This window comes from Dictyobacter aurantiacus (assembly GCF_003967515.1).
GTDB lineage: Bacteria > Chloroflexota > Ktedonobacteria > Ktedonobacterales > Ktedonobacteraceae > Dictyobacter > Dictyobacter aurantiacus.
The window spans coordinates 3,402,621-3,460,291 of record NZ_BIFQ01000001.1; the positions used below are offsets into that span (position 1 = coordinate 3,402,621).

51 protein-coding genes and 2 tRNA genes (2 of these 53 cut by a window edge) are annotated in these 57,671 nt (G+C 53.6%); 21 read left to right on the forward strand and 32 right to left on the reverse strand.

What is annotated here, in order from left to right:
* Positions 1 to 365 carry the 3' portion of an ABC transporter ATP-binding protein gene (locus tag KTT_RS13725; protein ID WP_126596504.1) on the forward strand. It extends 1,426 nt beyond the left edge of the window, so the window shows 365 of its 1,791 coding nt (coding positions 1,427-1,791); its start codon lies off the left edge, out of view; the stop codon is at positions 363 to 365.
* A 141-nt stretch (positions 366 to 506) separates the two neighbouring features.
* Here KTT_RS13725 and KTT_RS13730 read toward each other — a convergent pair whose 3' ends face one another.
* From KTT_RS13730 to KTT_RS36740, 4 genes are all read right to left on the reverse strand, one after another.
* Positions 507 to 1,139 (reverse strand): phosphatase PAP2 family protein, encoded by a 633-nt coding sequence (locus KTT_RS13730; protein WP_160145850.1) that lies wholly within the window; start codon positions 1,137 to 1,139, stop codon positions 507 to 509.
* 102 nt (positions 1,140 to 1,241) lie between these two features.
* Positions 1,242 to 2,183 carry a glutamate racemase gene (gene murI / locus KTT_RS13735; RefSeq protein WP_126596506.1) on the reverse strand — a complete coding sequence of 314 codons (942 nt, stop codon included), beginning with the start codon at positions 2,181 to 2,183 and terminating at the stop codon, positions 1,242 to 1,244.
* A gap of 24 nt (positions 2,184 to 2,207) precedes the next feature.
* On the reverse strand, positions 2,208 to 3,878 hold the full coding sequence (locus KTT_RS13740; RefSeq protein WP_126596507.1) for an acyl-CoA mutase large subunit family protein: 1,671 nt from the start codon (positions 3,876 to 3,878) through the stop codon (positions 2,208 to 2,210).
* A 60-nt stretch (positions 3,879 to 3,938) separates the two neighbouring features.
* Positions 3,939 to 4,514 carry an acyl-CoA carboxylase biotin carboxyl carrier protein subunit gene (locus KTT_RS36740; RefSeq protein ID WP_218030892.1) on the reverse strand — a complete coding sequence of 192 codons (576 nt, stop codon included), beginning with the start codon at positions 4,512 to 4,514 and terminating at the stop codon, positions 3,939 to 3,941.
* 329 nt (positions 4,515 to 4,843) lie between these two features.
* Between KTT_RS36740 and KTT_RS13750 the strand changes: the two genes are divergently transcribed.
* The 3 genes from KTT_RS13750 (at position 4,844) to groL (ending at position 7,179) form a co-directional block, all read left to right on the forward strand.
* Positions 4,844 to 5,143, forward strand: coding sequence for a hypothetical protein (locus KTT_RS13750; RefSeq protein ID WP_126596508.1), 300 nt, complete (start codon positions 4,844 to 4,846; stop codon positions 5,141 to 5,143).
* Positions 5,144 to 5,173: 30 nt separating this feature from the next.
* The gene (groES, locus tag KTT_RS13755) at positions 5,174 to 5,464 is read left to right on the forward strand and encodes a co-chaperone GroES (protein WP_126596509.1); all 291 of its coding nucleotides are present in this window, start codon (positions 5,174 to 5,176) and stop codon (positions 5,462 to 5,464) included.
* Positions 5,465 to 5,553: 89 nt separating this feature from the next.
* Positions 5,554 to 7,179: a chaperonin GroEL gene (gene groL, locus KTT_RS13760; protein WP_126596510.1), complete on the forward strand. Its 1,626-nt coding sequence runs from the start codon at positions 5,554 to 5,556 to the stop codon at positions 7,177 to 7,179.
* 235 nt (positions 7,180 to 7,414) lie between these two features.
* Here groL and KTT_RS13765 read toward each other — a convergent pair whose 3' ends face one another.
* The 12 genes from KTT_RS13765 to KTT_RS13820 all read right to left on the reverse strand — a co-directional run bounded on the left by KTT_RS13765 (position 7,415) and on the right by KTT_RS13820 (position 25,508).
* Positions 7,415 to 8,320: a zinc ribbon domain-containing protein gene (locus tag KTT_RS13765; protein ID WP_126596511.1), complete on the reverse strand. Its 906-nt coding sequence runs from the start codon at positions 8,318 to 8,320 to the stop codon at positions 7,415 to 7,417.
* Positions 8,321 to 8,338: 18 nt separating this feature from the next.
* Positions 8,339 to 8,593: a hypothetical protein gene (locus KTT_RS13770; protein WP_126596512.1), complete on the reverse strand. Its 255-nt coding sequence runs from the start codon at positions 8,591 to 8,593 to the stop codon at positions 8,339 to 8,341.
* A 558-nt stretch (positions 8,594 to 9,151) separates the two neighbouring features.
* Positions 9,152 to 10,534: a J domain-containing protein gene (locus KTT_RS13775; protein WP_126596513.1), complete on the reverse strand. Its 1,383-nt coding sequence runs from the start codon at positions 10,532 to 10,534 to the stop codon at positions 9,152 to 9,154.
* A gap of 617 nt (positions 10,535 to 11,151) precedes the next feature.
* Positions 11,152 to 12,759 carry a serine/threonine-protein kinase gene (locus KTT_RS13780; protein WP_126596514.1) on the reverse strand — a complete coding sequence of 536 codons (1,608 nt, stop codon included), beginning with the start codon at positions 12,757 to 12,759 and terminating at the stop codon, positions 11,152 to 11,154.
* Between the two features lie 127 nt (positions 12,760 to 12,886).
* A complete protein-coding gene (locus KTT_RS13785; RefSeq protein WP_126596515.1) occupies positions 12,887 to 14,671 on the reverse strand; it encodes a protein kinase domain-containing protein in 1,785 nt (594 codons plus the stop codon).
* A 19-nt stretch (positions 14,672 to 14,690) separates the two neighbouring features.
* Entirely contained in the window at positions 14,691 to 18,782 is a 4,092-nt protein-coding gene (eccCa, locus tag KTT_RS13790; protein WP_126596516.1) for a type VII secretion protein EccCa, read from the reverse strand.
* A gap of 64 nt (positions 18,783 to 18,846) precedes the next feature.
* Entirely contained in the window at positions 18,847 to 19,209 is a 363-nt protein-coding gene (locus KTT_RS13795; RefSeq protein ID WP_126596517.1) for an EsaB/YukD family protein, read from the reverse strand.
* A 96-nt stretch (positions 19,210 to 19,305) separates the two neighbouring features.
* The gene (locus KTT_RS13800) at positions 19,306 to 19,596 is read right to left on the reverse strand and encodes a WXG100 family type VII secretion target (RefSeq protein ID WP_160145851.1); all 291 of its coding nucleotides are present in this window, start codon (positions 19,594 to 19,596) and stop codon (positions 19,306 to 19,308) included.
* A gap of 578 nt (positions 19,597 to 20,174) precedes the next feature.
* Positions 20,175 to 21,488 (reverse strand): RNA-guided endonuclease IscB, encoded by a 1,314-nt coding sequence (gene iscB / locus KTT_RS13805; protein ID WP_126596519.1) that lies wholly within the window; start codon positions 21,486 to 21,488, stop codon positions 20,175 to 20,177.
* Positions 21,489 to 21,736: 248 nt separating this feature from the next.
* Positions 21,737 to 23,446: a hypothetical protein gene (locus KTT_RS13810; RefSeq protein WP_126596520.1), complete on the reverse strand. Its 1,710-nt coding sequence runs from the start codon at positions 23,444 to 23,446 to the stop codon at positions 21,737 to 21,739.
* Between the two features lie 15 nt (positions 23,447 to 23,461).
* Positions 23,462 to 23,800 (reverse strand): hypothetical protein, encoded by a 339-nt coding sequence (locus KTT_RS13815; RefSeq protein WP_126596521.1) that lies wholly within the window; start codon positions 23,798 to 23,800, stop codon positions 23,462 to 23,464.
* A gap of 157 nt (positions 23,801 to 23,957) precedes the next feature.
* Positions 23,958 to 25,508: a TIR domain-containing protein gene (locus KTT_RS13820; RefSeq protein ID WP_126596522.1), complete on the reverse strand. Its 1,551-nt coding sequence runs from the start codon at positions 25,506 to 25,508 to the stop codon at positions 23,958 to 23,960.
* A 331-nt stretch (positions 25,509 to 25,839) separates the two neighbouring features.
* Here KTT_RS13820 and KTT_RS13825 point away from each other — a divergent pair, with 331 nt between their 5' ends.
* The 8 genes from KTT_RS13825 to KTT_RS13860 all read left to right on the forward strand — a co-directional run bounded on the left by KTT_RS13825 (position 25,840) and on the right by KTT_RS13860 (position 32,590).
* Positions 25,840 to 26,607 carry a vWA domain-containing protein gene (locus tag KTT_RS13825; RefSeq protein ID WP_126596523.1) on the forward strand — a complete coding sequence of 256 codons (768 nt, stop codon included), beginning with the start codon at positions 25,840 to 25,842 and terminating at the stop codon, positions 26,605 to 26,607.
* Between the two features lie 36 nt (positions 26,608 to 26,643).
* Positions 26,644 to 27,480 carry a protein phosphatase 2C domain-containing protein gene (locus tag KTT_RS13830; RefSeq protein WP_160145852.1) on the forward strand — a complete coding sequence of 279 codons (837 nt, stop codon included), beginning with the start codon at positions 26,644 to 26,646 and terminating at the stop codon, positions 27,478 to 27,480.
* A 28-nt stretch (positions 27,481 to 27,508) separates the two neighbouring features.
* On the forward strand, positions 27,509 to 28,435 hold the full coding sequence (locus tag KTT_RS13835; RefSeq protein ID WP_126596525.1) for a serine/threonine-protein kinase: 927 nt from the start codon (positions 27,509 to 27,511) through the stop codon (positions 28,433 to 28,435).
* Positions 28,436 to 28,602: 167 nt separating this feature from the next.
* Positions 28,603 to 28,896 carry a hypothetical protein gene (locus KTT_RS13840; protein WP_126596526.1) on the forward strand — a complete coding sequence of 98 codons (294 nt, stop codon included), beginning with the start codon at positions 28,603 to 28,605 and terminating at the stop codon, positions 28,894 to 28,896.
* Positions 28,897 to 28,995: 99 nt separating this feature from the next.
* Positions 28,996 to 30,735: a hypothetical protein gene (locus KTT_RS13845; protein WP_126596527.1), complete on the forward strand. Its 1,740-nt coding sequence runs from the start codon at positions 28,996 to 28,998 to the stop codon at positions 30,733 to 30,735.
* A 36-nt stretch (positions 30,736 to 30,771) separates the two neighbouring features.
* Positions 30,772 to 31,416 carry a hypothetical protein gene (locus KTT_RS13850; RefSeq protein WP_126596528.1) on the forward strand — a complete coding sequence of 215 codons (645 nt, stop codon included), beginning with the start codon at positions 30,772 to 30,774 and terminating at the stop codon, positions 31,414 to 31,416.
* 35 nt (positions 31,417 to 31,451) lie between these two features.
* On the forward strand, positions 31,452 to 31,697 hold the full coding sequence (locus tag KTT_RS13855) for a hypothetical protein (protein ID WP_126596529.1): 246 nt from the start codon (positions 31,452 to 31,454) through the stop codon (positions 31,695 to 31,697).
* 74 nt (positions 31,698 to 31,771) lie between these two features.
* A complete protein-coding gene (locus tag KTT_RS13860; protein ID WP_126596530.1) occupies positions 31,772 to 32,590 on the forward strand; it encodes a hypothetical protein in 819 nt (272 codons plus the stop codon).
* A 10-nt stretch (positions 32,591 to 32,600) separates the two neighbouring features.
* Here KTT_RS13860 and KTT_RS13865 read toward each other — a convergent pair whose 3' ends face one another.
* The 4 genes from KTT_RS13865 to KTT_RS13880 all read right to left on the reverse strand — a co-directional run bounded on the left by KTT_RS13865 (position 32,601) and on the right by KTT_RS13880 (position 36,858).
* Positions 32,601 to 33,263, reverse strand: a complete 663-nt coding sequence (locus KTT_RS13865; RefSeq protein WP_126596531.1) for a DNA-3-methyladenine glycosylase family protein — start codon at positions 33,261 to 33,263, stop codon at positions 32,601 to 32,603.
* 237 nt (positions 33,264 to 33,500) lie between these two features.
* Positions 33,501 to 35,159, reverse strand: coding sequence for an efflux permease Rv1217c-related protein (locus KTT_RS13870; protein WP_126596532.1), 1,659 nt, complete (start codon positions 35,157 to 35,159; stop codon positions 33,501 to 33,503).
* A gap of 69 nt (positions 35,160 to 35,228) precedes the next feature.
* Positions 35,229 to 36,146 (reverse strand): ABC transporter ATP-binding protein, encoded by a 918-nt coding sequence (locus KTT_RS13875; protein WP_126596533.1) that lies wholly within the window; start codon positions 36,144 to 36,146, stop codon positions 35,229 to 35,231.
* Positions 36,121 to 36,858: a TetR/AcrR family transcriptional regulator gene (locus tag KTT_RS13880; protein ID WP_160145853.1), complete on the reverse strand. Its 738-nt coding sequence runs from the start codon at positions 36,856 to 36,858 to the stop codon at positions 36,121 to 36,123. The genes KTT_RS13875 and KTT_RS13880 overlap by 26 nt, the downstream gene beginning before the upstream one ends.
* A 209-nt stretch (positions 36,859 to 37,067) precedes the next feature.
* Here KTT_RS13880 and KTT_RS13885 point away from each other — a divergent pair, with 209 nt between their 5' ends.
* A complete protein-coding gene (locus KTT_RS13885) occupies positions 37,068 to 39,191 on the forward strand; it encodes a thioredoxin domain-containing protein (RefSeq protein ID WP_126596535.1) in 2,124 nt (707 codons plus the stop codon).
* Positions 39,192 to 39,437: 246 nt separating this feature from the next.
* Here KTT_RS13885 and KTT_RS13890 read toward each other — a convergent pair whose 3' ends face one another.
* Positions 39,438 to 40,157 carry a universal stress protein gene (locus KTT_RS13890; protein WP_126596536.1) on the reverse strand — a complete coding sequence of 240 codons (720 nt, stop codon included), beginning with the start codon at positions 40,155 to 40,157 and terminating at the stop codon, positions 39,438 to 39,440.
* A 387-nt stretch (positions 40,158 to 40,544) separates the two neighbouring features.
* Here KTT_RS13890 and KTT_RS13895 point away from each other — a divergent pair, with 387 nt between their 5' ends.
* Both KTT_RS13895 and KTT_RS13900 read left to right on the forward strand, forming a co-directional pair.
* Entirely contained in the window at positions 40,545 to 41,243 is a 699-nt protein-coding gene (locus tag KTT_RS13895; RefSeq protein WP_126596537.1) for a sigma-70 RNA polymerase sigma factor region 4 domain-containing protein, read from the forward strand.
* A 135-nt stretch (positions 41,244 to 41,378) separates the two neighbouring features.
* Positions 41,379 to 42,185, forward strand: coding sequence for an anti-sigma factor (locus KTT_RS13900; protein WP_126596538.1), 807 nt, complete (start codon positions 41,379 to 41,381; stop codon positions 42,183 to 42,185).
* Positions 42,186 to 42,271: 86 nt separating this feature from the next.
* Here the strand turns inward: KTT_RS13900 and KTT_RS13905 are convergent, their stop codons facing one another.
* From KTT_RS13905 to KTT_RS13925, 5 genes are all read right to left on the reverse strand, one after another.
* Positions 42,272 to 42,562: a Dabb family protein gene (locus tag KTT_RS13905; RefSeq protein ID WP_126596539.1), complete on the reverse strand. Its 291-nt coding sequence runs from the start codon at positions 42,560 to 42,562 to the stop codon at positions 42,272 to 42,274.
* A 104-nt stretch (positions 42,563 to 42,666) separates the two neighbouring features.
* Complete coding sequence (locus tag KTT_RS13910; protein WP_126596540.1) at positions 42,667 to 42,966, reverse strand: GlsB/YeaQ/YmgE family stress response membrane protein; 300 nt, start codon at positions 42,964 to 42,966, stop codon at positions 42,667 to 42,669.
* 279 nt (positions 42,967 to 43,245) lie between these two features.
* Entirely contained in the window at positions 43,246 to 44,562 is a 1,317-nt protein-coding gene (locus KTT_RS13915; RefSeq protein WP_126596541.1) for an ABC transporter permease, read from the reverse strand.
* A 2-nt stretch (positions 44,563 to 44,564) separates the two neighbouring features.
* Positions 44,565 to 45,341, reverse strand: a complete 777-nt coding sequence (locus KTT_RS13920; protein WP_126596542.1) for an ABC transporter ATP-binding protein — start codon at positions 45,339 to 45,341, stop codon at positions 44,565 to 44,567.
* Complete coding sequence (locus KTT_RS13925; RefSeq protein ID WP_126596543.1) at positions 45,338 to 46,597, reverse strand: efflux RND transporter periplasmic adaptor subunit; 1,260 nt, start codon at positions 46,595 to 46,597, stop codon at positions 45,338 to 45,340. The genes KTT_RS13920 and KTT_RS13925 overlap by 4 nt, the downstream gene beginning before the upstream one ends.
* A 443-nt stretch (positions 46,598 to 47,040) precedes the next feature.
* Here KTT_RS13925 and KTT_RS13930 point away from each other — a divergent pair, with 443 nt between their 5' ends.
* The 5 genes from KTT_RS13930 (at position 47,041) to KTT_RS13950 (ending at position 53,837) form a co-directional block, all read left to right on the forward strand.
* On the forward strand, positions 47,041 to 48,357 hold the full coding sequence (locus KTT_RS13930; RefSeq protein WP_126596544.1) for an MFS transporter: 1,317 nt from the start codon (positions 47,041 to 47,043) through the stop codon (positions 48,355 to 48,357).
* A gap of 81 nt (positions 48,358 to 48,438) precedes the next feature.
* A complete protein-coding gene (locus KTT_RS13935) occupies positions 48,439 to 49,092 on the forward strand; it encodes a histidine phosphatase family protein (protein WP_126596545.1) in 654 nt (217 codons plus the stop codon).
* A gap of 194 nt (positions 49,093 to 49,286) precedes the next feature.
* Positions 49,287 to 51,719 (forward strand): transglutaminase TgpA family protein, encoded by a 2,433-nt coding sequence (locus KTT_RS13940; protein ID WP_126596546.1) that lies wholly within the window; start codon positions 49,287 to 49,289, stop codon positions 51,717 to 51,719.
* 117 nt (positions 51,720 to 51,836) lie between these two features.
* Positions 51,837 to 52,961 carry a hypothetical protein gene (locus tag KTT_RS13945; protein ID WP_126596547.1) on the forward strand — a complete coding sequence of 375 codons (1,125 nt, stop codon included), beginning with the start codon at positions 51,837 to 51,839 and terminating at the stop codon, positions 52,959 to 52,961.
* Positions 52,962 to 53,144: 183 nt separating this feature from the next.
* Positions 53,145 to 53,837, forward strand: a complete 693-nt coding sequence (locus KTT_RS13950; RefSeq protein ID WP_126596548.1) for a hypothetical protein — start codon at positions 53,145 to 53,147, stop codon at positions 53,835 to 53,837.
* A gap of 420 nt (positions 53,838 to 54,257) precedes the next feature.
* Here the strand turns inward: KTT_RS13950 and KTT_RS13955 are convergent.
* Both KTT_RS13955 and KTT_RS13960 read right to left on the reverse strand, forming a co-directional pair.
* Positions 54,258 to 54,343, reverse strand: a tRNA-Ser gene (locus KTT_RS13955).
* Between the two features lie 7 nt (positions 54,344 to 54,350).
* Positions 54,351 to 54,436 (reverse strand) — tRNA-Ser (locus KTT_RS13960).
* Between the two features lie 166 nt (positions 54,437 to 54,602).
* Between KTT_RS13960 and KTT_RS13965 the strand changes: the two genes are divergently transcribed.
* Positions 54,603 to 55,322 carry a phytanoyl-CoA dioxygenase family protein gene (locus tag KTT_RS13965; protein ID WP_160145854.1) on the forward strand — a complete coding sequence of 240 codons (720 nt, stop codon included), beginning with the start codon at positions 54,603 to 54,605 and terminating at the stop codon, positions 55,320 to 55,322.
* 37 nt (positions 55,323 to 55,359) lie between these two features.
* Here KTT_RS13965 and rnhB read toward each other — a convergent pair whose 3' ends face one another.
* The 4 genes from rnhB to KTT_RS13985 all read right to left on the reverse strand — a co-directional run.
* The gene (rnhB, locus tag KTT_RS13970; protein WP_126596550.1) at positions 55,360 to 56,055 is read right to left on the reverse strand and encodes a ribonuclease HII; all 696 of its coding nucleotides are present in this window, start codon (positions 56,053 to 56,055) and stop codon (positions 55,360 to 55,362) included.
* Positions 56,055 to 56,489, reverse strand: a complete 435-nt coding sequence (rplS, locus tag KTT_RS13975; protein WP_126596551.1) for a 50S ribosomal protein L19 — start codon at positions 56,487 to 56,489, stop codon at positions 56,055 to 56,057. The genes rnhB and rplS overlap by 1 nt, the downstream gene beginning before the upstream one ends.
* A 68-nt stretch (positions 56,490 to 56,557) precedes the next feature.
* The gene (rpsT, locus tag KTT_RS13980) at positions 56,558 to 56,827 is read right to left on the reverse strand and encodes a 30S ribosomal protein S20 (protein ID WP_126596552.1); all 270 of its coding nucleotides are present in this window, start codon (positions 56,825 to 56,827) and stop codon (positions 56,558 to 56,560) included.
* 339 nt (positions 56,828 to 57,166) lie between these two features.
* Positions 57,167 to 57,671: the end of a cystathionine gamma-synthase gene (locus tag KTT_RS13985; RefSeq protein ID WP_126596553.1), read on the reverse strand. It continues 632 nt past the right edge of the window; only the last 505 of its 1,137 coding nucleotides appear in the window; its start codon lies off the right edge, out of view; it ends in the stop codon at positions 57,167 to 57,169.

Below are 57,671 nucleotides of genomic sequence, written 5' to 3' on the forward strand. Positions count from 1 at the left end.
GGCTGGACACCCTGGTTGGCCCGCGCGGGGTCAAGCTCTCTGGTGGACAGGTACAGCGCGTGGCGGCCGCGCGCATGTTTGTGCGTTCAGCTGATTTCCTGGTTGTCGACGATCTCTCCAGTGCCCTGGACGTCGAGACCGAGCAACTCCTCTGGTCGCGCTTCCAGCCCCACCTGACGCGCCTGGCCGTATCGCATCGCCACGCCACCCTGCGCGAGGCCGACCACATCATCGTCCTCAAAGACGGCCGCATCGAAGCCGAAGGCAACCTTGACCACCTGCTCACCAGCAGCGAAGAGATGCGCCGCCTCTGGCACGGCGACCCCACCCTCATCGGCGCCACAGAGGGAGGCCAAATTGATTGATCCCATTTTCCAAAGACCAGCCCCATTTTCCAAAGACCAGCCCGTTTTAGAAAGGTGGGTGTTTGCACCCACCTTTCTAAAACGGGCTTTTCACAATAAAAAATGGTGGGCGCGCCAGCGCCCACCATTTTTTATTGTTTTCTAAAACCCTTGGGTTTTGAGCAGGAGCCAGGAGAGGCCGACTCCGACCAGTGAGCCAGCGATCACCTGGGCCAGCGTATGGCGGCGCAGCATCACACGCGACCAGCTGACCAGAATCACCAGCAGGAAGGCCGGCAAGATCATACGTCCATAGACCATGCTCAAAGCGGTGACCGCGGCCGAAAGCGCCGAGGCATGCATACTTATCTTCCACCAGAAGGTAATCAGCATCATAATCACACCACTGATCGAGACCAGCAGCAGGACCGATTCCAGATTCTTTTGTCCATTGGTCAGATGCAGTATGAGAAAGCCAAGCAGGCTTGATGCAATGCCGAACAGAAAAGGACCGACGCGCTGCGAGCGCACGCTCACATCCACATCGGTAAATTTACCAGTCAGTACGCCAAAGGTGATATAGGCCATCGGGCCGACGCAGAGAAAGAAAATAGTAATAATTGCAGAAAGCAGTGGATTGCGATCATTGGCTGAATAGGCCATTAGTAAAATAAAAGGCAAGGCTACCACGGCGGGCGATAGGATCGTTGACACCAGGCGCGCGCTTTGTATGCGTAGCGTTCTGGTCTCTGTCACGCTATTATCGCCTTCTTGAATAGCCATATTCTCAAGCATTATGAGTTTCTCCTTACGTTCCTTGCTAGGCATCAATCACTCGCTATATATAAACGTGCCAGCAGCCATAAAATCTACCCTGCTTCTCAGCACCATTACCATTTACTGATCGGCTAGCTCAAAGGTCGACCGCCTGGCCTGAACGGGATAGCCCAATACTGTACTGGCGACCCGGCTGAACTCCTCGGCATCACCGCTGCACCAGATAGAGGTACTTCCCTCCAGTCCATTCAGAGGACGGGCCAGTCCATCTGTATCCAGAATGGCATGTGCGCGGCGAGCGATGGCTGATCCGCTATCGATGATCTGAACCTGTTTTCCCATGACCTGCGCGATAGCCGGTCGCAGGGCCGGAAAATGGGTACAGCCGAGCACCAGCACATCGATCTCTTTATCTATCAATGGCTGTAAGGCGTCGCGTAGCACGCTCTCCACATGAGGGCCACCCAACTCACCCTGCTCGACCAGCGTCACCAGCTGGGGACAGCCGACGGCGTAGACCTGGATATCGGATGCGAAGTCATCGATCAGGTGGCGCAGGTAGGACGCTTTGACGGCCTGGTTGGTGGCGGCGATGCCAATGCGTCCCCGGCGGGTTAGTCGTGCAGCTGGTTTGACCGCGGGCACAACGCCAATAAAAGGGATCGAAAAGGTGGAGCGTAGTACACTTAATGACGCCTGCGAGGCGGTGTTGCAGGCTACAACGATCAACTTTACCCCCTGGTCGATCAAGTAGCGGCTGTTCCGTAGAGAGAGCTCTATAATCTCTTCTTCGCTGCGTGTGCCGTAGGGGCAATTGGCGGTATCCCCCAGGTAGATGAAATGCTCATTGGGAAGTTCTTGTTGCAGGGCGGTCAGGATTGTCAGACCTCCGGCACCTGAATCAAACACCCCGATTGGTGCGCGTGCCCGGTGTTGTCTTTGCCGAGAGCCCTGTGGAGCGCCGCGAACATGGTCGTAGATGCTATGCTCACTGCGCTCGGCATCGCGTGCGGGCAACACCCCGTGTTGCTCCGCACTATTGTCTAAACTCCTGATATCCATAATCCTTATTACATTCTACAACTACTACTCTGTCAGACTACGAAACTCGTGTTGTTCACCAAAGACGTGTCGCATTGTATCACTGATCTCTCCCAGTGTCGTGTAGGCCTCGACCGCTGAGATGATCGCGGGCATCAAGTTATCGCTCCCCTCGGCCGCCTGCTGGAGTTGTTGCAGCTTCTGTTTGACGAGATCGTTGTCACGCTTCTGGCGCAGCTCTGCCAGCTTGCGGGCTTGACGCGCACCGATCTGAGGATCAACCTTGTGACCGACGAAATGCTCCGTCTCGGCCTGCTTGAAGCGGTTGACACCTACCACGATCGCCTGCTCTTTCTCTAATTCGAGCTGATAGCGATAGGCCGCCTCCTCGATCTGGGACTGCATATAGCCGGTTTCGATGGCGCGCACGCTACCACCGATCTCATCGATCTGCTGGATATAGGCCAGGGCCTGCTTTTCCAGCGCGTCGGTGAGGGTCTCGACGTAGTACGAGCCAGCCAGTGGATCGACCACGTCGGCGACGCCGGTCTCATAGCCGAGGATCTGCTGTGTGCGCAGGGCCAGACGCGCCGTCTCTTCCGTGGGCAGCGAGAGCGCCTCGTCTTTGGCGTTGGTGTGCAGGGACTGCGTGCCGCCGAGTACCGCGGCCAGAGCCTGGTAAGCGGTGCGCACGATGTTGTTGTCGGGCTGCTGGGCTGTCAGGGTCGAACCGGCGGTCTGAGTGTGGAAGCGCAGCATCATCGAGCGCGGATCTTTGGCGTGGAAGCGTTCGCGCATGATATGAGCCCACATGCGTCGGGCGGCCCTGAACTTGGCGACCTCTTCAAACAGGTTGTTATGGCTATTGAAGAAGAAAGAGAGCTGGCCGGCGAATGTATCCACGTCCAGACCGGCATCCAGCGCGGCCTGCACATAGGCGATGGCGTTCGACAGCGTAAAGGCGATCTCCTGCGCGGCCGTCGAGCCCGCCTCACGCATATGATAGCCACTGATACTGATCGTATTCCACTGCGGCAATTCGGCGGCGCAGTAGCTGAAAATATCGGTAATGATGCGCATCGAGTGGCGTGGTGGATAGATATAGGTGCCGCGCGCGGTATATTCTTTTAATAGATCATTCTGGATCGTGCCGGAGAGCTTGCGCGGATCGGCCCCTTGCTTTTTCGCCACCGCGACATAGAGGGCCAGCAGAATGCTGGCGGTGGCATTGATGGTCATTGATGTGCTGATACGTTCGAGCGGCAGGTCCCGCAGCAGTATCTCCATATCTTCCAGGCTGGAGATCGATACCCCTACCTTACCTACTTCTCCTTCAGAAAAAGGATGATCGGCGTCATAGCCCATCTGGGTGGGAAGATCAAAGGCCACTGATAGGCCGGTGGTTCCCTGAGAGAGCAGATAGTGGTAGCGCCGGTTCGATTCTTCCGCACTGGCAAATCCGGCGTACTGACGCATTGTCCACAGCCTGGAGCGATACATTCCGGGACGTACACCACGGGTGAAGGGAAACTCGCCGGGATAGCCAAGCTGGGTCTGTTCATCCCAGTTGACGAGATCTTCCGCGCTGGATAGATCGGGGACCTCAATGTCCGAGCTGGTCACAAATTTCTCTTTGCGCGCCGCTGCTCTGGCGCTGACCTTGCGTGCTGTTGTGTCGCGCCACTCTGCGGCACTCTTACTTACATGTATATCCATGGACCCACGTGCTCCTCTTAATGAAAGCCAGAAAGATTATAGCATAAGACCAGAATCTGTCTAACGCGGCTGCTCACCCTCGATAATGACCAGTAACTGACCCTGATCGACCGTCTGTCCTTTCTGGACCTTGAGCTCCTTGACGGTACCGGCGATTGGCGATGGTAGATCGTTTTCCATCTTCATTGCCTCCAGCACCACCACCGTTTGTCCCGCGCTCACCGTGTCCCCGGGCTGCGCCAACGTGTTCACGACCAGGCCAGGCATGGGAGCCTTGATTCTGGCGGCGCTACTCGCCGCGTTTGAGCGCGCGATGCCTGTCAGTGTGCGCGTGCGTTCATCTTCGACGGTCACCAGAAAGTACTGTCCGGCTAACTGAATCTCGTAGGTCTGGCGATTCCCGTCTTCATCATCTTGCGCAACGCGGCGGACAAACACTTCATAGGATTTGCCAGCGATCAGCAGACTGTAGTAACCACCTTCGGGCTGTTTCCCTTTGTCATCGGCGGCCAGGGCTGCGATGCGTTGCCAGTCGAGAGCATGCGTTACCCCATCCAGCGTCACCGCTGTCTGGACATCTTGCGTGCGGGTAGTGATTGTATAGTTTTGATTGTTTATGCTTGCGATGTATGGCATGACGTTTTTACCTTCTACTTTGAAAGTTATCTCTTGATAAGATGTACACGAGGCTATTGTACCATGTCTGCTGTGAGGAGGCGAGACAGAGATATTTCGGGAGGGCGAGGAAGAATTCTAACATTTCTCTAACACTTCTCCTATGTGGTTCTAACATTCACTGTGGCATACTCTTGCTAGAGAAAAGAATAACTCAACATCTGAGATAGCAAGGCATTGCAGACGCGAGGCGTTGCATGATGTAGGAGACGCCTGGCATTGATCTCTGGCAGAGATCTGTACCCCCTTCAGGTGGGTTTTGTCGGCATCTACATCAAAGGGCTACCACGATGCGAGAAGAGGATTTCACGAATCCCTATAATAAAAACAGTGAGCAAAACAATGAGCACGGGCAGTGCGAATCTGCCTCATCGGTTTCGGTGTATGCACGGAAGCCGTTCCGTTGTGCGAACTGCGATATTGAGATTCTCTGGCCCCCGACGGTGCGACAAGGTCAAACCTATTGTTGTAGCGGTTGCGCGGCCGGTGGACCATGCTGCTGCGACTACTCGCTGTATCGCTCTATTAATATCTCGGGTGTCATCCATTATGAGCCAGACGAAGAGGCACTGCATAAGTCTTCTGACTAAAAGCTTCATTGATGAAAGGAAGTGTAAACCGTGGCTAAAATTCGTCCTATTGGAGATCGCGTGGTTGTAAAGCCCGCGGCAAAAGAAGAAGTAACCAAAAGCGGTATCGTTATCCCTGATACAGCTAAAGAGAAGCCCCAGGAAGGGGTTGTCATCGCGGTTGGCAATGGCCGCCTGCTGGATAACGGTGATCGCGCAGTTATAGATGTTCATGAGGGTGACCGTGTGCTGTTCGCGAAATACGGTGGCACCGAGTTTAAAGTGGACGGTGAAGAGTACCTGGTTCTCAAAGAGAACGATATTCTTGCAATTGTTGGCTAGTCATTCCCGGCATCGGGCTAGGCATGACAAACTATAGGTTACCATGTCGCCTGGATGTATGAGGATAAAGTAGGAGAAGGAATTCACTCATGGCAAAGCAGCTTGTATTTGATGAAGAGGCTCGCCGGTCTCTTAAAAAGGGTATTGATATTCTGGCTGGTGCCGTAAAGACGACCCTCGGTCCTAAGGGCCGCAACGTTGCTCTGGATAAGAAATTTGGTGCTCCCAACGTCACCCATGATGGTGTGACCGTTGCTAAAGAGATTCAGCTGGAAGATCCATTTGAGAACATGGGCGCCCAGCTGCTGAAAGAGGCCGCGACCCGCACGAACGACGTCGCCGGTGACGGCACGACGACCGCGACCGTTCTGGCCCAGTCCATCGTCAACGAGGGCTTGAAGAACCTGGCCGCCGGCGCCAATCCCATGCAGTTGAAGTTGGGTATCGACAAAGGCACCGAGGCTGTTGTTTCTTACATCCGCCAGCTGGCCGTACCGGTCGAGGGCAAGAAAGAGATTGCTCAGATCGCCTCTATTTCGGCCGCTGACGAGCAGATCGGTGAGCTGATCGCTGACGTAATGGAAAAAGTCGGTAAAGACGGCGTCATCACCGTCGAGGAGTCCCGTGGCATCAACTTCGAGACCGAGTATGTCGAAGGTATGCAGATCGACAAAGGTTACATCTCACCTTACTTCGTGACCAACGCGGAGAAGATGGAAGCCACCCTGGAGAATCCCTACATCCTGATCACCGACAAGAAAATCAGCGCCATCCAGGATATCCTGCCGGTTATCGAGAAGATTGTCCAGCAGGGTCGCCGCGAAGTGGTGATCATCTCTGAGGACATCGATGGTGAGGCTCTGGCCACCCTGGTGGTCAACAAACTGCGCGGTATCCTGAACGTCCTGGCCGTTAAGGCTCCTGGCTTTGGCGATCGCCGCAAAGAGATGCTGCTTGATATTGCTGTACTGACCGGTGGTCAGGTGATCAGCGAAGAGATGGGACGCCGCCTCGACAGCGCCACTCTTGAGGATCTTGGTAGCGCCCGCATGGTTACTTCCCACAAGGAAGACACCACCATCATCGAGGGCCGTGGCACCGCTGAAGAGATTCAGGCTCGCATCCGCCAGATTAAGGCTCAGATCGATGAGACCACCAGCGATTACGACCGTGAGAAGCTGCAGGAGCGCCTGGCCAAGCTGTCCGGTGGTGTTGCGGTAATCAAAGTTGGTGCTGGTACCGAGGTTGAGCTGAAGTATCGCCAGACCCGTGTTGAGGACGCGCTGTCCGCGACCCGCGCCGGTGTTGAAGAGGGCATGGTCCCCGGCGGTGGCGTTGCTCTGCTGACCGCCGTTGAGGCACTGGACAACCTGAAGCTGGAGGGCGATGCCGCGACCGGTGTCAGCATCCTGCGCCGCTCGCTCGAGGAGCCCATTCGTCAGCTGGCCGCTAACGGTGGCCGTGACGGCTCGGTTGTCGTCGAAGGTATCCGCCGCGCCCAGCGAGAGCAGAACAACAAGCACATTGGCTACAACGTGCTGACCGACACCTATGGCGACATGTTCGACTATGGTATTGCTGATCCTGCCAAAGTGACCCGTTCGGCTCTGCAGAATGCCGCCAGCATCGCTGCCATGATCCTGACCACCGAGGCACTGATCACCGACCTCCCCGAGAAAAATCAGCCAGCTGCTCCAGCAGTTCCTGAATACTAATTCTAAACAACACACAAAAGAAGCGATGCCGCTGGAAATTTCCAGCGGCATCGCTTCTTTTGTGCGCAAAACCTATGCTACGCGCATCTATGTGTGCGCAAAACCCATGCTACGATGGTGCATCGGGGGCGCATCCGCGCCCCCGATGCACCATCTAAAAAACAGTGCGGCCGCGTATGCGGACGCCCGTGCGGAGGCGCTCATGCTCCTCCGCAAGAGGAAACCTGGCGCATCATCAGGAAAGAAACTTTGCTGAGCTTAGCATAGGATTCAGATATTTTTGCAGCGCCTCCTGATAGATATTATCGGGCACCAAAAAATAGATCACATAATAGGTCTTGCTATGTTTATCGGCAATAGTGGTAAAGTGGATCTTTGTATTCTGGCTATCCAGCAGGGTGGCATCCTTTTGTGACCACTTGTCGCCCGCGATAGTTGGATTGGCGTTCGCGGCCTGCACCGTCTGAATCTCATGGCTGCCCTGGATCTGCTGCAGACCTTGTACCGTAGAGGCGTTCAAATCATCTACGCTACTGATCGAGTTGTTGATTGCGCTGGACAGGCGATTAATGACAAAAGAGATGCCGATTTGATCCTGTGAATTGATGGTCAGCGAGGTCGCGGCTGTGGATTGCTGGGGCGAGCCAAGGGTCCAATCCGATGGATACTTTACTGACATGTTGATATTGGTATTGGTGGCAGTCTTAAAAGAGGTTGGCGTGGGCAGCGAATTAGCAGGCTTGCTACTTGTCTGTGGCGTTGCCGCTGCCGACTGGCTGTTGCTTTTGCTTGCCGGTTTAGCGGCAAGGCCGGTGATCTGTCCGTTGCTATAGAGCGTGGCGGCGGTAATCAAAGCGGCTACCAGAGGAGCTATGACCAGGGCCGCGATTATCCCCAGGATACTACCAGTTCGGCGCCCTGAACGGGCTGGCGCTTTCTTGCCATTTATAGAAGAGGTGGAGGTCTCGTTTTGCATCTCTATGGTGCCCGGCAACTGTTGTGGAATGGTGGCTGGCCACGGCGGGGTACCCGGAGGTAGATACGAGAATCTCGATGTGCGACTCGTATATGTACTGGTTCCGCAGCGTGGACAGAAGGCAGTTGCATCGGGAAGATCGGCTGAGCATTGAGAACATTTCATAAGTCGCGCTCCCTGTATTTAAGGTGTGTGTATCAAATGACAATCAAAACGTACAACTCCACTCTGGCGCTCTGTTACAACTTTTAAAACCTCTAGTGCTATCGGCTCCCCTATCGCGATGGCGATATCTGTTTCATCCAGCACGCGGCACTCAAAATGACGGTCAGGATCTATCTTGTCAGCAATGACGCAATGAACGTAATCATGCTCCTCACCCTGAAAAATGGTATGTAGTCCCGCCTCTTTGCTCAGTAATGTACCTTCCCGAATCACGTCTCATACTCCTGCAAACGAGATAGTTCGTTGCCCGTAGTTAGCAGCACAAAAAATAGAGATATGATTACTAGTATTAGTAACAACCTGCCGATTGTCAACCTCTTTAGCTATAATTATCGAATAGAATGAATAAATTTGCAACTCTTTGCTCTATGCTGAACTTTCGGCATTTATTTTATTTATGTGTGGATCTTGCTCTCGTTACCTTCGGGGTACATGATAGCCCCCACACGCGCGTCCGCTGCGCGGCCGCGCTGGTTTTTTGTGTTGGTGCGGGGGGCACTTCCGCGCCCCCCGCACCAACACAAAACGGACTTGTGAGTACCGTAGGTGCGAAAGCCCAGGCAGGCTGCAGGCGATAATCATGAGCGTAAGCTACATTGTTCTTGTAGGGGCTGGTGCAACGCCATTGGCGGGGCATTCGCCCCCGCCAATGGCGTTGCACCAGCCCCTACAAGAACAATTGAGTACCGCAGGCGTGGAGGGGCCGCATGCGCGATAAGCCAGGATAAGCGTGGCACCTCTTATTTTATTGTATCGGCACGTTGCCGGTATTTATTGCCAGAGCTGAATCGTGCCATCGGTGAGCGCGGCGATAAGCTGATCTTCAACGAAATCCAGGGCACTGATCTGCCAGGGATGATATAGCTTCTGGACGATCTGTCCGGTAGTGATCGACCAGAGATCGATGACACCCTCGTTTATCTCGCTATCTTCGCGTGCGACGGCCAGCCATTGTGCATTGGGAGAGATGGCAAGGCGTGCGCTACTCCCCATGGTTCCACAGGCGAATTCACTATAGGTGCCATTAATGGTATCGCACAACCGCACTTTGGCGCCCTGGTAGACAAAGGCGACCCACGCCGCGTCGGGCGTTGCGACATAGGGAGGTGTGCAATCCTCGCAGCGTCCCATAAGAAGAGACGCTTCTATCTGTGGCGCTTTACTACCCAACTTCCCCTTTGGATGCAGGTTCCAGCGGCGCACAATGACCATCTGTTGGGATTCATTGGGTACCTGGGCGCAGGAGAGTGTAACCAGGGTCCGGGCATCCTGTGAGAGGGCGCGCATGCGAATAGCCCAGAAACTGCGTCTATCGCTGCCCTCTTCGGCGCAGATCAGCGGATCAAACACCGCACTGGTGGGGGACCCCATTTCGTGGCTAAACACGTCGCTACTACGTACACCTAGTGAGCGTGGCGCGCGGGTATCCTCACTGAGATAGGGCAATGCCAGGTGCGCGACCCGCTTGCTCGTGTCCATGACCTGCAGGCAGGCATCCAGCGAATAATGGTTGGAGACGGCCCGATCGGTTAATGGATAGCTCCAGAGGAGGTCACCTTTATAGGCATCCCAGACATGCAGCCCCAGCCGGTTCCAGCCGGCCAGGAGCGTACCCGCCTGCGAGATGCGCAGCGCGCGTAACGCCTCCACGGTAAACGTGGGATCGCTCCTAAATCTGGCGGATGTTACCACGTTATCGCGGGTGATTTCCCATATGGTACCGTCGCCATCGAGCGAGCCCGCGGCCAGCCGCATTCCATGGACGGTTCGCCAGCCGTGAACCGCCGATGTAACACCGTGATTGGTCGTAATCACCGGTCCCGCATGTAGCGGTCCTCGCGTGCTAAATGTATGCAGACCAGAGAACTCAACATCCGCTGGATTATCTGGCATATGTGGACGTGAGCGCGGGCGCGCGATCCTGCTACGCAGGTCGACCACTCCGCCCAGAATGACATCGTACTGCTGACGCTTTTCCGCATCTTCGAGTACCGAATAGGCCCGGTTGATGCGCTTCATCTCCAGCGCGCCCTCGGGCCCGGCCAGATCGGGATGAAAACGGCGCGCCAGCTGTCGATAGGCGCGCTTGATGGTATCGTTGTCCGCATCAACGGGAATGCCTAGAATAGCATAATAGTTTTCTGGTGTATCCATTATCTTATCGTATCATAGCAAGTCTCTGATAGCGTTATTCTGTTAACTTGAACCTATCAGAAACAACAATCATCATAAGTATATGTGATATCCATAATAGATATGGATATTAGCTCGTCGCTTATACCATAGCAGCATATGCGCTATTCTGCATGCCTCATCGCCTGTTGGCTGGCTTGTCGTACGCCCTTATTGTAGCATCGCTGCATTTCTTCTCTTCGATTCTACCATATTCCTGGCTCCGGGCTTGAGGTGCTAAGCAGTCCTTTGTGTGTTGGTGCATGGGCGCGCGAAAGCGCGCCCATGCACCAACACACAAAATCGGGGCGGTCGCGTCAGTGGACGCCCGTGAGGAGAGTCAGCTACTCTCCAAGAGCGTGTCAGACTTTCATCATCATCGCCTATGGACTGCATGCGTTTTCGCACTTTCGATGCTCAAGAGTCCCTGGTGTGTTGGTGCAGTGCGTGCGCATCTGCGCACGCACTGCACCAACACACAAAAACAGTGCGGCCGCGCAGCGGACGCGCGTGCGGGGGCGCGCAAGTGGCCCCAACATGGCAGGAGTCTGACACGCTCTAAGCTCTGCAGCCATATTATCTATTTGGCGGGGATGGTTTTAGCAGTACCCCAGGCTGTGCCAGGTTTGTGGTCCTACCTGTCCATCAACCTCCAGTCCATGCGCTTTTTGATAATCTTTGACCGCCGACTGCGTTAATGGTCCAAAGTCTCCATCTACTGTAAGGGGAGGCGAAAAGTTGTATGGCGAGTTGGGAAAATCATGGGCGGCGTAATGGCTGTTGAGAGATGTTTGCAACGTTTTGACCAGTGCTCCACTCGCGCCTGATTGGATCAGGGCGGGACATACGGGTGGCCTGGACGTAGGCGTGGGTTTCGGTGTGGGTGTAGGCGCAGTAGTAGGAATAATTGGAGCCTGTGTTGGTAGGACGACGGGAATTGTTGGCGTTGCGCTGCTATGATGAGTCCGGGTAGAGGTGGCAGCGTGGTGCGTGGACGTAGGTGACGGCATTTCTTTACCGACGATCTTATCCTCATTGCTGGCTTGTTGCTGCGGTGGCGTTGAGGAAGATATGAGACCTCCACCGTTGATCGCATAGACAAGCGTACTGGTTAACAGCAACAAGACGAATGCGACGATGGCGGCTATGCCGATCTTCTTTTTACGCCCCTGGCGATTTGGCGCGCTCAGCGCTCCAGGTTGCGGGGTGAAAGAATCCTGATTGGTCGTATTTGAGATAACATGTGGTTCCGCAGCGTCTGGTTCCGTAATATCCGCAGGTGGAGGTGTATGTCCTTCTTTGTGCATCGCTTTGAGAGTGATGCTGTCGTTTTGAGCGATCTGTGTCTGCTCAGATGGTGGCATGCCCTGGGTGGGCGCCACCATGATTTTCTCGACCCCACTGGCCTCTTCCAACGCTGCCGCGAACGCTTGCACGGTCGCAAAGCGCTGGCCAGGATCTTTGGCCAGCGCTGTCAGCACCACCCGCTCAGCTTCTGGTGGCAGGTCGGCAACGTATTGACGCAGGGGAGCCGGTACAGTTGACTGGTGCTGGGCCCACATCTCAAGGAGCGTGCCCTGGAAGGGTCGCGTACCACATAACCACTCATACGCAATGATTCCCAATGAATATTGATCGCTGGCCAGTTGTGGTTTGCCCTTGAGCTGTTCGGGCGCCACATAGGCGACGGTTCCGACCAGAGAATTTTCTACGCTCTGCGAGTAGACCGTCTGAGCGATCAAGGCGACACCAAAATCACTGAGCAACAGATTATTTCTTGGACCAATCAGTATATTGCTTGGTTTGAGGTCGCGGTGAATCAATTGGTGTTCATGAGCATACTGTAAACCATCCGCGATCTGGTTCATATAATCCACCACCGTCGAGAGCGGCAATTTTGTTTTGGGCGGATGACGCTGGCGTAGGGTTCCATGGGGCGCGTATTCCATAATCAAGAACGGGATCTCGTTCTCTATCCCGAAGTCGAGCAGACGGATAATGTGGGGATGAGAAAGATGCGCCAGCGTACGTGCTTCATTGATAAAGCGTTCCCGATACTCGTCGATCAAGCGCGCGTATAAGATTTTGATGGCGGCAAAACTTCCAAGGTGAATATGTTCGCCCAGGTAGACATCCGCGAAGCCCCCCTGACCGAGCAAGCGAAGCAGGCGATAATGACCAAATTGCCTTCCTGTATAGTCTGCCATATCCTGAAGCCCTTTTTCCTCTTCTGTTTCCTTCTTTACTAAAGAAGGCAAGCGATAATTCTTGCCTTTCCAATCTGGTCCGGCACCGGATGAAAACTTTTCTCTATTGCTATAGCGCCCTTTTTGTTTAGTAGGGACCTAATTGTGAAGATACATCTGTTTGACCACTCGAAAATGTAAAAGAGGCATAGGCAGAGGCTGTCTGGGTGGGGCCATCATAGACCATGCCCGTGTAGCACGATGTTTGACCAAGTGCCACCACACCATTTCCTCCATTCGAGCAGGTATAGGTTGCTCCATCGTTGTTGCGAACAATTTTTGCGTTCCCATATTTACCTGGGACGGCCTGGGAAAATACCACCTTGGCCCAGGCAGCGTGGCAAGTGTAACTAAACTGAAAATATAATGTGCCCGTTATCCCACCTACATTAAAACTCTTAGGTGTGGAATTGGACTGTGTTGCCGCGCATGTTTTTCCACCGACACTGTAAGTGGTTGGATTCCGACCGTCGACCGCAAAGCTGGTTGGGGCCGCGGCCGTTGGAGTGGGAGTGGGTGTTGGCGCAACCGCTGTGGGTGTTGGCCTGGCCGCCGGCGGAGTTTGAGCGCCTTTAGAGGTTGGAGACACGGTCAGAATGGGCAATTGAGTAGTTTTTTTTGCCGCGCCACTCGTGGGTGTTGGCGCAACCTTCTGGCTGACCGCTGCCGTTTCCTTATTCCCAGACTGTTGTACAGGCATTGCTGTCGCAGTGGCTACCACTAGAGGTTTATTGGCGGCTTCGCCGTTCATAGTATATACCAGCGTGCTGACGAGCAGTAGCGCTACCACCGCCACTATAGCGGCGGTTATACCGATCTTCTTTTTATTGCCTCCCCGGCGAGATGGCGCTGGTATGGGGACGGATCCCTGGGAGGCGCGATCATCGGGTTCGGTGTTCGAGGCCTCATCGGGAGGACGTCCCGCCTCGTCCGGGTCTGTGATATCTACGGGTTGAGAGGCGAAGCCACGATCAGCTGCTTGAATTCTGATCGCATCTTTATTAGCGGCTTGTTCTGACGTCAGCGGTAAGTTATACATGGTGGCCACTGGGATGTGGTCAGGGCGACTGGCAGCTTCCAGGGCGTTCGCGAATGCCCGCACGTTCGCGAAGCGCTGACCGGGATCTTTGGCCAGCGCGGTTAGCACAACCTGTTCGACTTCTGGTGGTAGATCGGGCACGTATTGACGCAGGGGCGCTGGTACGGCGGATTGATGCTGCGCCCACATCTCAATGACTGTCCCTAAAAAGGGCCGTGTGCCACATAGCCACTCATACGTCATTACGCCCAGTGAATACTGATCGCTGGCCAGTTGCGGTCTTCCCTGCAATTGTTCGGGCGCCACATAGGCGATGGTTCCGACCACGGACTTTTCGATACTCTGAGAGTAGGTAGTCTGAGCGATCAGGGCAACTCCGAAATCACTGAGCAACAGATTGTTTTTCTGACCAATCAATACATTGCTTGGCTTGAGGTCGCGGTGAATAAGGTTTTGATCGTGCGCGCATTGCAGGCCATCCGCGATCTGATTAACATAATTTACTACCGTTGAGAGCGGAACTTTCGTTCTGGAAGGATGCTGTTGCCGCAAGGTTCCATGGGGAGCATATTCCATGATCAGGAATGGAATGCCATCTTTGATACCAAAATCGTGCATGCGAACGATATGGGGATGTGAAAGACGCGCCAGGGTACGTGCTTCGTTGAGGAAGCGCTCGTGATACTCATCAATCAGGCGAGCATACAAAATTTTGATAGCAGCCATGCTTCCCACGTGAATATGTTCGCCCAGGTAGACATCCGCGAAGCCTCCCTGTCCTAATAAACGAAGCAAGTGGTAAGGCCCAAATTGCTGTCCAACGTAATCTGCCATGTGTTAAACTCTCTCTTCCTTACACTGCTTCCGTGTTTGTTACCTGGACCTGCATGGGCTGTACCCCGCGACGCACAAGGTAGCCACGTCCAGTCGGCATCTTATCGGATGCGCTCTGCTTATGCAGCACCTGGCGCCCTTCCACCGGATCACCGCGCATAATGAGGCCGGGGCTCTCCATGTTTTTGATGCTCCGGTAGATGGGATCGTAGTTCGCTCGCCCGATCTCTACTACGCGGCGGGCCAGAATAAAATGAATACCAACCTCTTTGGCGGGTTGCAGTACTGCTTCGAGTGGATTGAGTGGATTTCCTGACTGTGGGGTTTGTGTGGCAACCATCTCGTAGTCGTCGACAACAAGGTAGTAGTGCGTTCCGTTCCATGTCCGATCGCCCATTGTTGTCTCCACCGGGCCAGATGCGTTGCTGGCCTGGCGCCGCTTAAACTCCTCATTGAGAAATTGAACACATCTATTAATATCATCCAGGGTAGAGGCATAGGCGAGCACGTGATTGCTGTGCGCCATGCTGATCAATGACTTACGGTAATCAATGATGATGATTCTCGCCTGCTCTGGTGTATAGTAGCGCTGCATGCCGGTGATCCACGTGCGTAGCAAGGTTGTTTTACCGCATTCACGATCCCCGAGGATCAAGAAGTGCGGATCGTTATGCACCATATCGATAAAGACCGGGCTGATATTGGCCTCTTCCAGACCGAGAGGGATACCCTGCGCTGGCGCATCAACCGAGCCGGGCATATCTGACCACTGTACCTCGGGCGGCAGGATACGTATTTTGGGTGCGCCTGGCCCTTTCCAACTGGTATGCACTTTTTGGATGAACGCTTCCAGTATCTTCTGCATAGTAAACGACGAGACATCGTCGGAGCTATGGTTGCCGACAATGGGTAGCGCTGTCTGGAACAACAATTTTTCTGGCAGCAGGCCACGTCCGGGCGTTTCCGCCGGGATCATGGCGGCGGTTTTGCGATCAAACTCTGAATCATTGGTATCGTTTAAGCGCAATTCCAGGCGGGTACCAATATTGCTGCGCAACCTGGAGCGAATATCGGTCCACTGGTTGGCGGTTAAAATAATGTGCACTCCATAGGTCAGGCCGCTGGAGATGAGTGATGTCACGGTGGCAATGCTCTCTGGATCACTGGTCTCGCATTCACTCTGGAACTGACCAAAGTTGTCAATGAACAGGAACACGTCCCCGTACTGCTCTTGCGCGAACTTTCCTTGCTGTCTCAGGTGACGATAGCTTGCCATGCCATCGATCTCGTATTGCGCGAATAATGCTTCGCGATCCGCTACGATCTGTAGCATGCGCCGCAGGACGCGCTGCTGCTTATTTTTGTCGGCTCGGCTACAGATCGCGCCCACGTGGGGCGCGTGTTCAAAGACACGCAGCAGGCCGCCACCAAAGTCGATGCCATAGATCTGTACTTCGCGTGGGGTGTGTGTGACGATCAGCGAGGTCATCAACGTACGCAGCAAGGTGCTTTTTCCCGATTGGGGCGCTCCTACCGCGACGAGGTGGCCTCCCAGGCCGGAGAAATCGAGGTACAGTGGTTGCTGCACCTGTTCCGCAGGCCGATCCATGATGCCGATAGGCACGCACAGCGGTCCAAATGGCGCTTGTGCGGCAAACGAAGAGCCATCCAACTTGCCTTGCCCACAGCGCTGCAGCACATCGACAAGCGATATTTTCTCTTTTAATGGCTCTTGCCAGACCGCGTGGACGCGCCAGCCGTTGGCCGGCACTGGCGCCTGTTTAACTTTCTCAATTACCATCTGCATCTCTGTACGTGGGGCGTTTAACGCTTGCATGCTCTGTGTCTTTTCTCTGCCCTCAGACGGAAGCAGCTTGCCCGTATCTGTAAATGGACGAAAGAGCGTAATCGGATCAACCTGGCGCTGCTCGATCGGTATGTAGGGGAGTGAAATAAGCGCGGTCTTAAAACTGGTATAGATATCCTCATCCACTTTAAAGTAGCCGCTACCAGGAGATGGCGGCAGGTAGTAGGCATCGTGCGTGCCAATCACGGCGCTACTCTCTTCCGCCTTAAATGTGCGCAAGGCGATGCGGTAACGCAGGTGACCTTCCAACGTTCTGATACGCCCCTCCTCGATACGCTGTGTTGCCAGCATCATATGCATGCCAAGGCTGCGTCCCACCTGGCCAAATTTGGTGAACAGCGCCAGGAAATCTTCGTAGTTGGCGATCAATTGCGCGAACTCATCAACAATGATAATCAGGTACGGCATCGGCTCCAGGTGAGGATTCTTGTGCCACAACTTATGATATTCCGTGATATTGGGCACACCAGCCTGGCTGAGCAGATTCTGGCGTCGTTGTTGCTCACCGAGCAGCGAGGAATACATGCGACTGATCAGCAGCGGATCGTTTTCCAGATTGGTAATGATGCCTGACACGTGTGGCAGGTCAGCAAACTCGGCAAAGGCCGCGCCAGCTTTAAAGTCTATCAGCACAAAGTTGACTGTGTAAGGATCATGGGTGAGCGCGAGACTGGTGACGACCGTACGCAATAATTCACTTTTACCTGATCCAGTGGCTCCGATCACCAGGCCGTGCGGACCCAGGCCACCTGCCGCCATCTCTTTAATATCGAGTAAGAGGGGACCATGTTTCTGCAATCCAATGGGAACGCGTAAGAGATCCTGATTATGATGCCGACGCCAGAGGTCCGCCACCTGGAGCGTCTCGATCGCCTGAATACCGTGCAACTGTAAGAGGCCAACGTTTTGTGAATAGTCCAGGCTTGCCTCTCCGTCAACGAGGTGGAGCGAGGCCATGCTACGGGCGATCTGTTCGCAATGGTCGATCTCTATCTTATCAAGAGCAACGAACTCGACGCTTTTGCCATCAGGGGCCATCTCCTGGTAGGAAAGATAGAGATCATGAAACGTCGTAGCGATCGAAAGACGGGCCTGCAGAACCGGCGGCTCTTGCTCCATCCTGTTTACCAGGCTGATTACGGTGATGCCTAACTGGGCGGCATCACGCATGACCTGTTCAAGCTCTGGCATGCGAGCAAGCAGACCTCCGGGGGTAAAGCTATCGATGATAAATATGAGATGCTTGAACTTCATCAACAGCTCATGCCCATCCTGCCTCTTCTCTTTGAGCAATTTGTAGCGCATCTCCAGCTCTGGTTTGATCTGTGCATCAAAAAGGGTGCGGAAATTATCAACCGTATCGGCTAACAGGCACAGAGGCTCCGCGTCATTGGGATGTTCTAAACTGACCTGCCGCAGGCGGCGTGTGTGGGGAAGCCACTTGAGCCAGCCCCATTCGGGAGCGGCGACGGGAGGAAAATAGGCCAGAATCGCTACGTCTTCAGGCGTATGGAACGTGGCGAGCTGGCCTACCAGGCTGCGTGCCAGCGTACGTATGGCTGGATTTGGTCCAACGATGGAGATCGATCCGAGGTTTCTTAAAGGGATGACCAGGGGCTGACCATCGATATGGCTGTTATGATTGACCAGGTCGCGCGCCTCTTGCAGCAGCGACGGCTCTACCCTGGCTTTGTAATCTTCTTTAAAGGTTAGCGGACAGCAGAGGGCGATCGGCGCGATCCCGATACGCACAGTGAGAAAATCCTCATCGGCTGGACGGCGCTCCCATAGCGCCAGCCGTCCGCTGACGACCTCTGGCAATATGGATGGTTCGGGATAGAGGCGCGTGTTGCGCTGCACCTGGAGCTTTTTGAGCTCAGTCAGCCTGCGCTGGATGTTATCAAGGTAGCCACGATATGCCTCATGGCTGGCTTTTTGTTGTGTCTTCTGGGTTCGGCGCTGGAAATATGTTGACAGGAACATTACCCCCAGGGACAGGGGGAGAATGCAGACCTCGGCGATGATGATGAGCGGATTGGGTGAGCCCCCACTAATGCCCAGGTATGAAACCATTGAAATAAGCATAATAAACATACCTGAGAGGGGATATAGATACTGCACAATTGAAGCTAACTTACCCCCTTGATCCTGAGGCAATTGCGGAGGGGCTTCAATCTCTATTGGCTGGCTGGATAATGATGCAGGATAATTTCTAACGGGTCGATAGAAGGTTGTCTTTGCCATAAGAATTCTCTACTCCGCACTAGTCATCATCATGGTAATCAGGTCAATTCCGGTGTAGCTGTTATTAAATATTCCATTTCACCCCGATATTTCCAGGGTTATCCCCCGGATCGATATTCACCGGCCGAAATGTTTGTTGAGGTGCCGCTGTTTGTCGTGGACGTACCGCTGCGGACGTATCCTGCAGAATCAGAACGGTGCCATCAACCACTCCGGCATCGAGCAACGAAGCCAGCGCTGGCAATACCATGCCTGAGTTGGCTACAGAGAGCGTCCACTGTGGTCTGCCCCGTTGTGGGATGGATGCGCGTCTGAAGTCACAGACTTCGAGCAACATGGGAATGAATTTGCCTACAGGTACCTCTGCTGGTACCTGCATGTCGAATCTGCGTCCATCTCCGATAATGGTCACAAGTAATGTTTGCATCGCTTCTATAAACTGATCTATTGATGAAAATACAATCGTAGGAGCCTGAAAACAACAGGCTCCTACGTTATATGCGACTAAAACGAATGGTGAGGTTTAGAACCTGAAGGAACGTTGGATCTGTCCATCCAGGTCGTCATAACCCAGACCAGCGCTGTTGACTTTGCGCGAAATGGTCTCAAGTACCTGTTTGATGTCATTGACATCTTTGTGCCACTCGTTCATCAGATCGACAAATTGAGCGGCTGCGGGACCTTTCCAGAGCCCCTGGAGCTCCTCAATCGTGCCATTCACAGCGGTGATGAGGTCGCCCAGCTCTACCGACTGCTGGGAAAATTTAGATGCGCCACTTTGTATACCTGCTGTATTCGCCTGAATATCTGGCATTGAAAACACCTCTTTTGTGAAATAGGGTTGAGGTTCGCAGGCTATACCTGCTATTTCAACCGGCTTCATTAAAAGGGGGAAGTGGGATCTGTTCACGTGAGCCTCATGCCGAAACATTGAAGGCTGAAAAATCCGCTTCCCTGCAAACGTTGGTGAGCCTTCGGAAAGCCTATGTATGGCCCTTTCGCGTTGCTCTTCAACGTCTTTTTAAGATACGCGATAATGGGTGTCATAGGGATTCCAGATGGAATTATATCAATATAATTCCTCAAAAACAATTTATTCTATTTTTGTACTAATCACCGCTACTAAGTTTAGTACTATGATCAATACACCTCAATATCAAGAGCGTGTCGTACTCTCATGGTTATCTCCTGTGGCCTGCATGTGGTTTCACACCTGCGGTGCTCACGAGTCCATTGTGTTGGTGCAGGAGGTGCGCATCCGCGCATCCCTGCACCAACACCCAAAACGCGTGTGGGGACGCTCACCTGTCCTCACGATGACGGATGTCAGACACTCTCTGATGAGAACGACATCTATTTATCACAAAAACCGGGCCAGGAAGCCCCGCGCCTTCAGGCCGGGAAGGAATGGCCCGCTCCTTGTTGATAACTGTAGCCATCGCAACGATGAATGGGAGTACAAAAGCGGTGGCTAATCCCCTGTACCCGTCCTTGTTTGGTTCGAATATCAAACGAACCCGTAGCTCGTACCAACACCCGACCGACATAGACTCCCTTGTTCTTTCTTGACGTCACGACAGCTCGGATCATATCTCCGGTTTGATAGCCAAAGTAGCGCTTTTGCCGTTGGCGATGGCGTATGGGAAACCCATATTTGTTCACACCACACATTTGGCGGCTCCCATGTCCTGTCGCTGTGATAAGAAGCGGAACGATCCCGTTGACTTGGAGTCGTTCAGGTGTGCTTTTGCCGACGCACACCGCATCTAACCAGTGTGTTTTTGGGAGTTTCCTGGTTGTTCGATTATACTTCGTCAAACCACCTGACCCGAATTCAACTGGTAACCCCGTGGCTTGTAAGCGTTCAAAAAGCGCCCAGCGTGTTGCGTTCACGGCGGCGGCATCCTTGAGTGGCTGCCTCGCCTGCGCCTGGATGCGTTTCAACACCTCTGGTTTTTTCTTGAGGAAGACCGCAATATCCTGCGTCCCTTTGGCCCTGTTACATTTCTCACAGGCTAGACACAGATTGCTCATGCGATTGGTTCCTCCTTTGGCTCGTGGGTGAATATGCTCTATTTGTAAAGGAATATCCTTTTCCCCGCAATAGGCGCAGGCACGTTGCCACTTTTCCAGCAAGTATTCACGCGCTTCGTAGCCTGCCAGCGTTCCTTGCTGATATTCCATACCTTTCATTTCTGGACGTTCCATCAGTTGCATGTCGAATCTCACGACCTCTTGACTGATCGCTTGAATAGGGCAATAGCGAGAAAGGCGGCGAACCCACGTGAGAATGTTGGCAATCCTACTTTCTAGAGAAGGTGGGAGCCAGTCCTTCTTTTGGTTCTTGCGATTGGCCCAACGTGCCTTGCGATAGCGGTTTTTTCGTTGTCTTCGGCTCCGACGAACGGCGCGACGAGCATCCAATGCCGCCTTTACTGCCTGCCCACGATGGGAAAGTTCAGCTGCAAAGACAACCTCACCACTGACATCATTCACAATGGCAATCCCTGTTGTACGTGAGCCAGGATCAAGCTTGACGCGAAGTGGTTTGACAGGTGGATATTCCACCACCTTTTGTAAGATCAAGGTAAATGGGTATCTCCTATAGACTGCCGCCTTACCTTGCTTGAGTAAGAAGCGTGCATAACCAGGATGCACTGGGTCTAATGGACGCGTATTGGTGTCAAGAACAAACACTTTGGACATGTTTTGCTCCTCGCAGAGCCTCCTGTTTCCAGGGTGAATTGGTGGCCTCGACAAGGTTATGGAGCGGTTTGACGTGGACAACACTGAGTTAACCATCTACCTCTGTTTAATTGTCCACCGTAGAGGTTGGAACTGGCCGCGCACCCCAACGTACCTAATTTCGCTCCTAACGTAGGCTCTCTTTCAAACCTGAGTCTGGTCATGTTCGGCTTGCAAACATCCTTTCGTCCGTTTGCAAGCCCCCGCTTTTAAGCGGGTGGTTCATGACCTGTATTAACCGGGGCTACCCCACCATGGGTATAACCCTTGGGGTTGGGATCGGGTACGAGTTGTGAGTTGAGATAGGAACTGTGGGTGAAGTTATCCAGGTTGGCACCACTCTCTTCGGGAACGGCCGATGACTGGCCGATATAGAACTTCGCGTTTGGTGAAACCTTGCCATTCGCGAGCTGGGAGAGCTGTATAGGCGTGAGCATATGGACGCCGCTTCCATCGCCTGGATCATAGTAAACATTGTAGGGCATGGATGGCCCCATCTGCTCGGGCGTTCCTGCACTAGGGCTCGCGCCAAGGGTGTGATTCCAGACCTCGGCCAGGGCCATCTCTTTCAAGATATCTCCTGTGCCCTTGGTGAGCGCTTCCTGCCCGGCTTCTTTGGCGGCCCCTAAAACTCCGGCCTCCGCTATATCTCCAAAGCCATCCGTCAGGAAGGCGAGTGCTACCGCCGAGACGGGAATAAGGATCTGGTCGGGCTTGAGGCCAAGGATCGTCATCTCGTGTTCCGGAGCCTCTTTGTCTACTTTGGTATAGGAGAGGACGTTGAGATTTTCTGGCAGCGTCTCCAGGGGCTTTTCGCCGACCAGGACCAGGTTGTTCACCTTAAAATTTTCGCCGCCCTTGTTCTCACCATCCAGCACCATTTGCTGGGTGATACCTCCATCTTTGTAGCCAATCAACGTGACGGCGGTATCCTTTGACAGGCCATGGGTTGCGATATACTGGTTGATCGCCTTCTCGACGTCAGCCGGATTAGTCCCCGATTTGACGACGACCATCAGACCATTGGGCGTCTGCCAGAGGTAGACCTTGCCGGTCATGCCGGGCGCTGTCACATCGGTGATCAGATCTCCAATGCTAGGTGAGCTGATGGCTGAGGCCGCGTCGACATCCATCTGGAATTGTCCGACGATGGTCTGAAACTCCATCAACCATTCACCATAGCCTAGCTTCATCTTGTTCGCGATGACGCCCAGGTAGTGCAGCGCGAGCTGATGGGTTGAACTGAGCTCTAAAGTATAGTAGTTCAATTCCGCTTTATCTTTGATCGCGCCTTCCAGATAGCTCTGTTGCTGATTCTTATAACTTAAGAAGTCGCCCTGGATGCAGCTGACGGCGTAGTTGATGTTATCTTCGATCAACTGCTGTCCTTTGCCAGGGGTTAGCAACTCGTCTAACTGCGCGAACAGGCCGGGGAGCGTATCCTCGCGAATGCGCCAGACTACGGTCTCACTGACGCTATCGGGATCAGTATTGCTGTATGGTGAGTTGCCCTGGCCTTCGTTAAAGAACTGGCTGACACTGGTTCCGTATAGACCACCACCGCCATTGAGCATGCCGTATAGATCACCGGTCGCCAGATAGTAGCGTGAGTCCTGATCATAGGGCGGGCACAGCTCTTCCAGCGATTTGTGTGTCTGGGTGCAGGCCAGTTGAAAATCCTGCAGCTTGGAGAGCACATGTTGTGACCGCGAGACATTGCGGCTGACCGCGTCTTTACAGCCCTGAGCCCCTTTTCCCATGAAGGGAATGGAGCCCGCTACACCATCAACATTATTGTTTACATAGGTCTGAAATTGAGTGGTGGTCGTGGTATAGTGATTGGCAGCTGTACTACTCTTCGTGCCCAGCTCTTCCAGGCTACTGAGGAGAGGCTGAATTACATTCTCAAATGTTGTCATACTATACCTCTTCTATTATGGAATCAGCGTGGTAGGAGCGATGTCGGTAAAGACATTCACTGTGCTCACTTCTTGCTTCTCAGAGGCGGTCGCAGTATTGAGCAGGATACGGCCGATATCACTGCGCTGTGTCAGGACGTCTGTGTAGGCTTTATAGAAATTGGTACTGAATTGGGTAATCTTCCCCTGCAGGATCTGCGGCATGTCAGGAACGATTTGGTCTATGCTACTCTTGAAGGTATCAAGGGCGAGTGGATCGGGAGAATTCTGTAAAGATTGCGCGCCGTTCAGAACACTCGTACCCAGTTCCTGCACTGAGATCGTATCAATCTGAAAATCGGTTTCGTATCCCAATGACTTCTCTCCTTTAACTATTTAAATATATTAAGTATTTTAGCATATGTATCTTGTAAAAAAAGTTAATAAGTTCACAAAATACTAACTGTCTTTACAATATACTGATTTTGATACAGGACGTTAGCCATGCGGAGCCCGGTTTCTGTGATCAGTGTTAGCCGTTTTGTTGTTCGGAGCTCCATACTTTGGCATATTTGAAGAGAGCCTGCGTTGTAAAGTCTTCGTTGGGACCGCTGGCGGTCACGCCGATGCTTCCAGCCGCCTGATTATGATTGTCCTGGATCGTAGCGACATGCTGCAGATTCACGTAAAAGTCCAGCGTCTGACCAGTGGCACTGATGGCGATCAGATTGGCCTGGTTGAGGCCCTGTTTGATGGCGGGGCTAAAGCCGCCCTGTATCTGGTAATCCAGATTATTATTGTCGTTACGCTCAATAATGTAGTTCCCATTCACCGTAATGATGAATTTGAAGTATGCCTGTGGCGAGATATTGGCGCGAAAGATAAGCCCGCCGGCCTGCCCTTGTGTGATAGTCATTTGTATCTGGTAGGTCAGATCTTTATAGCTTGTCCTGGTCGCCAGGCAATTTCCGGGACCATGTGTGCTGAGCATATATGACTGATTGGAGAACTGGCAGCTCAGAGCCTTCTCGTTATTGAGGTTTTCCCAACCATTATCACTGGACGTCCTGGTGGTAGTGTCCAGGGCGTCGTTGACGACAAGCTTATTGGATTTTCCATAAGGATTCTGTTGCGACTGGGTGGCCGCCTGAATCAGGGTGTTAAGCTGGTTGGTAAATGAAGAAGGGGCGGCCGTTGGCGTTGCCTTTACCACCAGACCTGTATTTGTAGCTGGTGCCCTTCCCCATATGAGTACGCCAAGCGCAAAAAGCAAGGTAAGGACCTGTATCGCCGAGAAAATAATCACCCAGATGGGTGCTATCTGATACTTATCACGTAGCGGCACGGGACGATCTATCTGCGATTGCTTATTGCGGCCGGGCAGAAATTTCCCATTGCGCTCTTTAGGTGGAGCAGGCTGGACCGTCATCGCGGCGGGAGGCGGTGCCGGTGGCTCATTTTGCTGGGGATAGAACGGCTCTTTTCTGCCATTTTCGCCGCCTGGAATATACGATCCAACTGGCGGAGTGTTATATCTGGTAATCACGGGTGCCGCGTTATTGGGGGAAGAACTGTCCATCGTAGTTACCGGGGCCCCTTCGTTTGCTGTCCTGTTACTCATATCGCGTGAAGCGATGAAGGTCTCGTCTGGATCTTTCTCAAGTGTTAACAGGTCGAGGTAGAGTAACAGCCTGTCCCTCGCCCTCAGGTAATCCTGTGTGGCATCGAATGCCCGCAGCTTTGCTATCGTCGGTGGTTCTCTATCCGCTGCGAGTGGTGCCACAACCAGGCGCAACACCTCTTTGATGCGTCCCTGTGAAACCAGGGTCAGCGCGAGATTGATGGTGGATTGCACGCGCGGCGATTGAATTGCTTCGGCGTTCTGTACCAGGATAACGTATTGGCACCTGGGTAGTTCCGTATAGAGAAACTGCATAAAATTATCATCAAAGATGCTCTCGCTGGCGGTTATAACTTCGCCTCTCGCCGCTTGTAAATCCAGGATAAATTGAGCTGCAATATCGCGCTCATAGCGAGATGATTTTGTTGTCGCATAGCTAACGAAAATACGAGTCGATGCCATATGTTCTCCTTGAGATAAGGTACTGACAGTTAATAATGCAAACGAAAAATATAGCAATATATGCAGCTGTAAAAAATTATGGGCGTGATAGCTTCTTTTTAATATCCAATCAATTATGTCTATAAACTGAGAATTTGTCTACATAATCGCGAACAGTCCTGTTGTGATTGGTATATTTGGGCTTGAGGTGTTAATACAGTCCGATGTGGTAATCTTCTCTTGTACGTTTGTAGTATCACTGTTACAATACTGGTCAAAAAATGCTATAGCATTTTTTGACCAGTATTGTCTACCTTCAACAGATTGCTAAAGAGGAGTGCGTCGGTATTTTATGGAACAGTATTTACGACCAGCCACAAGGCTTACACCTGCCCTGGTGGTCTATCTCATAGATGCAAGTGCATCTATGAACGATCCCTGTGGACCCCGCGCAACGATGAGCAAGATCGATCTGGTCAATATGACCTTGCGTGAAGGTATTAAGGCGATGGTGTTGCGTTCGATGCGGGATAATAAAGTGCAGCCACGCTATCATATCGCCATTTTTGCTTATAGTACAACGGTGCTGGATATTCTGCAGGGCATTCGTACCCTGCCGGAGTTGATGCGTGTCGGTGGCCCTCCTGAACTGGTCGCGGGTGGTGAGGATACAGATACGGCCGCGGGTTTTAGCGCGGTAGAAGAGCTCCTCCAGCAGCATCTGCAAACCTATCAGGGAAGCCCGGCTCCACTCATCTGTCATCTTACGGATGCGTTGCGTACTACGCAGGACCCGGCGCCCATTGTGCAGCGCATTCAGAAGATGAGCGTCGAGGATGGATCGGTACTGGTAGAAAATGTGTTGATGACGACAAAGCTCCTACGCAAGCCGGTGACGGACTGGCAACAATGGGGCGGCGTACTCAGGGCCAAAGATATCGCCGATAACTATGCCAGGCTCCTATTCTCTCTGTCATCGCCTTTGCCTGAAACATATCGCCAGAATATGAACAGGTCCGCTGGCTATCAGCTTCAAAAAGGCGCGGCCCTCTTTTTTCCCGGCACACAAACTGAGCTGATGCGCCTGGCGATCGCTGCTTCTTCCGCGACTCAGCTCTAAGGTCGCTGTATTTTCGGGAGAGGAGTATTCTCTACTGTGTTGTATGCCAATCATAACCATGATTTTTCCGTGATCGAAACCGCGCTCCGCGCCGATACCTTCATACACACGGCATTTGAGCCTCTACTATCGATTCGCTGCCTATCAACCCGTTGCCTTGAATCTCAATTGGAAGGCTCAGTCAACCAGGACTTTGTCAGGCTCGTGATCTCACGCCGCACGGCATCGCTCTGTTTTTGTGTCTGCGATGGTGTCGGTAGCTCCTATCAGGGACACTTCGCCGCGCGCTACCTGGCCCGCCGCCTGGTGAAATGGTTGCAGATCTTGCCGCAGATCCCGCAAGATCCCTTGATTGTGCTCCCCTCGCTGCGTTCGAGCTTCTCTTTATGGGCTGAGAGCGCCCACCAGACGCTGTCTCAATTGAGATTGCCCGCTGGACTTTCTGCGTGGGAGCGGGAGATCATTAATGAACAGCGCGATCTCTATGGTAGCGGAACCGTATTTCTCTGTGGTCGCATCGACTATGCCCCGGCAACGGCTACGCCACAATATATGCCTGCGCTCTTTTGCTGGATGGGAAACGTGACCGGTTATTCCTTCAGTGGACGGAATCAGTATAAAGAACTGGGCGATCACGGCGAAGATACCAATCGCTGGTCCACCAGAAGGGGCAGCCAGGGGAAGATCACAGTCTGTACCAGCACCCTGCATCGACCAGATCCACTCGTGGTACATACTGATGGGCTCGACGCGCTTGGTCCAGAATTGATCTATCTCGACGACGAAGCGCTAAGTGAGCGTATGCGCTCCCTGTTGCAGCAGCCCAGAAATGATGATATGACATTGCTTAAGTTGAGTTGGAATACTTTTTAGCGCCTCTAGATAAAGAAAATAGAAGACTATGAGTATATTTTCCCCGGATATGCGAGCAAGACTTGTAATTAAAAGGGATACCTATCGATTCTTACCACACCCTGTCCTTCCTGATGAAGTCAATAAAATTGTACGCATCAATACAACCACGTATCAGCTTCAGAATGAAGGGGATAAAACGCTCTGGGCTTTAAAGGTCCCCAATCCCGGTGCCGTTGATCCATCTGTTGAACAGATGGTAGTCAGGCAGAGCGCATTTGGCAATCTTCCCGGGTTGCAGGCCGCCAAACGCATCTGCCTGGTGAAGAGATTATTTCCGGAACTGATCGCGGCGCATCCTGAGCTGGAATATTCCATTCTGATGCCCTGGATATCAGGGCGTACGTGGGCGGGCTTTATGGATGATGGGGATCTGTGCTCACAATATACCCTTGAGCGGGCAAAAGAGCTGGCCTTGACGATGGCCTATGTTTTATGGGGTCTGGAAACAAATGGCCTCGCCCACACCGATATTGCCGGCGATAATGTCGTTATTGTAAATCATAGGCACGTTGAATTGATAGATCTTGAGGGCCTCTACGTTCAAGGGACGCCACCGGTGGCGCAGCCGAGCAAAGGATGGGCAGGCTATCAGCATCCACGCCTCGATGGACAGGGCCAGAGCCATCTATTTGGAGATCGCTTTGCTGGCGCGATATTGCTTGTGGAGATGTTGACGTGGTGGAATCCACTTATTCGCGCCTTGACGGAGGGCGAGTCTCTTTTTCAATTCAAGCACCAGGGGGTGCGTGATGAGATGACACAGCGCTTACGAGCGGTGCGCCAGATTCTGCGCGGCATGTATCCAGGCTTGCACGAGCTCTTTGAACAGGCCTGGTATTCGCCCAACCTGGCCCGCTGCCCGGATTTCCGCTCCTGGGTTATGTGTATCCTCCGCTTACGTTGGGATGGATAGATCACTTACGATACTTATTTACTACTGCATTTGTAATTGTGAACAATTGCATTGTAATGGGTCGTCAAAAATAATATACTCAAAAAGAATTACACATTATGTATTAATCACAGGAATATTGAGGATAACAGTGAAATTCTAGATAGCCATCGAAAGGATTTTGCTTTATGGGCGAGAAAATAAGTTATTCCGCAGACGGCATGCGGGCCGTAGCCAGTCAGATGTTGACCGATGCGCATACGGCGATTGGCAATCATGACGCGGCCTGGCGCCAGATGGATAACCACCTTCAATCCTATCCAGACATTATCCAGGGCCTGTTGCGCAACATCGTTGAGCCGCATCAAAAGCACCTGCGCTCAACCTATGAATGGCAGATCTCGTTTGCCAATGCGCTCAAGACTAGCGCGGACCAGTTGGAACTGGCTGACCAGAATGTAGCCAACGAGTTCACGCTCTGAACCGCTGAAAAGCAGCCAATGCAAGGTACGACTGAGAAGGGAAGTATTGTCTGTCCTTTGTTAGGGACAGCTAGCAGATAGATAGGCAAGGAATGCCCTATGGGTGCATACGACATTATTATGAGTTGGATCTCTCCGCTAACAGATCCAATGCGGGGCTTCGAGCTGCATGCGCAGAACATGAACTCGATTCATAGCACGGCCGTACAGCAATTCACCACCAATGCGCAGGGTTTGCAGACCAACACTATCGCCTCCGGACAGTTTGCCGACGCGATCACCAATAGCGCGCAAGATTTCACGAATGTGGTCTACGGCTTATCGGCGATGGCGGACACCGCCAATAAATTGGATGGTATTACCGAAGAGTTTACCACCACCGTTTCACGGCTCTTAGCTGCGGGAGAGAGGGCCGCGGCCGCGTTGGAGGGCGAATCCGCCCTGACGGAGATTACCGCCGACGTTGATGTCGCGGCGGTAGCCGAAGCGGGCGCCAATCCTATCGCGGACGTCGCCGCGATTATCCTCACATTGATCGACGGTGCTCTGCTGATCGAAACCATGAAAGAGCTGGGGCAGGAGGTCCACGATAGCGTACAGAGCCTCATACGCAACCTCTGGGAGATCTACTACGCGGTCTACCCGCCTGTCCCACCTGCTCCAACGCCGATGGTCAGGCCCCCCAGCTGGGCCAGCAAACCGGTTGATCCAAACCAGTTGCGGAATCTGGTCATAAAGTATGGCTACCTGGCACAGACTCCGGCCGAGAAGATGCAGCTTGAGAATATCATGAAGGGCTTGTTGCAGAAAGGTCTGACGCCTGAGCAGATCGAAGGTATGATGACCGATCTGACTGCTACCAAATCAAGTAATCAGCAGATCCTGACCTTTCTCAATGGGCTGGTACGCGTTGACCCACTTAACCCCGATTCGCCCAGTGGCACGCAAATTTTGAATTTTTTCAATTCAACCAAAAGTCGCACAAACTATTCTTTAACTCGTTTCGTACAACAATATTCGGAGATTGCAGGAATCCCTGGCAGTGATCGGCTTCTTGAACGTTTGATAACTTCAATGCCAGCTAAAGGCGACGCCATCCAGGACGATAATTCGGCCAAAGGATATAACTATGAGTGGGATTGGGTTGTAGCCCATAAGGATAATATTGCACGCATCGAGGATGTCACAGCGAGTGCTAATGGGAAGAAAAACGAGCAGGCGGCTGATATTGTTATGAAAAGCGGCCTCTTTACTCAGGGTGCTGTGGTAGATGTAAAATCATATTCCTGGACCAAGTTTGATGCCCTGCTCAATCAGCAAAGGCCACTTACGGATAGTGAGTTATATGCCAAGATGCAGGCGACAATAAGACAGATAAAAAGAGACAATCAGATCTATAATCAGACACTCATTACGGATGCGAGTGGTAACCCTCTCGATAGCAATGGTAATCCGACCACTGACCCTAAGAAATATACGTATAAAAATAATGATCATCAGTTCCCGATCGTGTATTGCTTTGACTCTCATGGTGGCAAAGATAATGTGCCGCAAAAAGTGGTTGATATGCTATCTCAGCAGGGTGTGACCGTCATGAGTTCTCCGCCCGATAAGGTTTATCAGCCATCGCCGGCGGTGCAAGATGCTATCAATGCCCAGAAAGCCAGGCAGCAGCAAGCCGCAAATCAACAAATACAGGGACGGAATGATAAAATAGGAGCACTTGAGGGTGCTGAACGCGTTGTTAACAGGTTACGGCAGATTGTGACAGGAGGATCGGGAGTACCACAACTGCCGGGGCCAGGTGATACACCCTTGCCACTCCCTGGCGGTGAGTAGTATCTGCTTTAGGGGGCTATCAATTGGAGGCTTTATATGGAAGATTTTATCTGGCTGCGCTTTTTCTTACGCTCACTTGATGAGTTTTATGATACTGAGCACTGGCAACAATTTTTCACCTTCTTGCGCGAGAAAGGCTATACCTTAAGCTCGACAGCAACAGGATCAGAAGATCTTCTTTCTGAGATACAGGCGTTTGTACAGCAGCGTGATGGAATATTTTCCATCGATGTTTCAGGAGCGCTAGAATTCCGCATTGATATTGTTCCTGAGGAAGGATATATGTTGCTGGATGCCGAGGCAGAAAATCAATTCTCTATTGAAGAGGAGGGCTTTACAGCCTACCAGGCGTGGCTGGAACTGCTCAAAGAGGTCTATACGTTCTGGCATCCATTGATGGTGTATCAGTTTAACGAGAATCGCCATAATGTGACACGTGATAACATTGTATCCAATCAACACCTCAACTGGCTGTATGATATCGCTATCTATAGTCCACAGCTTGTTGATGCCATAGGATGTGAGCGCTTGCTGTCGGCTCCTGCCTGGCGCATTGATGAACTGGATGATGGAGCTATCATGGTGGTACCAGAGGAGCATTATTATCTGCCCCGTGAGCATCATTATCGAGACGTAGCTCAACATCTTGGATTTGTGGTGCCGCCCCTATCAAATGAATAATCTGTCAGGCGAGAAAAATGAAGGAGTAGAGGATTATGAGCCGTATGGTGATGAAGAATGGGGATATCGTCAATCTGGAGACATATGATTGGAGCACCTATCGGGGGCCTGTGCAACTGGCAGCCGTCGTGCGCGAGATTCGAGAGAAAGCCAGCCGCTGCCAGAGCGATTATCCCGGCCACAAAGTTATCTTCTGCTTTAATTCTGAGGATGGCGCGGTCCCTAATGAGGTTCAGACAGGCCTGCAGGATCTGGGCGTTGAGGTACAGACCTGGCCGTAGTAGCCAGTCGGATTTCTTTCGTTGGCTGCTAATCCCATACGCAGATTATCGTGGCAGGAGGTCATCGCACGACTATGACGGTTCCGCATACCTGGGCACTCAGCTTTGTGCGCGAGCGTGCACAACTCTATGATTATGAGCAGCTGCAACACTTTTGCCAGCAACTGGCCGAGCATGATTGCTACCTGGCGCTGGATATCGAGATCGGCTTCACCGCTTTATGGCAGAAGTATCACGCTTCCGCGCAGCCAAAGGCGCGGCGTGGTTCATCTGTCTCTAACCTGAAGGCGGGTGTGTCAGAAAACCTGCTATACGCGCTACGGACCTATTGCCAGCAGCGGCAGGAGCTTTTTACGTTCCAGCTCTATGCAATGGCTACCAGCGATCTTTTGCGCGGTATGACCTGTTTGGTCACGCTGGCGCCGACCGAGGGTTACATTCTTCTGTCGGTGGACGCGGAGCGCTTCTTTTACGGCGCTCCACCGGGACTGGCGAAGTATCGCTACTGGTCGGATCTGCTGAGGATCACCTATCAGTGCTGGCATCCACTCTACATCCACACGTTCAATCACGCGGGACCAGCAGAGGTGAATCCAACGTGGGAGCAGGTGCAGGCCTGCGAACTGCTCCTACTCAGCGAGTTTGGCATGCTGGGCCCCGAATTGGTGACTAAACTGGGCGGTGAAGAGCACTTCCTGAGCGCGCCAGCCTGGAAGATCGAGCGCCTGGACGATGGCGGCATGTTCCTGGTCCCTGAGCCGCCATCGTATGTCAAAACTTCAATCGATTGCTCGTATAGCGCGGTCGCGCGGCACCTGGGTTTCACCACAGCTGAGGCAGCGCCTGACGAAGTGTTCGTTGTGGCTGATGATAGTGGCTCAAAGCAGGAGTAAATCGCAGTAACTAGAGCGAGACGATGCGTGTGCGTGGGCGTTCGTTCTTCACAGCGATGCGGCGGATGCCCCACATATACCAGGTGGCGAAGGTGCGATAGGGACGCCAGAGCTCGCCGCGTTCCAGCGCCTCTTTTTTAGTGGGACGCTCGGCCAACTGGTAGGCGAAGCGGATGCCCTCCAGGAAGCCAAGATCGTCAACCGGCAGCACATCGGGCCTCATCAGCACGAATATCAGGCACATCTCCGCTGTCCAACGCCCGATCCCCTTGACTGCCGTTAGCCGGTTGATGATCTCCTCATCATCAAGTTCAAACAGCTTCTCTAGCTGTAGCTGGCCGCTGTTCACATGCTCGACAAGGTTAAGGATATAGCGCGCCTTCGGGGTAGAGAGCCCCAGTGTCCGCAGTTGCTCAAAATCAAAGGGCAGTAGATTCTCGGGTGTGACTTTCCCATCCGGCATGGCTGCGCGCACGCGCGCCATAATCGCGTCGGCCGCCTTCACTGAGATCTGCTGTGAGATGATCGCGTCAATCAAGGCGTTGAAGATATCCGGATCAGGATGCAGGGAGCAGGGCCCTACACGTTCGATTACATCCTTCATAATCGGGTCGATGCCGCTCAGATACGCTGTGGCCGCCGCGATAACATCTGTATATGATGAGGTTTGCATAGCTCTCTCAAATCTTTCTTCCTGTGCTGTACGTTAACCTGTGCCTGATAGTATAGGCGCGATAAGAACATTTGTCTACTCCGAGGGGATGCGTTTCGTGCCTTCGGCCCCTGACGCTACGCGCCTGAGGCGCTCACATGCATAATTATAGAAATGACAGAAATAGCGTATTGCTACTTCTGTCATGCAATGCATGACAGAAGTAGCAATACGCTATTTCTGTAATAAAAGAATATTTTAGTTACCGCGATCGATGTCGACGCGGCGGAATTGGAGGAGGGCCAGCAGGAAGAGGATGCTGGCTATCCCCAGCATGGCCAGGTTGGGTCCCCATTGCCAACCATCGAGGATGGGGGTGCCGTAGACATGGAAGATGGAGAGCGACATCAGCCAGTCAGGAGCGTTAATGACCGAACGTAAGAATTCGACCAGGTAGGCCCAGGCGAGGTAGAGGGAGATCACGGTCTGGACGGTTCCGGCGCGTAAGCGGGCCGCGCAGGCGTAGACGGTCGCCGCGATGATCAGTTCGAGCGGCAGTATTCCCAGTGTGGCGGCCACGATACGCGCGCTATCGACGCGAATATTGATCACCTGCGCACTGACCAGGGTGCTGAGCCAGATCACAAGAGACGTTACCAGTGAGACCAGCAGGACGACGATGATATGCTCACCGAGGACGCGGAGCCGGGATTGTGGCGTGCTGAAGATCAGCTCAAGGCGTCCCTTGTCAAGATCACGAGCCCACTGCAGGGCCAGCGTAAAGACGAAGATGACGACCAGCAGAGGTATAAAGCTAAAGACGGTATAGCCGATAAAGCCCGCGTTGGTTACGACATCCTGTCCGCTGAAGAGTCTGGCCAGGGCCGCGTTTTTCGAGACCAGGTCACGCATGATGCCCAGGAAACTCGGTGTTAATGAGATGATCCAGGCCACGTAGAGGACAAAGCTGATCAGCCAGGTGCTGATAGATGGTGCCAGGGCACGGGCGGTGCGCAGGCCAACTGAGCGCAGCGATCCCTCGCTCCAGGCTTTGTCCAGAGACATTGAACCATGTTGGTGCGTGTGCCCGTCGCCGATATTTAGCTGGAACTGCCGGAAGATGCTGGCGCCCAGATCGCGCCGCTCGAAGAGCCAGGCGCTGACGGCGCACATCACCATGCTAAGGATCAGCAGAAGCAGGGCCGCCAGAGGATGATTATCGTAGGTTGTGATCAGTGGTTTATTGATGCCATAGTAGTAGTTGGGCGAGAGGTACTGCATCCATTCGCTGTGCTGGACAATGCGTCCCGTGCTGTCCAGCAGGGTGAACAGTACCAGCAGACCGATGCTCCAGCTAGTCGCGACCTTGCGGCCGGGGAATAACTGGGAGAGCAGCAGGGCCAGAGATGCGTAAAAGAAGGCCAGCAGACTGACGTTTAATCCCGCCAGCAGGGCCCGACCGGTATCGAAACCGAGCCCCGCGCTGGCCAGTCCCGCGATCGCCCCCAGTCCTATCAGCAGACCGATGATCAGCAGGGCTATGACGAGGGCGCTTCCTTTTTCCAGCAGCAGGCGTAGCCGTGAGGTTGAGGTGGCCAGCAATAGCTCGATAGAGGCGCGTTCCTCCTCTCCCTGAATCAGATTGGTTCCCGCCATGATGGTCCAGATGCTGAGCATCGCTGGAAGCACCAGATCCAGTGTGCGCCAGGTGGCAAAGCCGGTTGCCGTGTTGAGGGCGATGGGATCGCCGATAAAGCGAAACGTCTGGGCCAGCTGGTTCAGGCTTCCGGCCATCTGAGAGGCGGACGAACCAAATGTGGCCAGGGTGGCCAGCAAAATGAGGGCTAAACCGATCCCCCAGCTTAAAAGCGGTATGCGATAAGCGCGGAGCGTCTTGCTCCAGACTGTGCGAAACATATGCTTATTCTCCGCAGTGGATTGTGCTATGCGTCTCCATCCCGATTAGTGATCTTTGAATATCTATGCTTAAATGGCGATCGCATCAGGCCGCGTCTCTTTTTGATAGAAGCGCAGGAAGATCTCTTCCAGTCCTGGTTCGTGGGTGGTCATCGAGATAGCCTGGTGTTGCGCGGCCGCCTGGATAACAGCTTGCTGTTCTCCCTGTACCGTAATCAATAGCGCGTGACCATGCTGCTCGCGCTGGACATTGATGACTCCTGGCAGACCATTGAACCAGGCGAGCTCTGGCTCGGCCGTGAAGTGGATCAGGATATTGCTCTGCTTGAGGTCCTTAAGCGTACTGACCTCACTAACCCGTACCAGTTCACCCTCGCGAATGATGCCTACGCGTGTACAGGTGTGTTCAACTTCGGGCAGGATATGCGACGAAAGGAAGACTGTTTGTCCCGCGGTGCTCACCTCGGTGATCATCTTATTGAACTCCTGCTGGTTGAGTGGGTCCAGACCTCCAGTAGGTTCGTCGAGAATGAGCAACTGAGGTTTGTGCATAAACGCCTGTACCAATCCGATCTTTTGTTTATTGCCGCGTGAGTAGGTATGGAAGCGTTTAGCGGGATCAAAATCCAGCCGCTCGATCAACTGTTTCACATACTGCTGATCCACGCCACCGCGTAGATGGCCCAGGTAGCTGAGAATCTGCGCCCCGGTCATGTTGGGATCAAACGAGAACTCACCCGGGAGGTAGCCCACCATGCGCTTGATCTGCGTGGCCTGCGACCAGCAGTCCAGACCACCGATCAAGGCCTGCCCCGAAGTCGGCTTGAGAAAGCCCATCAGGGTACGGATCGTCGTGGTCTTTCCAGCTCCGTTGGGACCCAGAAAGCCAAAGACCTCGCCCTCGGCGATGCTGAAGGTAACGTTGTGGATACCACGCTGCTTGCCATAGGTCTTGCTCAGGTTATTGACCTGAATCAGGTCTTTCATACCCCATCTCCTTCTGCAAAAGTGTTTCTGCTGAACTCATAAATCGATTAAAGTGACTCGTGACCTCTTGCTTTTCCTGTTCATTGGGATTGCGTAGCTCGAAGGTGCGGCGTACGGTCTCGGCCGCCATCTCGGCCCGCTCTTCCAGTGAGATCTGATATTCATCGGGCAAGAATTGATCGCTGATCAGGTAGCCCAGAGCGATCGCTTCGATCATATGTACCTGGGTTTTGAGCGGAATATCCGTGCGGACCAATCCTTGCCGCCGCATATAGGTTAGATAGGTGTTGAAGCCCGCGATCTGTTGTTCAATGTCCATCTTGCTAAGCTGAGAATGGATAAGATCCCCCAGCATATCTGTATCGCGGAGCATGATGGCCTTCATCAATGGGTTGTACAAAGCCCATAGCATGGAATGTTTGATCATGCTGTAGAGGGTTACGCCCTCGGGATCGTTCTGCATCGCTTCCTGCGCCTTACGACCTTCAACGATTTTTTCGCGCATGATCAAGGCCATAAAGAGCTCCTCCTTGGTTTTCCAGTGCAGGTAGATGGTGCCCTTGGCCACGCCAGCCTGCCGGGCGATATCATCAATCGTCGTTTTCCTATATCCCCAACGCTGTAAGAGCTCTGAAGCTGCATCCAGAATGCGATTGGCCCTTTCCTGCTGTTTGTTCTGTTCGTTCTGCTCGGCTCCGGGATTCTCTGCCACTTGTCTTCTCCTCACTATACGGTTAAATCTGCTTTGGACGTATGACTAAATAATATTATTTAGTCATACGGTTCTATTCAAGAGTATACTCATGGATTGATAAAAAATCAAGAGCTGGAAGGCGGCTATTATTTTGCATTTCGTATTTCCTCATTTGTGTCGTACAATGACCATGGTGCAATTGTGTCTGATTCCACAGGAGTAGTTTTATGAGTGAGAGTCAAAGTTCCTACAAGCATACCAACCGCCTCATTAACGAGACGAGTCCATATTTGTTGCAGCATGCCCACAACCCGGTCGACTGGTATCCCTGGGGTGAGGACGCCCTGACGAAGGCGCGACAGGAGGATAAACCGATCCTGTTGAGCGTGGGGTATTCGGCCTGCCACTGGTGCCATGTGATGGAGCGCGAGTCCTTTGAGAATGAGCAGATCGCGGCTCTGATGAATATGCATTTTGTGTCGGTGAAGGTTGATCGTGAGGAGCGCCCCGACATCGATGCCATCTATATGCAGGCGGTTCAGGCCATGACTGGCCAGGGCGGCTGGCCCATGACCATGTTTCTGATGCCCGATGGTCGTCCCTTCTACGGAGGAACCTATTTCCCTCCCCAGGATCGACGCTATGGACAGCAGGTGATGCCCGGTTTTCCGCGTGTCCTGATGAGTATCGCCGATGCGTTTGCGCATCAACGGGCGGAGCTTGAGGAGCAGGCGACGCAGGTGGCGGAGCACCTCAATCGCCGGGGAAGCGCATTGATGCAGAGAGAAATGGGTACCGGCGCTCCTATGCTGGATAATCTGTTGCGCGCCGAGCAGCAGTTGATTGAGGATTTTGACGCTCGCTACGGTGGCTTTGGGGGCGCTCCCAAATTTCCCAATACGATGGCGCTTGAATTTCTGTTGCGCATGCATCTGCACCGCCAGGCTGGTCAGGTAGGGGCCGCGCAATCCCCCAATCAGCTGGAGGCGTTAACGGTGGTTGAGTCATCGTTGCAGCACATGGCGTCCGGTGGTATCTATGATCAGTTGGGAGGTGGCTTCCATCGCTACTCTGTGGATGCGAAGTGGCTGGTGCCGCATTTTGAGAAGATGTTATATGACAATGCCCTGCTCAGCCAGCTATACCTGCATGCCTACCTGGTGACTGGCAATGAGCTCTATCGACGCGTGGTGGAGGAGACGCTGGACTACGTGGTACGCGAAATGACCTCACCTGAGGGGGGCTTCTATTCGACGCAGGACGCTGATAGCGAGGGCGAAGAGGGAAAGTTCTTCCTGTGGTCTCAGGAAGAGATTGAGCGTGCCCTGCCACCGGAGGACGCGGCCCTGTTTATGGCCTATTATGGGGTATCCCGCCACGGCAATTTTGAGGGTAAAAACATCCTCAATCGCGTGCAGGAGGAGCAGACGGCGGCGCAGCAGGCTGGGATCGATGTCGCGACCCTGCGCTCCTCGCTGGCACGTAGCCGCGACACGCTGTTTGGCCTGCGTGAACAGCGCGTCAAGCCGGCGCGCGATGAAAAGGTACTCACCTCCTGGAACGGCTTGATGCTGCGCAGCTTCGCTGAGGCGGCCCGCCACCTGAAGCGATCCGATTATCTCCAGGTGGCCGAGAAAAACGCCTCATTCCTCCTGGATACCCTGCGCCAGCATGGCAGGCTGCTACGGACTTTCAAGGATGGCCGGGCCAGGTTGCAGGGCTATCTTGAAGACTATGCCTTCCTTGCCGATGGTCTGCTGGCCCTGTACGAGGCTAGCTTCGAGACGCGCTGGTTTAGAGAGGCCCGCGCTCTGATGGACCAGGCTATCCAGCTGTTCGCCGACGAGCAGGGTGGCTTCTTCGATACCGGTACAGACCACGAGGCCCTGATCAGCCGCCCCAGGGATATTATGGATAATGCTACCCCGGCCGGCAATAGCGTAGCGACAGATGTGCTGCTGCGCCTGGCGGCCTTTACGGGTGAGGACGGCTACCGGCAACGCGCCGATCGCTATCTGGGAACGCTGGCGGATATTATGGTGCAGCACCCCCAGGCTTTTGGACAGGTATTGTGCGCGTTAGATTTCGCCCTCTCTCCGGTGAAGGAACTGGTCGTGATCGGGGAAAGTCAGTCCACCGAGACGCAGGCGTTGCTAGATTGCATTAATGCACGCTATCTACCACAGAGTGTGCTGGCTTGCACCGTGCCAGAGGACCAGCAAGCCAGCGCGGCCATCCCGCTTCTGGCCGACCGGCCCCTGAAAGAGCAACATGCCGCGGCATATGTCTGCCAGAACTTTGCCTGCCAGGCACCCGTCACAACGCCCGAAGAGCTGGTGGCATTGTTATAAGCGTACCCTGGACCCCTTATTAAGAATGTGCCTTGCGCTCCTGATTATCACCTGCGAGCTGCATGAGGTTTTGCTCCTGCGGTGCTCACGTGTCCGTTTTAGGTTGGTGCATCGGGTGTGCAGATGCACACCCGATGCACCAACCTAAAAAAACGGTGCGGCCGCGTAGCGGACGCCCGTGTGGGGGCACTCACGTATCCCAATATGATGAGAATAGATCCATTCTAACACTTCACGACGGCATCCCTAGTCATTAATATAGTGCACCTCGCCCTGGATCTCGCGGCGGCAGAGTAGTCCTTTGCTGGCCAGCTGTTCCAGGGCTCTTTCCGCCGCCTGGATCTCCTGACCGCCGACAGTTTTCTTCTGGGGTGGGGGAAACTGGGTGACAACCTCTTTCGCCGTTAGAACGGTCAGGACGCTGCTTTGTTCATTGAGATAATTCTTGATGGTTTGCTCATACCAGGGGACGAGTTCCTGCGCTTTGAGCGGAGGGGCTGGCAGAACCACCATGACGGGACAGCTGGCCAGCTGCAGCACGCGGCGCGAAGTACTGCCCAGTAGCATGCGGCGCAGGCGATCGCGCCAGCTATCACCCCGGCTTCCCACCACAATCAGGTTGACGTGCCGCTCTCGCGCCACACGCACGATCTCTTCGGCCGGAGAGCCGATGCTGGTCATCATCTCGATGTGCTTCAGGTCAAATCCCAGCTGATCCAGGGTGGCGCGAGCCTTCTTGAGCACCTCTTCAGCATGCTTTTTTTGCTCATTGGTAGGTGGAATAAAGGCATACTGTTCCGTGAAATGGCCTGGATATTCAGTAATGATGTGGGTACTCTGGATCGCATGGAGAAGAAAAATATCAAAGGCGGTACCCGGCTCAAATAGATCTCCTACTGCGCGGATTGCCGACTGCGTAGTAGTGGAGAAGTTGGTATCGATCCCGAGCAAAATACGCTTATTCATAGGAACGCCACCGCCTTTTTGTGTGACGGTTCACTTTTTTACTGTTGAGTACGACATTGTGGGAATAGCGCTTTAACTGTACTCTTATGTATGTATTCATTATACCTTCTTTGAAAAAAAGGGGCAAGAAATGGGACAAATGACATACTCTCTGCACCATTCACGCTATTTATACTGATTGGTGAGCACCGCTTCTGACACAAAGCATAGATTTTACTTGTAGAAAAGATTTAACAAGGCTACATATATAAAAGCAGGATTTCATATATAGCAGATAAGTCGGGTAGGGTATTTGATAAAGCACAGAAAATTGCGTCTACTAAGATAGCGGAAGAAGAAACGTTGTATCGTGTTTCAGCTAAAACTGAAGGGGAATAGATTAAAGCAATGAACATTGAGATAGAAAAGCCACTTGGCGAGATGACTCTGACGGCCCTGACAGAATGCTGTATACGTGAGATGAGTAGATATCGCCGGAAAGAACCCTGCGACGATAGTTATTGCCTGGAAATTTTTCGACGCGCGGTTCAACTGCGGGATAACGATGCATGGATTGTATTGCAGCGGCAATTCAGTGATAATGTGCGCCTATGGCTGGGTGGCCATTCTCATCGCGAACTGGCACTGCGCTATGAAGCGGAACAGACCTATATCGATGATGCTTTCCGGCGCTTCTGGCAGGCGGTCAGTGATCAATCTCTGAGCTTTTCGACGGTTGCCAGCGCGCTCAGCTACTTACGGCTCTGCCTGCACTGCGCGATCATGGATACGTTACGCGCCTTCGCGCGCGCCAATGTAGAGCGCATGCCCGACTATGGACACCCTGATGAGCCACAGGTCGAGGATCGCTATCACGAAAATGAGCTCTGGGAAACGATTAAAAGCATTTTACCAGGCGAACGCGAGCAGCGCGTTGCCTATTTACATTTTCACTGTAACCTTAAACCACGCGAAATCATCCGTTATTGCCCCGGTGAGTTTCAATGTGAGGAAGAGATTTATCGCCTCAAGCGCAACATTATGGAGCGCATTCTGCGCAACGCGGACAAGATTCGATGGAAACTGGATGGGAACATGCCTGCCTGAGCGCAGGCATGTGTTGAGCAGGTTTTAAAATGATCGCATAAAAAAAGTGCTCCCTAGCGTTTTATACATTGAAAGAACAAATTGCTGCAAAAAATCTCATATCATTAAAAAACTTTATATGAAGGACCGGGAATAATGGATTGTCTGTGCCTGGTTGCACCGAAAGACGAGGATTTGTTACGCTATGCGCTTGATGGGGAGGCTTTGTCGCCGACTGCGATGGAACACCTGGCGGATTGCTCTGTTTGCCAGCAGCGCCTGAACAGGTATATAACTGCTAACGATGTTTTGCTAACCCATCTCTACCGCTGTCAGTGCCCCAGTATGACGACCTTAAGCTATTATTGTATCGGAGTGTTATCTGCGCATGAGCAGGAGAAGATCAGCACACATCTAGAGGTTTGTCCTCTGTGCGCGGACAACGTGGCCGAAACATACCGCTTTTTGAATACCCCTGTCCCATTTGCTAATCCTCTTTTTTCCTTGCCCGTGCAACTGGAAAATGCTATCGAGCCAATTAGCTGCAGTTCCCATGTCGCGCTGAAGAAGCCGATAGCTCATGTACATGTCTGGCCCTATCTCCATCAAACGGATACTGTGACTCTTTCACTGCGGGCGCAGCCAGGCTCTCATAATAAGATCATGCTTACTGGTTTGCTATCATGCAGGAACAGTGAAGAGGATGGCTCTATATTTACCGGTACAAGGGTTGAATTATACAAAGCAGTGCCGTCAGTGGGTATAGAAGAGAGCATGGGCGAACACATCGTTTACGCCGGGCAGGTATCAACGTATCCGGACCAACCGCTATTGTCTACCCGGGTCGATGACCAGGGAAGCATGCTATTTGGGGCAGTGCCATGTGGGGAATATCTTATGATCGTTTATTTGCCCGAGACTGCGCTGGTTATCGAAAAACTGCATATCGAAGTTAGCTTTTAGTTGTTATGGGTGTAAAAAAGGCGCGATTGCGCCTTTTTTACACCCATAACAACTAATGTTTCCAGCACGGCAGGTGCTGAGTGCGTTTATTGGGCCAGGTCGAATTCGATCAGGTTCTGGCATGACTGCATCAGCTCCCGGGCCACAGTAAGGTGGGCGGGATGCGCCAGGTACCCCTTCAAATGCTCCATGCTTTCCAGGTGCATGACCATGCCATAGCTATAGCCCTGAGTATGCTGGCCCAGGTTTTTCCCAACCTGTACGTCTTGAATGCCAGGAATGAGCTGCTTGAGTGCTGTTATCTGCTCAAACAGCGTTTGTAGCTGCTCATTTGATGTCTCTGCTTTTGGTTGAACCAGGACGACATGGGTGATCATCGCTTATTCCTCCATCTCCATAATATCTGGACTCTATAAGCCCTCTCTTATTACGTTTGATGGAGGCGGCTGATGGACAACTGGTTATCTACCCTCGCGATTCGTCACTGGCGACTGTCTCCAGAAAGGAATTGCAGGATGGCGACAAAGATGGCGGCCCCGATGAAGGAAATGAAGATGCTGCCGCAGAAATGGAACGTGCCCAGGTCCAGCGCGCTCGCCAGGATGCTGCCAATGACGGAGCCAACCAGGCCCACGATGATGTTGCCGATGCACCCGTAGCCACGGCCGCGCACGACCGTGCCGGCCAGTGCGCCAGCAATCAATCCTACTAATATCCAGGCAATCAGGTTGCCGGGCTGCAATATCTCGGTGACATGTATCGGATGAAGTGCAATGTTCATGCTGATTTCTCCTTCGGCCTTTCTTCAGAGCCGGTTGCACAGAAACGTATCTATGAATGCTTCACGATGATTGTTGTGCTCTAAAAACATCCAGGTCGCAGCGACCAGAGGCGGATGCGCATCTCCAATACTGTAGAGTATACGTAGAAGGAGAGCAGGAGTTACAGAAAATGGATGTAGCGTTGTGGTGCCATGCATGGCACCACAACGCTACATCCCATAAACGCCCGTAGGTGCCGGGCTTGCCCCGGCTTGGGCTTGCTCCGGCTTAACACTTGCTTATTCGGTTCGCAAAGCGTTAATAGGATCCATTCGGGCGGCGCGCTGCGCGGGATAGAAGCCGAAGACGATACCCACCACCGCTGCGAAGGCAAAGGAGAGCATGATGGCCAGGGGATCGATAACCAGTGGTTGCCCGGTCAGCTGTGAAGCGACGACGGCTCCCAGTACACCGAGCAAGATGCCCACGATACCCCCCAGGGCGCTGAGTATCAGGGCCTCAATGAGAAACTGGGCCATAACGTCGCTGGGATACGCTCCCAGGGCGATACGAATACCGATCTCACGCGTGCGTTCGGTCACCGAGACCAGCATGATGTTCATGATGCCGATGCCGCCGACCAGCAGTGAGATCGCGGCCACACTGATCAGCAGGATGGTCAGGGCTTGCGCGGCCGTCTGCACGGTTTGCAGTAGCTGCCCCTGATTCTGGATCGTGAATTCGCTGGCATCGTGTCGCCCCTGCAAAAACTGCTGTACGTTGTTCTGCACGTCCGTGACGTTTTGACCTTGACTGACCAGCGCGGTAATCGCCAGGGGACGCTGGCTGCCGCCAAGGCGATTGATGGCTGTACTGAACGGAACGTAGATGACGTCGTCAGCATTGGTGGCGCCGTTGGCCCCCTTGGTGGCTAGAACGCCCACTACAGTGAAGGTCGAGGATCCGATGCGCACCTGTCGGCCCAACGGATCGATACCCTGAGGGGTAAACAGGTTATCCACTACCGTCTGCCCCAGTACGGCTACGGAGGCGTTGCTCTGCTCATCCGCGCTGGTAAAGAAGCTGCCCTCCTGCATCTGCCAGCTTCCAAGCTGCTGGTAATTGGGATAGACACCTTGCACGCTGGTAGACCAGTTCTGATTCTGGTAGATGACCTGTCCATTGGCGTTGACAACAGGGCTGACGGCGGCCAGCCCGGCTACCTGGCTGGCCAGCTGATCGGCATCGCTCTGCGTTAGTACCTGCTGGGTACCCGCGCCCTGGCGCACACCACCTGTGGCGGCCGAACCTCCACGAATAATCAACTGGTTAGGATTGAGGGTCGAGAGACGCCCGTTGATGGTGGCGGCGTTGCCCTCGCTGGTCGCGACCATCATGATGACGGCGGCCACGCCGATAATGATGCCCAGCGATGTCAGCAGTGAGCGCAGCTTATTGGCGCGCAGGGCTTCCAGTGCGCTGCTGATACTCTGCACCAGCGCGTAGCTGCTTCTTCCGCGCCGCCGCTGCGACTGCTGGATGGGAGGCATGAGCGGTGCCCTGGCTGATGACCTGGGTGGGCTCTCTGGCTGGCTCTGTTGTTTTGATATGCTCATGGTTACACCTGCTCTGTCGATGTATGCGTGGAAAGCTGCTCCCTGGCATTCAGCGGTCGTGGATTGACCATGTCATCGACCACGCGTCCATCGCGAAACGTTACTTTGCGCTGGCAGTAGTCTGAGATCTCCTGCTCATGGGTGACCAGCACAATTGTCATGCCGCGCGCATTCAATTCCTGCATGATGCGCATGATCTCCAGGCTGGTATGCGAATCCAGGTTGCCCGTTGGTTCGTCAGCCAGGATCAGCGAGGGCGAGGTCACCAGCGAGCGGGCGATCGCCACGCGCTGCTGCTGACCTCCCGATAGCTCCATGGGACGATGGTTGGCCCGCGAGGTGAGTCCGACCAGTGAGAGGGCGAGCCGGGCACGTGCCTCTCGCTCTCCTTTGGAGATACCCGCGTATACCAGCGGGAGCTCTACGTTGGCCTGGGCCGACATCCAGCGCAGCAGGTTGAAGCTCTGGAAGATAAAGCCGATCTTCTGATTGCGTACGTCCGCGAGCTCTGTGTTACTCATCTGCCCCACCGATACGCCATCCAGCCTGTACTCACCCTTTGTTGGTCGGTCCAAACAGCCCAGGATATTCATAAAAGTGGATTTGCCGGAGCCAGATGGGCCCATGATGGCGACAAACTCACCATGCTTGATCTCCAGGTTGATTCCGCGCAGGGCCGGCACCACGGTGCGTCCCATGGCATAGTATTTGTATAGAGCGTTGATCTGGATGCGCGTGGCGACTTTCTGCTGCTGCTCCTGTAATTCAGCCTCTATCATTGACCGCGACCTCCACCATTGCCACCACCGCCACCATTGCGGAAACCACCACCACCGAAGCCGCCACCGCCGCCACCGAAGCCGCCGTTACGCTGTTGCCCGGTCGTTGTATTCTGGGTTGCGTTGCCTCCAGTAGCATTGGTCACTACCTGGTCCCCTTCATTCAAGCCCGAGATTATCTGGGTGTATTGCCCGTCGCTTAAGCCAGTGGTGACCATGACGGGGGTTAGCACACCGTTTTGCAACTCAAGTACGATGCCCCGCTTACCCGTGGTGCTTGAAGATGAGCCAGTGGTGCCCTGTTGATTCGCGTCGGTATTACCCTGCTGACCTGCTGCGCCGTTGCGCAGATTGCGCAGGGCCGCCCGATTGAGATAGCCATTCTGCAGGGCCGTGGTCGAGAAGGTGAGCGCCGCGGATGGGACTCGCAGCACGTTGTTTTGCTGCTGGGTGGTGATGTTGGTAGTCGCGGTCATCAATGGCAGCAGGTGGATGTTGTTCAGCGAACTCATGGTAACGTTCAGCGTAACCGGATAGGTCACGACGCCCGAGCTCGATTGCCCGATGATATTGATGGAGGCGACGGTCGCCTGGAAGGTGTTATTGGGATAGGCGGCGACGGTAAACTGTGCCGGCTGACCCACTTTAACGTTGCCGATATCCGATTCGTTGACCTGGGCCACTATCTGGAGTGAACTGGTATCCGTCAGCACGATGAATGCGTTGGAGCCGCTGGCATTGCCGGAACCATTGCTGTTGCTGTTGCCGCTACCAACGGAGGTACCAACATAGCCGTTGATGGCCGCGACCGTTGCATTGGCCGGCGCGGTCAGCGTGGTCTGAGACGAGCTGTTCTGCTGTGAATTGGTCGGAGTAATGGTGGCCAGTGTCTGACCGGCTTTCACCTGGTCTCCCACCTTCACATTGATCTGATTGACCTGTCCGCTGGTCGTGAAATTCAAATTATACGTTGCTTTCGCCTGCACTGGACCGGTGGCGGAGATCTGCTGGACGATGTTGCCCGTGGTCACATACGCCTGCGTATAGCTGATGCTGGCCCGCCGGGTACTGCGCCAGTATAGCCAGCCTCCCGCCGCCAGGATGATGACCAGTAAAATAATCAAGATCGTCAGCAACGTCCTGGGCCGTTTGCGTTTCTGCTGCTGCTGTTGAAACTCTTCAAATGAGAAGGTTTCCTCTTCTTCAGGTTGTTCATCGAAAAGAGGTTGCGACTGTGTCTCTACATTTTCAGCCATGTTTATTCCTACCTACTCTGATCAAAGCATAGAAATTTTATATATGAGGATATGAGGATTTTCTGTAACCAGTTTAGCAGGCAGAACTCAAGAAAAATCATTACATTTGTAAAGAAAAATGTAAAAAAACTTTCAAACAGTCTTTTGTATGGTAGTGCGGCGGGTCAGCCGCACTACCATACAAAAGACTGTTTGAGCTTGCGCACCTTTGGTGCTCACGAGTCCGTTTTATGGTGGTGCCTGGGGTGCGCATCCGCGCACCCCAGGCACCACCATAAAAAACCAATGCGGCCGCGTAGCGGACGCGCGTGCGGGGGCGCGCACGGCCCACCAACGTGACGAAAGTCAGACACCCCCTGGGACTGTCCTTTTGTTCATTGTGGGTGAGCACGGAGTGTGATAGGCTTAGGTCGTAGATCTGTGATTGTCAATTAGGAGTTGTCATGTCCTCGGTTTCCGATCCCTCGCCGCAGTCCTCTGCCAATGAGCAGGTACAGCCTATGCTCAAAGGCATGAAAGAATTCTGGCACCTGCCGCGTAACGTCTATCTCTTGCTGTTCTTTACGCTGGGCAAAGGCTTTCAACTGAGCATCGCTGCTCTTACTTTGAACTACTATGTTCATAGTATAGGTTATCTGCCCGACTTTATTGGTATCTTTAGTGCGATGTCGGCGATTGGAGCCATGATCGGGGCGGTGCCGGTGGGCTTGCTGGCGGATCGCTGGGGGCGCAAACCTGTCTTGCTGCTGACCGCTATTTTATCTCCGCTGTCGCTGGCCGCGCTAGCCCTGGTTACATCCGCTCCCTGGTTGATCATCATTAATCTTTTGCAGGGCCTCGTTTCGACCGCCTACTGGGTGACGAATCTACCCCTGTTGACCGAGAGCACGACCGAGAAACAGCGCGTGGGGGTGCTGGCCCTCAATAGCTTCTTGCTGCTGGGCGTTGGCTCCCTGGGCAATCTGCTCGGTGGCTTTATCCCAGAGTTTGTGGGTGGACTCCTGCACGTGTCGGCGGCCAGTACCGTGGCTCTGCGCTATGGTCTATTCGCGGCCGCCTCCTTTACCTTTATCTTTGGGTTGCCGCTCTGGCTGTTGCGCGAGCCTCGCAACACTCGTGTTCCCGAGCCAGATGAGGTGTTAGAGGCGCAGGGCGTCGCTCCGGCACCATCCCGCAAGAGTCGGCCCGTGGGACTCTTCCTCAAGCTATTGATTCCAGACCTGATATTTACCATGGGTGAGGGCGCTGTGGTGGCCCTGATCCAGGTCTACTTCGTGTTGCGCTTCAATCTGCTCCCCGGGCCCCTGGGCGTTATCTTTACCATCTCGGGCCTGGCGGGTGGCATCTTCTCCCTGACGGCGCCCCTGTTTGTCAGGCGCTGGAGCAAGTTGCGCCTCGTCACCACCGTACAGTATCTGAGCGCACCACTGATGGTCTTGATCGGCTTCGCTCCCACGCTTCCACTGGCCATCACAGGTGAATACGCGCGCTCGTTTATGCGCACGCTAATCGAGCCAGTCTACGCCGCCTTCGCCATGGAACAGGTCTCCAATCGCCAGCGCGCGACCCTGGCGGGCCTCTACTCGGTTACCTGGAGCATCGGCTTCAGCGTCGGACCCGCCGTCGCCGGCTGGCTGCAGACCAGCATTAGCCTATCCGCCTCCTTCGTCTACGGCGCCTTCTGCCTCTTGCTGGCCCCCACATTCCTGCTCCTCTTCTTCGGTCGCAAAGATACGGCCCCTCATGGGGTTGAGATGTGAGATAATAGTGGGTGATAGAGGTGCGGGCTGTTCTAAGCGCGGGTTCCATTGTCCCCACAGGGAAAGATAGAGAGGACTTGTATGCCGGCTGCTACACGTTTGCTGTTTGTGCGCCATGGCGAGACTGTGGCCAATCGTGAATTTCGCTATATCGGTGCGCGGGACGATGCGCTGTCTGAGCATGGCGCGACGCAGGCGTTGCAGCTGGCGCAGACCCTGGCCACCGTGCCGATAGATGCTGTCTATAGTAGTCCGTTGCAGCGAGCCTACCAGACGGCCACGCCGATCGCCGAACAACATAAACTTTCCGTCCAGGTGGTCGATGAGTTGTGTGAAGGGAACTTTGGCACCTGGGAAGGTTTGAGCCGGGCGGAAGTGCTGGCGCGCAGCCCTGAAGATGAGCGGCAGCTACTGGAGTGGGAGCGCGATCCCTCACTGCCCCCGCCGCAGGGAGAGAGCTTCTCCATGGTACAGGAGCGCGTGACGGCCGCGGTGGCCCAATTGGTGCTGCACCATCCCGGTCAGACCCTGGTGCTGGTCTCGCATGTGGGCCCTATCAAGGCATTTCTGTGCCAGGCACTGGATGCACCATTAACCTCACTGTTCCGCATTTTTCTCGATCCAGCTACCATCAGTGTCATCGACTGGAAGAGCGCACCCATTGTTCGCCTGGTAAACAGCCATGCCCATCCTGGCTGGGAAAAGGCCCGCTGGTTACAATTTACTACCCTGTAAGCCTTATGATACGTATTGATATTACATGACGCATAGAGCTATCATGAGGGATACCTGTATATTCACGCCGGATAATATGAATATTTGGTCCTATTTGTGGAGCAGGTTACTGTTTTTGTTAGCTATTCAATGTATAATCATAAATTAGTGCTAGTAGTGTGCGTGGAGGCTTTTGTCGTATAGAGGAGTATTCGATGCGTTCGAGTCTTATAGATAGCCAGCGGGCCTCTGGTGAAATTGAAACGAAACAGCAAGCAATATATAATCAGGTTTCTCACCATTCATCTTTGCAGCCTCCAGTTTCACATCGAGCGACCAATGCAGCTGCAGCTCCTGGAAACAATATTGCACGTTTTCTGGTTCCGCAGGAGGGCTGGTTGGCGTTCCTCTTACTTGCTATCGCCCTTTACAGTGTCGTGGCGGTGATCGTCAATGCTGATTGGGTGCATTATAGTTCTTACCTGTATATCTGCCCTATCATTGGCCTGTTTGTCGGGTTGGTGGTGGCCAAACTTCCATATATTCCCCAGGCGCTATTACACCTGCTGGCCTGTCTGCTCGGACACGTGCTGGCTGTATGGATTACCAGTGTTTATGCGTTTCATGTGCCGACGCGAGTTGTGCTAGATGGGCTTCAGGCGGCTTTTAGCGGCCACATGGCCACCGAGTCCAGCGCGATGAGTGAGATGATCTTCTTCTTTTATCTGGCCTTCCTCTGTTTCTTTCTGGGATATTTCGGGAGCTGGCTGGTCTATCGTGCCCGCCTGCCCTGGTTGGTGGCGCTGGTCTATTGCTCTATTATGCTGGTCAACTTAAATTATGTGAAGAGCGACTATAACTATCTGTTGTTAGTGATGTTGGCGCCGTTGATCCTGTTGATCGCCCGTGTTCAACTGGCTGGTCGCCTGGCGCAGTGGACCAACGAGGGTCTTTATACGGATCGTGCCTGGTTGAGCAAGATGACCAGGCGCTGTATGCAGGCCAGCTGCTTGATCTTACTGTTGACCTTGTCTCTGAGCTGGCTGTTACCGGTACAGGATCAGCCTGAGAGCGGCAAAGTGCTCTGGGATCGGATTAACCAGGTCTGGAACAACGCTATGAGCGGTAATCTGTCCCTGGACACCCTGCGTTCAATTGCCTCGGCATCGAATACCACCAACTATTTTGGTAATCAGCTGGCGATCTCCAATAGTGTCCATTTACCCGATGGTGAAGTGATGGTTTATTCCAGCACCGATAAAAAATCACATTATCTGGAAAGCTCTACTTTTAGTACGTTTACCAATAATACCTGGACAATTTCTCCGCGGGAGAGCGCGTCACAGGAGTTCGCGGCTAATATGCGCCTGCCGCTGGATAGCGGGCATCCTATTGGTGATCTGGTGAAGACAAAGGTTACCCTGACGCAGACCATCAGTGGTTCAAAAAATTATCTTTTTGGACCCGCGCAGCCTATGACGTTCAGCGTTCCAACCCAGATCTACTCCAATGGTGGCAATGATGGAATTACAGCCAGCGCCTGGACACAACTGGAGCCGCTGACGCAGAATGAAAGTTATAGTGTTGTCTCGTCCCTCCCCTACCAGGGATCTGTAAACGATGTCCCGCTACCAGATGATAATCCTGACCTCTGGCATGCGGATACTTATTATTACGGACTGAGCCTCTCCTATCTGCAAAGGCCGCAGGATCTTTCTCCTCGTGTCGAGCAGACTGAAGCTCAGTGGACTGCTGGCGCGACCAATGCCTATGATGCCATGAAACGCATCGAGTCTCATCTCAGCGATCCGCGTGCGTTTACCTATTCAATCAATAACGCGCCTATTCCGGCGCATAAAGACGTGGTGGATTGGTTGCTGGAGACACATTCTGGCTACTGCACTTATTATGCCAGCGCGATGGTTGTTATGGGCCGTATGCTGCACATTCCTACTCGCCTGGTGACAGGGTTTAGCGCCGGGAAGTATGATTCCGCACGCGGCGTCTGGTCTGTTTCTGGTAGCGATGCCCATAGCTGGGTGCAGGCCTATTTTCCCAACTATGGCTGGTTGGATTTTGAGCCGACGCCCGGCTACTCGGCGCAGCCCCAGCAGGCAATCAACCAGGCTCCGACCCCTGTTGCGACGCAGCCCGCGCTCAAGCCGACGCCAACTATAAAATCTATACCAACCCATACGCCACAGAAGCAGCAAGCCGATCCTGCGCATCCACAGGCCACGCAGTCAGCGGACACGGATTCGTCATGGATGTTATGGGGGGCTCTGGGATTACTGGTGTGCGCGATCGCCTTCTTTGTGATTGCCTTCTTTGTCAGGCGCCGCCGTTTGCTGGAGTCCAGCCGCCCGGTTGTCTCAAATCTATTCTGGCGCGCCTGTCGTGTAGCTAGCTGGGCCGGTCTGGGGCCCAGGTCGTGGCAGACCCCTTACGAGTATACTGAGATGTTGAGCCGTCATCTGCCGCAAAAAGAATCCTCGCTCTGGCAACTGACGGACCTCTTTGTTCGTGAGCGCTGGGGGGCCAGTCCTCACGCGCCGGGCGAACAGGAAGCGATCTCACTGGAACGGTCCTGGCCCACGTTGCGCGCGCGTCTACTGCGCCTGCTGTTCTTGCGCAAAGGCAGCAAATAGCGCTGCATCGTGCATGACCATGCATGGATGTATCAATGCTCGTTACTCTCCCTATGGCCTCTCGTTTTCTAGTTATGAATGGATAGTCGTTGGGTCGTTGGGGAGAGTAAGTGAGCGATGTTTGGTGAGCCAATTGTGGAATGTGTCTATGGGTGGGGGCAGGTACTACAGCTTTATCCTGATCATCTGGATATCCAGGGAACCTCATACTCATTGTATGACTTGATTAACTTCAAGCCTGTTTATCGCCGCATTATGGGCGTCCCTTCAATGCGCCTGGAACTACAATTCATCTCTGATAGTGTAGTAATTCGCGGCATTGCTGATATATCCCTGGCTTTAAAAGTAATTGCGTATCTGCATACATGGAGTGCGGCACATCTACGCTATTCCGTGGAAGAGGTTCATGTTACCCCTGAACTTCCAGCGCCCGCCTCCACGGCGATTGTGTCCGCACCACAGCCACTGGTGCTTTCAGAAGGCGAGCGGGAGCACTTCTGGGAATACGATGCCCATGATCATCCAACCATCGCGGTTGGACCCCTTGAGGCCGTAGTGGATGGGGAGGCCGAGACGATTACGTCTTCTTCTGGTACGACCTCCTCAATGTTGCCAATAACGCTGGATGCCGTTACCTCGTGGCCCTGGACCGATGAACGTCATCGGCAGTACCTGCAGCACCAGCAGCGTCTCCAGCGCGAGCGCGAGGTACGCTTTTATGGCTTTGATGTGGAGGCACTGGCCAGAAGCTTACAGTCCAATCCGTTACCTCAGGTTTCGGTACCTGTGCTATTGCTGGATGGTGAATGTGCCCACTATTGCGTTGAGGCCAGGCTGTGTGACGATCCACCTGGTGAGGGGAAACGGGCCAGGGCAAAGATCAAAGACCAGGGCAGGCTCATCTTAACCAATCTCCGTCTGATCTATCTGGGTCAGCAACGTCATATTACGCTGGGCTACGAGCATATGCTCCAATACTCGCATGTGCCGGGCGCGGTAATGATCTCAACCACCTACTGGCGTCGGCAACAATTTTTTGTTATGCGCCGCCCGTTGGAGTGCGTGATGTACCTGGATCATATCTGGCAGCATTTTCAGGATAAGATCCTGCCCGCCGCCAGTCAGCATATGATGCCAGCCGATACGCAATCCTTGCGGGTGCAGCAGGCGTTTAGAACAAAAGAGACCATGCACCTACCGAGCCTGCCTGTATGTAGCGAATATGGTCGCCTGGAACGCTGAGCTTGCTTTATTCCAGAAATCACCTGGAGGCGCCGCATGTCGACGCTCTGCTTGCTCACGTTGTTCCGCATGTGTTTCTGAATTTTTTACGTAGTTAATGTGTAAGGAAAGGGAAAACTTCGTATGTTTATAGATACGCTGATGGCTTTATGGAATATCATATGTCGGGGAAGGATCAGAAAAATGCTGGTTACCTCTTTTGGAGTAGGCATTGGCCTGATCTGTTTACTGGCATTTATTGTTATACCAGCGTTTTCGCGGTCATCGGATCTGCTCTCGAATATGGCATCCTCATCTGACGCGGATCAGAACGCGAATGACGTCGTTCTCACGCAAAATCACAGCAGGTACGAGGTGACGCCGCCAGAAGTGCCACCCCCATCTCCGACCTTGCTGCCAACACAGGGTGCCGCACCTACCAATAATCAGCCTGGCTCTGGACCAACTCAATCTATGTTGTCTGTTCCACCCCCTCCGCCTTTCCCACCGGCCTTTAGTAATCCTTCGCAGAGGCCCGGGCGCCATATCATCATTACCATCCATCGCGTGCCCGCGCAGAATGAGAATATCATTCCGCCAACGCCACCAGCTGATCTGACGCCGCCACCTGCGCCACCGCTGATGCCGCCCCCCTCGATGTTACCCCCCGTGACACCGACCGCTACAGCGGCGACCGCGGCAACCGCGACCGCGGCAACCGCGACCGTGACGGCAACTGTGACCGCCCTGCCTACCCCCCAGGTAACGGCTACGACCGTCCCTCTAACACCCACGGCGACCGCTACCAGCGTCCCGACCACGCCAGGCACCGAGCCATCCACAACCGTGGCCCCCGCCAGCCGCAGTTCCATCTCAGCATTCTGGCAACACGAATAAGCAATTGATGGTGTGGCCGTCTTGCCATCAGTCGAACATGAATGTATCCAGCAGCGGCAAGCTTGCCATCAGTCGAACATGAATGTATCCAGCAGCGGCAAGCTTGCCACCAGTCGAACATGAATGTATCCAGCAGCGGCAAGCTTGCCATCAGTCGAACATGAATGTGTTCAACAGCGGCAAGCTTGCCATCAGTCGAATATGAATGTATCCAGCAGCGGCAAGCTTGCCATCAGTTAAATAAATAAGAACATGTCCGGTTGCGCTGTGCGCAACCGGACATGTTCTTATTTATTTAACCAACGCGTTCGCGTAGCGAACGCGCGAAAGGGGGCGCGAAAGCCCCTCACCCAAAATCAAAAAAGGAATTTCCAAGTTTGAAGAAAGAAAGGAAAAAAAGTGGGGTTCAGGTTGCAGGGGCGGAGGAGGTGGGATTCGAACCCACGAAGGCTATTCACCTTACACGATTTCCAGTCGTGCTCACTAGACCACTATGAGACTCCTCCAGGAAAGCGGAGAGAGAGGGATTCGAACCCTCGAGGGCTATTAACCCTACCGCTTTTCGAGAGCGGCACATTCGACCACTCTGACATCTCTCCGCGGACTACTATAACACATCTCTGTGGATGTGGCAAGCATTAAATCACCCTTTTTTTGGGCTTTCTGGCCCCCTCCCTTAAAATTCGATCTACCCTCTCTTTGGGAATGAATATGTACTATAATAATCAGATATGCTCAGTCCATCTTTGTAAGGAGGCAACAGGTATGGTTACAGCAGAGCAGCAGCGGCAGTTTGATGAACAGGGCTTCTTTCTTTTGCCCGATTTCTTCCTGACCGACGAGATTGATGCGCTGCGCGGGCGCATCGACCATTTCGCGGAGGCCCATGAGCGGCAGTTGCAGGAAAGCGGCAGACAGGGGATCAGCCGCCCCAAAGAGATCTCGTTTACAGCTCACCTGGCGGCCCAGGACCCCGAGATCATGAGGTTTGTGGCGCAGAAAAAGTTCGTGGACATCACCTCTGACCTGCTCCACGATGATATCTCACTGTACTGGGATCAGTCCGTCTACAAAAAACCTGAGGCGAAGCGGGATTTCCCCTGGCACCAGGATACAGGCTATACACTGACCGATCCCGCGGAATATATCACCTGCTGGCTGGCGCTGGATGATGTGACGGTGGAGAATGGCTGCATCTGGGTGATCCCCGGTAGCCATAAGCAGGGAGTCATTGAGCATACCGATACCGAGATTGGCAAGCAGTGCTACTTTGGTTCTGATCCCGGCCTGGCGGTCCCGCTGCGCAAAGGAAGCATGGTCGTCTTTAACTCGCTGCTCTTCCACCGCAGTGGTCCCAACGTTAGCTCTAGCGTACGCAAAGGATACGTGATCCAATATTGCGTGGCCCATGCCCGCCACGGCGTGACGGGTGAACCGTTCAATCGCGTGGTGGTTGCCCGTAATGGTCAGCCAACTCTGGTCTGATGCATACTGAGAGGAAGGGAGGCGATCGCCTCTTCTCTTAGTGTTCTGGCTCGACTGCCGTGATGACCGTCTCGTCGTTATCGACGGAGGCGAAGAGCCCGAACATCTCGCTGATGGGCGAGAAGCTGCGACGATGATGGGGTGTGACCCCGTGGGTGTGCAGTGCGGCCAGGTGGGCGGCGGTCCCATAGCCTTTGTGCTGATCAAAGCCGTAGTGTGGGTATTCTTTGTGCAGATCTACCATCAGGCGATCGCGGGTAACTTTGGCGATGATGGAGGCGGCCGCGATAGAGAGGCTGCGGGAATCACCTTTGATCAGTGAGCGTTGGGGGAGTGCTACCCTGGGTAGATAGATGGCATCAAGCAAGAGGGCGTCCGGAGCTGGTGTGAGCTGTTGCAGTGCCAGCTCCATGGCGTACTTGGTGGCCTGTAAAATATTGCGCGTATCAATAACGTCGACCGAACCGATGCCGACACCGACCGCCAGTGCATGCTGCATAATGTGATCGTAGAAGCGTTCGCGCGCGGCTGCCGTGAGCTGTTTTGAATCATTGACTCCCGCAAACAGCTCCAGGGTATGGTCTGAACGGGGTAAAATCACCGCGCCAGCGACGACCGGACCGGCCAGGCAACCTCTGCCCGCTTCATCGACACCGGCTATAAAGGAATAGCCCTGTTCAAACAGGGCTATTTCCTCCTCAAGCGTAGGACTGTTCTTCTTACGCGTTGGCATTATTTATTGGCGGCTTCTTTAGCGGCTTCTTTAGCTGCGATCTGCTTGGCACTCAATGGACGAATCTCTTTCAAGCGAGCAGCTTTACCGGTCAGGCCGCGCAGATAGTAGAGTTGTTTGCGGCGTACGCGCGCATGACGAAGCACTTCAATCTTCTCGATACGAGGAGAGTTGACCAGGAAGGTACGCTCGACACCAACACCGTTGGTGATACGACGCACAGTGAAATTGCGATTGACGCCGCTGCCGCGCAGGCGCATGACCACACCTTCAAACGGCTGTAGGCGTTCGCGGTTTCCTTCAACTACTCTGACTTGCAAGCGGACGGTGTCGCCCGACTTCAGTTCAGGTACATCTTTCCGTAACTGAGCACTTTCGACAGCGGTAAGTAACGCCCGCCCTGCTGGCTTTGTTACGACTTGTTTGTCAGCCATCCCTAAGACCTCCTATGCGCCAGTGCTCGACATGAATTGCTGGGTGGCAGAGCATTGGGCGCTTTCATTTACTTTTCTGCGTTAATAGCATTGAGCTGTTTCATCAGGCGCGATTTGCGGCGGGCCGCGTTATTCTTGTGGATGACACCTTTTTTGGCGGCTTTATCCAGTTCGCTGACGGCCAGACGTACGGCCTCAGCGGAATTCTCATCTGTGGTGCTGATTGCCTGACGAGCTTTGGTAACCTGTGTTTTCACAATCGATTTAGTGCTGCGATTGAATGCACGGCGTCTCTGTTCCTGACGCATGCGCTTTTCTGCAGCTGCATTATTGGGCATGTAAAATCAATCCTCCCCGGAACATCTGCCCCTTCGCGCGGGCTTTCTCACTATAAAAATGCCGACATGACTGTATCTGTCGGACTGAGTGCCCGTAGATTATAGCAGAAGTGTCTTTGCTATGTCAAACGAGGGAGGCACGTTGGGTGCCTCTCCTATTGTCGCTGGCGCGCCCCCTTGAATCATCTCTGTTTTTGTTGTGGTGCCGCCGCAGGCGGCACCACAACAAAAACAGACGGGTGCTGGGGTTCTCCGGGGCTGGCTAGCCCCGGAGAACCCCAGCACCCGTCTGTTTGATCATTCCGCAAGTGCGGAATGATTCATGGAATGTATGTGTAGTTAACGCAGTGCCTGTTCGAGGTCGCGTACGATGTCTTCGGCATCTTCTATGCCGACCGAGAGGCGTAGCAGCGTGTCGGTGAGGCCGCGTGCCTCGCGGATCTCTCGTGGGATCGAGCCATGGGTCATGCTGGCTGGATGGCAGATCAGCGATTCGACGCCACCGAGGCTTTCGGCAAAGGTAATGATCTGCAGGCGCCGTACGACCTGGTCGACATCCTCAAGCGTGCCCGTGAACTGGAACGAGACCATGCCGCCGAAGCCTTTCATCTGGCGTTTGGCCAGTTCATGGTCGGGATGTGAGGCCAGTCCTGGATAATAGACCTTCTCGATGCGTGGATGCTCTGAGAGGAAGCGGGCCACGGTATGGGCGTTCTCTTCGTGCTGGCGCATGCGTACGGCCAGCGTTTTGATGCCACGCAGGGTCAGCCAGGAGTCGAAGGGACCCGGCACGCCACCGGCCGCGTTCTGATAGAACTTGACGGCCTCGTAAACCTCTTTATCT

Excerpts from the sequence above, each read along its gene's own strand:
- KTT_RS13795 (WP_126596517.1), bottom strand. The coding sequence starts at position 19,209 with ATGCAAACATTACTTGTGACCATTATCGGAGATGGACGCAGATTCGAC.
- KTT_RS13905 (WP_126596539.1), bottom strand. The coding sequence starts at position 42,562 with ATGATCACCCATGTCGTCCTGGTTCAACCAAAAGCAGAGACATCAAAT.
- KTT_RS13945 (WP_126596547.1), top strand. The coding sequence starts at position 51,837 with ATGTTTGGTGAGCCAATTGTGGAATGTGTCTATGGGTGGGGGCAGGTA.
- groL (WP_126596510.1), top strand. The coding sequence starts at position 5,554 with ATGGCAAAGCAGCTTGTATTTGATGAAGAGGCTCGCCGGTCTCTTAAA.
- KTT_RS13920 (WP_126596542.1), bottom strand. The coding sequence starts at position 45,341 with ATGATAGAGGCTGAATTACAGGAGCAGCAGCAGAAAGTCGCCACGCGC.
- KTT_RS13775 (WP_126596513.1), bottom strand. The coding sequence starts at position 10,534 with ATGGATACACCAGAAAACTATTATGCTATTCTAGGCATTCCCGTTGAT.
- murI (WP_126596506.1), bottom strand. The coding sequence starts at position 2,183 with ATGGATATCAGGAGTTTAGACAATAGTGCGGAGCAACACGGGGTGTTG.
- KTT_RS13965 (WP_160145854.1), top strand. The coding sequence starts at position 54,603 with ATGGTTACAGCAGAGCAGCAGCGGCAGTTTGATGAACAGGGCTTCTTT.
- KTT_RS13875 (WP_126596533.1), bottom strand. The coding sequence starts at position 36,146 with ATGAAAGACCTGATTCAGGTCAATAACCTGAGCAAGACCTATGGCAAG.
- KTT_RS13930 (WP_126596544.1), top strand. The coding sequence starts at position 47,041 with ATGTCCTCGGTTTCCGATCCCTCGCCGCAGTCCTCTGCCAATGAGCAG.
- KTT_RS13750 (WP_126596508.1), top strand. The coding sequence starts at position 4,844 with ATGCGAGAAGAGGATTTCACGAATCCCTATAATAAAAACAGTGAGCAA.
- KTT_RS13820 (WP_126596522.1), bottom strand. The coding sequence starts at position 25,508 with ATGGCATCGACTCGTATTTTCGTTAGCTATGCGACAACAAAATCATCT.
- eccCa (WP_126596516.1), bottom strand. The coding sequence starts at position 18,782 with ATGGCAAAGACAACCTTCTATCGACCCGTTAGAAATTATCCTGCATCA.
- rnhB (WP_126596550.1), bottom strand. The coding sequence starts at position 56,055 with ATGCCAACGCGTAAGAAGAACAGTCCTACGCTTGAGGAGGAAATAGCC.
- KTT_RS13925 (WP_126596543.1), bottom strand. The coding sequence starts at position 46,597 with ATGGCTGAAAATGTAGAGACACAGTCGCAACCTCTTTTCGATGAACAA.
- iscB (WP_126596519.1), bottom strand. The coding sequence starts at position 21,488 with ATGTCCAAAGTGTTTGTTCTTGACACCAATACGCGTCCATTAGACCCA.
- KTT_RS13835 (WP_126596525.1), top strand. The coding sequence starts at position 27,509 with ATGAGTATATTTTCCCCGGATATGCGAGCAAGACTTGTAATTAAAAGG.
- KTT_RS13860 (WP_126596530.1), top strand. The coding sequence starts at position 31,772 with ATGACGGTTCCGCATACCTGGGCACTCAGCTTTGTGCGCGAGCGTGCA.
- KTT_RS13935 (WP_126596545.1), top strand. The coding sequence starts at position 48,439 with ATGCCGGCTGCTACACGTTTGCTGTTTGTGCGCCATGGCGAGACTGTG.
- KTT_RS13785 (WP_126596515.1), bottom strand. The coding sequence starts at position 14,671 with ATGGCAGATTACGTTGGACAGCAATTTGGGCCTTACCACTTGCTTCGT.
- KTT_RS13865 (WP_126596531.1), bottom strand. The coding sequence starts at position 33,263 with ATGCAAACCTCATCATATACAGATGTTATCGCGGCGGCCACAGCGTAT.
- KTT_RS13810 (WP_126596520.1), bottom strand. The coding sequence starts at position 23,446 with ATGACAACATTTGAGAATGTAATTCAGCCTCTCCTCAGTAGCCTGGAA.
- KTT_RS13870 (WP_126596532.1), bottom strand. The coding sequence starts at position 35,159 with ATGTTTCGCACAGTCTGGAGCAAGACGCTCCGCGCTTATCGCATACCG.
- KTT_RS13765 (WP_126596511.1), bottom strand. The coding sequence starts at position 8,320 with ATGAAATGTTCTCAATGCTCAGCCGATCTTCCCGATGCAACTGCCTTC.
- KTT_RS13780 (WP_126596514.1), bottom strand. The coding sequence starts at position 12,759 with ATGGCAGACTATACAGGAAGGCAATTTGGTCATTATCGCCTGCTTCGC.
- rpsT (WP_126596552.1), bottom strand. The coding sequence starts at position 56,827 with ATGCCCAATAATGCAGCTGCAGAAAAGCGCATGCGTCAGGAACAGAGA.
- KTT_RS13885 (WP_126596535.1), top strand. The coding sequence starts at position 37,068 with ATGAGTGAGAGTCAAAGTTCCTACAAGCATACCAACCGCCTCATTAAC.
- KTT_RS13900 (WP_126596538.1), top strand. The coding sequence starts at position 41,379 with ATGGATTGTCTGTGCCTGGTTGCACCGAAAGACGAGGATTTGTTACGC.
- KTT_RS36740 (WP_218030892.1), bottom strand. The coding sequence starts at position 4,514 with ATGCCATACATCGCAAGCATAAACAATCAAAACTATACAATCACTACC.
- KTT_RS13950 (WP_126596548.1), top strand. The coding sequence starts at position 53,145 with ATGCTGGTTACCTCTTTTGGAGTAGGCATTGGCCTGATCTGTTTACTG.
- rplS (WP_126596551.1), bottom strand. The coding sequence starts at position 56,489 with ATGGCTGACAAACAAGTCGTAACAAAGCCAGCAGGGCGGGCGTTACTT.
- KTT_RS13855 (WP_126596529.1), top strand. The coding sequence starts at position 31,452 with ATGAGCCGTATGGTGATGAAGAATGGGGATATCGTCAATCTGGAGACA.
- KTT_RS13890 (WP_126596536.1), bottom strand. The coding sequence starts at position 40,157 with ATGAATAAGCGTATTTTGCTCGGGATCGATACCAACTTCTCCACTACT.
- KTT_RS13800 (WP_160145851.1), bottom strand. The coding sequence starts at position 19,596 with ATGCCAGATATTCAGGCGAATACAGCAGGTATACAAAGTGGCGCATCT.
- KTT_RS13915 (WP_126596541.1), bottom strand. The coding sequence starts at position 44,562 with ATGAGCATATCAAAACAACAGAGCCAGCCAGAGAGCCCACCCAGGTCA.
- KTT_RS13740 (WP_126596507.1), bottom strand. The coding sequence starts at position 3,878 with ATGGATATACATGTAAGTAAGAGTGCCGCAGAGTGGCGCGACACAACA.
- KTT_RS13730 (WP_160145850.1), bottom strand. The coding sequence starts at position 1,139 with ATGCTTGAGAATATGGCTATTCAAGAAGGCGATAATAGCGTGACAGAG.
- KTT_RS13910 (WP_126596540.1), bottom strand. The coding sequence starts at position 42,966 with ATGAACATTGCACTTCATCCGATACATGTCACCGAGATATTGCAGCCC.
- KTT_RS13840 (WP_126596526.1), top strand. The coding sequence starts at position 28,603 with ATGGGCGAGAAAATAAGTTATTCCGCAGACGGCATGCGGGCCGTAGCC.
- KTT_RS13895 (WP_126596537.1), top strand. The coding sequence starts at position 40,545 with ATGAACATTGAGATAGAAAAGCCACTTGGCGAGATGACTCTGACGGCC.
- KTT_RS13940 (WP_126596546.1), top strand. The coding sequence starts at position 49,287 with ATGCGTTCGAGTCTTATAGATAGCCAGCGGGCCTCTGGTGAAATTGAA.
- KTT_RS13845 (WP_126596527.1), top strand. The coding sequence starts at position 28,996 with ATGGGTGCATACGACATTATTATGAGTTGGATCTCTCCGCTAACAGAT.
- KTT_RS13850 (WP_126596528.1), top strand. The coding sequence starts at position 30,772 with ATGGAAGATTTTATCTGGCTGCGCTTTTTCTTACGCTCACTTGATGAG.
- KTT_RS13825 (WP_126596523.1), top strand. The coding sequence starts at position 25,840 with ATGGAACAGTATTTACGACCAGCCACAAGGCTTACACCTGCCCTGGTG.